This window comes from Vibrio profundum, assembly GCF_050337555.1.
GTDB classification, from domain to species: Bacteria; Pseudomonadota; Gammaproteobacteria; order Enterobacterales; family Vibrionaceae; genus Vibrio; species Vibrio profundum.
On record NZ_JAKJTA010000027.1, the window covers coordinates 1 to 46,463 of the forward strand.

The 46,463-nt window shown below is 44.7% G+C and carries 47 protein-coding genes; 18 read left to right on the top strand and 29 right to left on the bottom strand.

Annotated features, from left to right (window positions below; translation table 11 throughout):
* From L4C34_RS18835 to L4C34_RS18895, 13 genes are all read right to left on the bottom strand, one after another.
* Positions 1-565, bottom strand: a 565-nt coding sequence (locus L4C34_RS18835; RefSeq protein ID WP_428790867.1) for an imm11 family protein, incomplete at its 3' end; no start/stop codon positions are given.
* Between the two features lie 62 nt (positions 566-627).
* Positions 628-1,251, bottom strand: coding sequence for an imm11 family protein (locus L4C34_RS18840; protein WP_428790868.1), 624 nt, complete (start codon positions 1,249-1,251; stop codon positions 628-630).
* Between the two features lie 182 nt (positions 1,252-1,433).
* Positions 1,434-2,051: an imm11 family protein gene (locus tag L4C34_RS18845; protein ID WP_428790869.1), complete on the bottom strand. Its 618-nt coding sequence runs from the start codon at positions 2,049-2,051 to the stop codon at positions 1,434-1,436.
* Positions 2,052-2,242: 191 nt separating this feature from the next.
* Complete coding sequence (locus tag L4C34_RS18850) at positions 2,243-2,860, bottom strand: imm11 family protein (RefSeq protein ID WP_428790870.1); 618 nt, start codon at positions 2,858-2,860, stop codon at positions 2,243-2,245.
* 402 nt (positions 2,861-3,262) lie between these two features.
* Complete coding sequence (locus tag L4C34_RS18855; protein WP_428790871.1) at positions 3,263-3,886, bottom strand: imm11 family protein; 624 nt, start codon at positions 3,884-3,886, stop codon at positions 3,263-3,265.
* Between the two features lie 403 nt (positions 3,887-4,289).
* Positions 4,290-4,895, bottom strand: a complete 606-nt coding sequence (locus L4C34_RS18860) for an imm11 family protein (RefSeq protein WP_428790872.1) — start codon at positions 4,893-4,895, stop codon at positions 4,290-4,292.
* 10 nt (positions 4,896-4,905) lie between these two features.
* Positions 4,906-5,346 (bottom strand): IS4/Tn5 family transposase DNA-binding protein, encoded by a 441-nt coding sequence (locus L4C34_RS18865; protein WP_428790873.1) that lies wholly within the window; start codon positions 5,344-5,346, stop codon positions 4,906-4,908.
* Positions 5,347-5,512: 166 nt separating this feature from the next.
* The gene (locus L4C34_RS18870; RefSeq protein WP_428790874.1) at positions 5,513-6,127 is read right to left on the bottom strand and encodes an imm11 family protein; all 615 of its coding nucleotides are present in this window, start codon (positions 6,125-6,127) and stop codon (positions 5,513-5,515) included.
* A 78-nt stretch (positions 6,128-6,205) separates the two neighbouring features.
* Positions 6,206-6,817, bottom strand: a complete 612-nt coding sequence (locus tag L4C34_RS18875) for an imm11 family protein (protein ID WP_428790875.1) — start codon at positions 6,815-6,817, stop codon at positions 6,206-6,208.
* On the bottom strand, positions 6,814-7,554 hold the full coding sequence (locus tag L4C34_RS18880) for an AHH domain-containing protein (RefSeq protein WP_428790876.1): 741 nt from the start codon (positions 7,552-7,554) through the stop codon (positions 6,814-6,816). Before L4C34_RS18880 ends, L4C34_RS18875 begins: the two co-directional genes overlap by 4 nt.
* Positions 7,555-7,557: 3 nt before the next feature.
* Entirely contained in the window at positions 7,558-10,386 is a 2,829-nt protein-coding gene (locus L4C34_RS18885; RefSeq protein ID WP_428790877.1) for a DUF4150 domain-containing protein, read from the bottom strand.
* A gap of 274 nt (positions 10,387-10,660) precedes the next feature.
* Positions 10,661-11,626: an electron transfer flavoprotein subunit alpha/FixB family protein gene (locus L4C34_RS18890; RefSeq protein WP_428790878.1), complete on the bottom strand. Its 966-nt coding sequence runs from the start codon at positions 11,624-11,626 to the stop codon at positions 10,661-10,663.
* Between the two features lie 82 nt (positions 11,627-11,708).
* Complete coding sequence (locus tag L4C34_RS18895; protein ID WP_428790879.1) at positions 11,709-12,455, bottom strand: electron transfer flavoprotein subunit beta/FixA family protein; 747 nt, start codon at positions 12,453-12,455, stop codon at positions 11,709-11,711.
* A gap of 248 nt (positions 12,456-12,703) precedes the next feature.
* Here L4C34_RS18895 and L4C34_RS18900 point away from each other — a divergent pair, with 248 nt between their 5' ends.
* Positions 12,704-14,365, top strand: coding sequence for an electron transfer flavoprotein-ubiquinone oxidoreductase (locus tag L4C34_RS18900; protein ID WP_428790880.1), 1,662 nt, complete (start codon positions 12,704-12,706; stop codon positions 14,363-14,365).
* Between the two features lie 139 nt (positions 14,366-14,504).
* Here L4C34_RS18900 and yghU read toward each other — a convergent pair whose 3' ends face one another.
* The 3 genes from yghU to L4C34_RS18915 all read right to left on the bottom strand — a co-directional run bounded on the left by yghU (position 14,505) and on the right by L4C34_RS18915 (position 16,335).
* A complete protein-coding gene (yghU, locus tag L4C34_RS18905) occupies positions 14,505-15,368 on the bottom strand; it encodes a glutathione-dependent disulfide-bond oxidoreductase (RefSeq protein WP_428790881.1) in 864 nt (287 codons plus the stop codon).
* Between the two features lie 121 nt (positions 15,369-15,489).
* Entirely contained in the window at positions 15,490-15,894 is a 405-nt protein-coding gene (locus tag L4C34_RS18910) for a hypothetical protein (protein WP_428790882.1), read from the bottom strand.
* 27 nt (positions 15,895-15,921) lie between these two features.
* Positions 15,922-16,335, bottom strand: coding sequence for a hypothetical protein (locus L4C34_RS18915; protein WP_428790883.1), 414 nt, complete (start codon positions 16,333-16,335; stop codon positions 15,922-15,924).
* Between the two features lie 222 nt (positions 16,336-16,557).
* Between L4C34_RS18915 and hmuQ the strand changes: the two genes are divergently transcribed.
* The 3 genes from hmuQ to L4C34_RS18930 all read left to right on the top strand — a co-directional run bounded on the left by hmuQ (position 16,558) and on the right by L4C34_RS18930 (position 17,884).
* Positions 16,558-16,845, top strand: a complete 288-nt coding sequence (hmuQ, locus tag L4C34_RS18920; RefSeq protein WP_428790884.1) for a heme-degrading protein HmuQ — start codon at positions 16,558-16,560, stop codon at positions 16,843-16,845.
* Between the two features lie 41 nt (positions 16,846-16,886).
* Positions 16,887-17,324: a GNAT family N-acetyltransferase gene (locus L4C34_RS18925; protein ID WP_428790885.1), complete on the top strand. Its 438-nt coding sequence runs from the start codon at positions 16,887-16,889 to the stop codon at positions 17,322-17,324.
* Positions 17,325-17,488: 164 nt separating this feature from the next.
* A complete protein-coding gene (locus tag L4C34_RS18930; RefSeq protein ID WP_428790886.1) occupies positions 17,489-17,884 on the top strand; it encodes a hypothetical protein in 396 nt (131 codons plus the stop codon).
* A 14-nt stretch (positions 17,885-17,898) separates the two neighbouring features.
* Here the strand turns inward: L4C34_RS18930 and L4C34_RS18935 are convergent, their stop codons facing one another.
* Complete coding sequence (locus tag L4C34_RS18935) at positions 17,899-18,309, bottom strand: hypothetical protein (RefSeq protein ID WP_428790887.1); 411 nt, start codon at positions 18,307-18,309, stop codon at positions 17,899-17,901.
* A 177-nt stretch (positions 18,310-18,486) separates the two neighbouring features.
* Positions 18,487-18,759 carry a hypothetical protein gene (locus L4C34_RS18940; RefSeq protein WP_428790888.1) on the bottom strand — a complete coding sequence of 91 codons (273 nt, stop codon included), beginning with the start codon at positions 18,757-18,759 and terminating at the stop codon, positions 18,487-18,489.
* A gap of 352 nt (positions 18,760-19,111) precedes the next feature.
* Here L4C34_RS18940 and L4C34_RS18945 point away from each other — a divergent pair, with 352 nt between their 5' ends.
* A complete protein-coding gene (locus L4C34_RS18945) occupies positions 19,112-19,498 on the top strand; it encodes a DUF6627 family protein (protein ID WP_428790889.1) in 387 nt (128 codons plus the stop codon).
* A complete protein-coding gene (locus L4C34_RS18950) occupies positions 19,495-20,580 on the top strand; it encodes a PA2778 family cysteine peptidase (RefSeq protein ID WP_428790890.1) in 1,086 nt (361 codons plus the stop codon). Before L4C34_RS18945 ends, L4C34_RS18950 begins: the two co-directional genes overlap by 4 nt.
* Positions 20,581-20,612: 32 nt before the next feature.
* Here L4C34_RS18950 and L4C34_RS18955 read toward each other — a convergent pair whose 3' ends face one another.
* A complete protein-coding gene (locus tag L4C34_RS18955; protein WP_428790891.1) occupies positions 20,613-21,419 on the bottom strand; it encodes a sulfite exporter TauE/SafE family protein in 807 nt (268 codons plus the stop codon).
* 775 nt (positions 21,420-22,194) lie between these two features.
* On the opposite strand from L4C34_RS18955, the gene L4C34_RS18960 reads away from it, so the two are divergent.
* Positions 22,195-23,454 carry a S53 family peptidase gene (locus tag L4C34_RS18960; RefSeq protein WP_428790892.1) on the top strand — a complete coding sequence of 420 codons (1,260 nt, stop codon included), beginning with the start codon at positions 22,195-22,197 and terminating at the stop codon, positions 23,452-23,454.
* 51 nt (positions 23,455-23,505) lie between these two features.
* On the opposite strand, the gene L4C34_RS18965 is transcribed toward L4C34_RS18960, so the two are convergent.
* Positions 23,506-25,212 (bottom strand): methyl-accepting chemotaxis protein, encoded by a 1,707-nt coding sequence (locus L4C34_RS18965; protein ID WP_428790893.1) that lies wholly within the window; start codon positions 25,210-25,212, stop codon positions 23,506-23,508.
* A gap of 377 nt (positions 25,213-25,589) precedes the next feature.
* On the opposite strand from L4C34_RS18965, the gene L4C34_RS18970 reads away from it, so the two are divergent.
* The 5 genes from L4C34_RS18970 to L4C34_RS18990 all read left to right on the top strand — a co-directional run bounded on the left by L4C34_RS18970 (position 25,590) and on the right by L4C34_RS18990 (position 30,883).
* A complete protein-coding gene (locus tag L4C34_RS18970) occupies positions 25,590-26,486 on the top strand; it encodes a replication initiation protein (RefSeq protein ID WP_428790894.1) in 897 nt (298 codons plus the stop codon).
* A gap of 303 nt (positions 26,487-26,789) precedes the next feature.
* Entirely contained in the window at positions 26,790-27,734 is a 945-nt protein-coding gene (locus tag L4C34_RS18975; RefSeq protein ID WP_428790895.1) for an ABC transporter substrate-binding protein, read from the top strand.
* Positions 27,731-29,650, top strand: coding sequence for an ATP-binding protein (locus tag L4C34_RS18980; RefSeq protein ID WP_428790896.1), 1,920 nt, complete (start codon positions 27,731-27,733; stop codon positions 29,648-29,650). Before L4C34_RS18975 ends, L4C34_RS18980 begins: the two co-directional genes overlap by 4 nt.
* Positions 29,651-29,745: 95 nt before the next feature.
* Entirely contained in the window at positions 29,746-30,171 is a 426-nt protein-coding gene (locus tag L4C34_RS18985) for a putative periplasmic lipoprotein (RefSeq protein WP_428790897.1), read from the top strand.
* A gap of 343 nt (positions 30,172-30,514) precedes the next feature.
* A complete protein-coding gene (locus L4C34_RS18990; protein ID WP_428790898.1) occupies positions 30,515-30,883 on the top strand; it encodes a hypothetical protein in 369 nt (122 codons plus the stop codon).
* A gap of 204 nt (positions 30,884-31,087) precedes the next feature.
* Here L4C34_RS18990 and L4C34_RS18995 read toward each other — a convergent pair whose 3' ends face one another.
* The 7 genes from L4C34_RS18995 to L4C34_RS19025 form a co-directional block, all read right to left on the bottom strand.
* A complete protein-coding gene (locus tag L4C34_RS18995; RefSeq protein WP_428790899.1) occupies positions 31,088-31,846 on the bottom strand; it encodes an SDR family oxidoreductase in 759 nt (252 codons plus the stop codon).
* A 21-nt stretch (positions 31,847-31,867) separates the two neighbouring features.
* Entirely contained in the window at positions 31,868-32,791 is a 924-nt protein-coding gene (gene mmsB / locus L4C34_RS19000; RefSeq protein ID WP_428790912.1) for a 3-hydroxyisobutyrate dehydrogenase, read from the bottom strand.
* 16 nt (positions 32,792-32,807) lie between these two features.
* Complete coding sequence (locus L4C34_RS19005) at positions 32,808-33,938, bottom strand: enoyl-CoA hydratase/isomerase family protein (RefSeq protein WP_428790900.1); 1,131 nt, start codon at positions 33,936-33,938, stop codon at positions 32,808-32,810.
* A 91-nt stretch (positions 33,939-34,029) separates the two neighbouring features.
* On the bottom strand, positions 34,030-34,818 hold the full coding sequence (locus tag L4C34_RS19010) for an enoyl-CoA hydratase (RefSeq protein ID WP_428790901.1): 789 nt from the start codon (positions 34,816-34,818) through the stop codon (positions 34,030-34,032).
* A 57-nt stretch (positions 34,819-34,875) separates the two neighbouring features.
* Positions 34,876-36,030 (bottom strand): acyl-CoA dehydrogenase family protein, encoded by a 1,155-nt coding sequence (locus L4C34_RS19015; protein WP_428790902.1) that lies wholly within the window; start codon positions 36,028-36,030, stop codon positions 34,876-34,878.
* Positions 36,031-36,041: 11 nt separating this feature from the next.
* Positions 36,042-37,535, bottom strand: a complete 1,494-nt coding sequence (locus L4C34_RS19020) for a CoA-acylating methylmalonate-semialdehyde dehydrogenase (RefSeq protein ID WP_428790903.1) — start codon at positions 37,533-37,535, stop codon at positions 36,042-36,044.
* A gap of 91 nt (positions 37,536-37,626) precedes the next feature.
* Positions 37,627-38,838, bottom strand: coding sequence for a thiolase family protein (locus L4C34_RS19025; RefSeq protein ID WP_428790904.1), 1,212 nt, complete (start codon positions 38,836-38,838; stop codon positions 37,627-37,629).
* Between the two features lie 319 nt (positions 38,839-39,157).
* On the opposite strand from L4C34_RS19025, the gene L4C34_RS19030 reads away from it, so the two are divergent.
* The 6 genes from L4C34_RS19030 to L4C34_RS19055 all read left to right on the top strand — a co-directional run bounded on the left by L4C34_RS19030 (position 39,158) and on the right by L4C34_RS19055 (position 44,811).
* Positions 39,158-39,565: a MerR family transcriptional regulator gene (locus L4C34_RS19030; RefSeq protein WP_428790913.1), complete on the top strand. Its 408-nt coding sequence runs from the start codon at positions 39,158-39,160 to the stop codon at positions 39,563-39,565.
* A gap of 108 nt (positions 39,566-39,673) precedes the next feature.
* Entirely contained in the window at positions 39,674-40,843 is a 1,170-nt protein-coding gene (locus tag L4C34_RS19035) for an isovaleryl-CoA dehydrogenase (RefSeq protein WP_428790905.1), read from the top strand.
* A 36-nt stretch (positions 40,844-40,879) separates the two neighbouring features.
* Positions 40,880-42,484 carry a carboxyl transferase domain-containing protein gene (locus L4C34_RS19040; RefSeq protein ID WP_428790906.1) on the top strand — a complete coding sequence of 535 codons (1,605 nt, stop codon included), beginning with the start codon at positions 40,880-40,882 and terminating at the stop codon, positions 42,482-42,484.
* 114 nt (positions 42,485-42,598) lie between these two features.
* A complete protein-coding gene (locus L4C34_RS19045) occupies positions 42,599-43,441 on the top strand; it encodes an enoyl-CoA hydratase-related protein (RefSeq protein ID WP_428790907.1) in 843 nt (280 codons plus the stop codon).
* A 24-nt stretch (positions 43,442-43,465) separates the two neighbouring features.
* Positions 43,466-44,374, top strand: coding sequence for a hydroxymethylglutaryl-CoA lyase (locus L4C34_RS19050; protein ID WP_428790908.1), 909 nt, complete (start codon positions 43,466-43,468; stop codon positions 44,372-44,374).
* Positions 44,375-44,409: 35 nt separating this feature from the next.
* Positions 44,410-44,811 carry an acyl-CoA thioesterase gene (locus L4C34_RS19055; RefSeq protein WP_428790909.1) on the top strand — a complete coding sequence of 134 codons (402 nt, stop codon included), beginning with the start codon at positions 44,410-44,412 and terminating at the stop codon, positions 44,809-44,811.
* Positions 44,812-45,165: 354 nt separating this feature from the next.
* On the opposite strand, the gene L4C34_RS19060 is transcribed toward L4C34_RS19055, so the two are convergent.
* Positions 45,166-45,585 carry a hypothetical protein gene (locus L4C34_RS19060; protein ID WP_428790910.1) on the bottom strand — a complete coding sequence of 140 codons (420 nt, stop codon included), beginning with the start codon at positions 45,583-45,585 and terminating at the stop codon, positions 45,166-45,168.
* Positions 45,586-46,001: 416 nt separating this feature from the next.
* The coding region (locus tag L4C34_RS19065; RefSeq protein ID WP_428790911.1) for an IS5 family transposase at positions 46,002-46,463 on the bottom strand (462 nt) is incomplete at its 5' end.

Sequence of the window (46,463 nt, forward strand, 5' to 3'; positions counted from 1 at the left end):
AAGTAAAGGCTTCAATATTAAATTGAACCAATTGGTCGACCAACTTTTGGTGAACCAGTAAAGGAGCTTCAACAACTTCGTCTAACATGACGATCAACCTCCTCTCTTCTTCTATGTTTTCTAGTACATCAGCTCTTAATTTGAATTTAATGACTTCCTGACCAATGATAGAATCTGGATCATAATCATCCACTTCACTATTCTCAAAATCGACACAATCTAATCGCTCATAGACATTGAAGTAATAAAAGTCTTCATACCATTTATCGTTTTCATCCACGATAATAGCTGGAAACAGCTGAAATCCATCAATGTTGTATTTAGCGATGACATCAGCGATCTCTTTTGAAACCACGGGATTTCCTGAATCCATCTGAACATTACTCAACTTAAATGGCATATCCTCTTTAAACACTTGACCAAAAAATATCGGCCCATCGCCGTAATCGAGTTGGTCCGTTTCGTAAAAACGGGCTCCTGCCCCTTTGATACCCACCAATTCCAAAAAATTCTCGCGAAACGGTGTGTCAATCAATAGGTAATATTCATCTTCAAATGTGTTCATACGCTTAATTTTCAATACCTTTGGCGTTTAGAGTAAGATCCAGCCCATGAAACATACATGAATTAAGCTTTATCCCGAAATTGGTATCCCATAACCCAGTCTGAGACTTTTACGAAATTGAGCGTATCTACATTGTGGTCTTTAAATACTTTAACCAAGCTTTCATGCACCATAACATGCCCTACATCGCTGTAGTCAGGCATAAAAACCAATCGTTCACTTTCCGGGATCAACGAAAGCTTCTCGCTACTAAGAAAGTATTTCTCTATATCGTGGCATGACTCATCTGGATCAAAGTCGTCAATCCTGCATTTGTCCAAGTCTAAGGCATCAAGTTGGTTAAATACATTAAACACCCAATAATCGTCGTGATAGCCACCTTTATCATCAACAATTATAGAAGGGTAAAACTGAAATGTTCGATTTTCCACCTCTCCTAATGATCTCTTAATTTCATCAGAAACAATTGGGTACGTGACATCAAGATGAGCCTTTTTAATCGGACGAGAAACCCCTCTAATCAGATCTTTATCCTTATAGGAATTCTCAAAGAACATTGGTTCCCCATACACTAGTTTAGTATATTCATAGTTCCTATAATCAGAACGATCATGAGTAACTAAATAGAGTGTATCATCAGAATGTTTTTCAAAAACAATGTAATATTTCTCATTATAATTACTCAATCATATACCCTTCATACGATTACACGCACTGGCTTTCGCGAACAGAGCCTATGTACGGTAGAGTGACTGAGAACATTAATCAGTTATCTCTAACTTGTTGGTTCCATCACCGGGCTCTTAACCAACAATCACCATTATCTTAAATGTTAGAGTTACTACGTTAAGGCCAAAAATAATTAGCTTCAATCAACAAACTGAAGCCCCATAACCCAATCAGATACTTTAACAAAATTAAGAGTGCCTACATGATGCCGATTGAAGACTTCCACAACACTTTCGTGAATCATAATATGACTTACATCGCTGAATTTTGGTTTAAAAACCAAGCGTTCTTCTTTAGGGATATTTATCATTTTTTCGTCACTTAAATAATATCTATCGACTGCATGTACATCGTCAGCAGGATCAAAGTCATCAATTTCACACTTTTGTATATTAAGAACATCCAACTTTTTAAAAACATTAAACACCCAATAGTTATCATGATACTCCCCGTGATCATCAACAATAATGGATGGGTAAAACTGGAAATTATCATTTTCCACATCCCCCAATGAAACTTTAACTTCATCGAGAACAACAGGGTAGGTGCTGTCAAGGTGAGCTTTTCTTATCGGTCTAGAGATCCCCTGCTTTAGATCTTTTTCTTTGTATCCATTTTCGAAAAACATAGGTTCACCATACGCAAGTTTGGTGTATTCGTAGTTTCTATAATCGGAGCGATCATGAGTTGACAGGTATAGTGTATTATTATCATAATTTTCAAAAACAAGATAATATTGCTCGTTATATTTACTCAATTATATACCCTTCGTACATTCTTAATCTTACACGTAACTGATTATCAAAATCAGAGCCTATACTGGATAGAGTGACTGAGAACATTAATCAGTTATCTCTAATTCGTTGGTTCCATCACTGGACTCTTAACCAACAACCATCATTATCTTAAATGTTAGCGTTACTACGCTATGGCCACAAATAATTATATTTAATCAACAAACTGAGAACCCATCTCCCAATCTGATACCTTAATGAACTGTAGTGTATCTACATTATGACCTTTAATTTTCCGAACCAAAGATTCATGAATCATAACGTGACCAACATCGCTATACTCCGGCATAAACACCAATCTTCCCTCTAGCGGAATTAAAGATACCTTCTCATTGCTTAAATAATATTTCTGAATTTTTTGAACATCTCGATCAGAGCGATAATTACGAATATGACATTTATCGATGTCTAATACATCTAATTGTTCAAAGATATTAAATAGCCAATAATCGTCGTGATAGTCACCTTTATCATCAACAATTATAGAAGGGTAAAACTGAAATGTTCGATTTTCCACCTCTCCTAATGATCTCTTAATTTCATCTGAGATGATTGGATATGTGACATCAAGGTGAGCATTTTTAATCGGACGAGAAACCCCTCTAATCAGATCTTTATCCTTATAACCATTTTCAAAGAACATTGGTTCCTCATACACAAGTTTAGTATATTCATAGTTCCTATAATCAGAACGATCATGAGTAACTAAATAGAGTGTATCATCAGAATATTTTTCAAAAACAATGTAATATTGGTCGTTATATTGATTCATCTTCCTACCTTAGGAATCCAATTCGTACTTACTTTCTTATTTCCACTTTTATTCGAACTGTGATAGATCCTATCTATTCCAGCTCCTTCACTATATGATAGTGAAGACTTTGAGTCTGACAACGACCGTGATGATCAGGAAAAATAACCATAATCAATTAAATAAATCCAACATTTAACTTTCGATAGCTTAAGCCGTCTCTTTCGAAACGACTGGCTATCCAGCATCCATCTGAACATGATTAAACTTAAATAACATTTCTTCTGTGAAGAAATTATCAAGGTAAATTGATTCTTCTTCAAGAATTAACATAACTCTCTCTATAATACTACTAAGACAAAAGTTTAGGGAATAGTAAAGGTGGTAGTCGACAATGCTCAATATCCTCGATACGATTTAACATTAGGATGATTGCTGGTTTATGAATTCCATACCTTGTCTATATTCACTTAGCTTGTAAAGAACAAATGCATCAATATTGAACTTCATAAATATATTAACTATTTTTTCATGCACAATTACTGAACGACTAAATACGTTATCAAGTTTAATTATAAGTCTAGACTCTTCATTAATATTATTTAGTACATCATTATTAAGGTGATATTTGACCACATCATGACCTAACATTTCATTAGGATCATACCCCAAAACTTCACTTTTAAAAAAGTCAACGCAGTCAACCTTCTTATATAGATTAAAGTAATAGAAATCTTCGTGCCATTGACCATCATCGCTAATAATAATAGAAGGAAATAACTGAAAACCTTCAATGTTATACCTTTCAATTTCTTTAGCTATATCCTTTGACACGACAGGAATACCACCATCCATTTGAACATTGCTAAGGTAGAATGGCATATTACCTTTCAATGCGTTCTCGAAAAATAGTGGTCCATCACCATAATCCAACTTCTTGAATGTATAATGGCGGGAACCTGCACCTTTTATACCTTTAAGCTCTAGAAAACTCTCTCGGTTCGGCTTATCTAATAAAATATAATATTGTTCTTCTAAACTTTTCATAATCGCCTCTGTAACTTCCAACTTGGTGAGAAATTAATCTCACAACTCATTTTCGCCGGGCGGCCATGCGGTTTTTTAAGAGCGAGCGATACAAGGTACGCTTAGTTTCTCACCAATCGTGCTGCTGTAAGTAGCTAAGCGGGTTACCCTTTCCCCGAGCCCGCATATACGCTAGAAAATAATCCCAGTGTTTCATGCTTAGGTAAGCGAATCAGCACCAGCAAGATCTCACCATCGGCCACGACACTTGGCAGCGTAAACGCGGCCAGTTGTTGGTTGAAAGCCGTACTTTTGGTGCCTGTCCTTTCTTATTATGAACATGTAGAAAATTCCCTTATCAGATACGGCTTTAATATAGACTAAAGAAAACCAGAATAATTTAAAAATGTAACAACTCTAAAACTTAAAGAAAAAATTCATTGCCGCTTTCATATTCTGACAATTTGTACCATGAAAAACCATCCACTCGGTTTTTATCCAGAATATCAACAATCCTTTGATGAATAAATATTTCTCCTTCAGATGTGCAAGATGGACGGATAATCAACCTTTTCTCTTCATCTATATTAGATAGCAACTTATTATTAAGCACATAAGAATCCACAACATGAAACTCGTTCATAGGCTCATAGTCTTCCACATCACTTGCCTTGAAATCGATGCAGTCCAAATCTTTGTAGATATTGAAGAAAAAGAAATCTTCATGCAACTCTCCGTCATCCCCTACAATAACAGCCGGAAAAAGCTGAAACCCGTCAATGGAAAATATTCTTAAGGATTCGTAAATACTACGACAGACCACTGGAAGATTCCCTTCCAAATGAGCACTTCCTAATAAAAATGGTACCTCTCCTTTAAAGTCATTTTCCAAGAAGATTGGACCATCACCAAAATCTAGCTTATCATCGACATGATCACGAAAACCCATATTACTTGCAGGCTTTAAGTTCAATACACTCTCATCATTATTCAAACGAACGATATAGTATTCTTCTTCATAATTTCTCATATTCTGATCTTCAACTCCCATTTTTTTGGAAAATCAATCCCAAAGTCCTAGACGTATGACTATCAAGTAACATGACGGAGTGAACCCACCAACCTCGTGATTTATCCGTCAGTTTGCCCAGTTTTCCTAGCTCTGGAGCCACACTATGTTTATAGCTCAATGAGGTGGTATCTTCGAGAGCCAGTATTTCTGGGATATCGACGACCACTTGAGCGGTGTGCTCAAAACCTGCTGCTCTAATCACAGAGGGGCAGACCTTATCGTTACGAATCAACCTGTAAGCTCCTTCTAGTTTGGCCTCATCCCCGAGGCAAGTTCGTGCAAGGGATTGTCCACTTCCCGTCGCCATCTGCGCAGCAACACGTGTTAACCTTTCAGCTCTACGTTTATCGCCTAAATTAGCGCGTTTAAAATGATCAGCAGCCCATTGATCAGGATTAAAAATTGACATAAAAAAAACAGTGTGATGAGTGGGTTTGTAAGGTCAGATCACTAATATAATGAAAAGTTCCGCCCTACATATATTTGTGTAGAAGAGTCAGGTTCTAAGCAGATCTCCCTAAATGGGGTATCAATCAATAGCCAGTATTTATCGTCAAAAACTATTCATATTATCGCTAGCTATATTCATCACCAAACGAATAGCTTGTGAGAGGAAAAAATTGGACACTCTCTACATTCATACTTCGGAAAATATCCACTATTTTTTTGTGAACAATCATTGGAGACCCCATCACACCTTTTGGGACTATCACCAGTCGTTCTTTTTCTGGAATCTTGTCTAGTTTCTCGCTTTGTAGTTTAAACTTATTCAACCGATAAAGAAGGATAGTGTCAGGATTCAATACTTCACTTAATTTCAAGTCAATAACGTCCATTTTCTCAATCACATTAAAGAAATAATACCCATCTCTATAGGTTCCATCCGTCATTGAAATTATAGAAGGAAGTAGGCGAAAGTTATCTGTTTCATATTCAGATAACTTTTCATACAATCGCTGAGATACAATTGGAAACGAACCATCCATGTGCCCATCTTTATAACAAGCTTCCTCTTCGCCTTTATCCATATAGCTATAAAAACTAGCATCAAAAATTAATGGCCCATCCCCATATCCCACTTCACTATCGGTATACAAACGCTCTGAAATTTGGCCTGTGGCATCTAGGTAAACAGTTTTCTCGTTATACACATTCCGAACGATATAATATTCATCTTCAACATTTCTCATTAGTACACAACAATAAATTTTTATTTATATATTTAATTAATTAATTAAGACAGATAATGGCTGATGCAGGGCTGTTTGCTAGCCTTTATACTGCATTCCTAGTTCATACTCACTGAGCTTGTAGAAGGTAAATGCCTCAATATTAAACTGGGCTAATTGGTCGACCAGTTTCTCGTGTACCAACAACTTAGGACCGAAAACCTGATCCAGCATGATGATCAACCTTCGTTCTTCTTTTATGTCTTCCAACACATCAGCTCTCAATTTGTATTTAATAACCTCCTGACCAATTAGGGAATCAGGATCATAATCTTCAACTTCACTGTTTTTGAAATCTACGCAATCAAGTCGTTTATAGCTATTGAAATAGTAGAAGTCTTCGTGCCACTCACCATCGTCGCCCACGATGATAGAAGGAAACAATTGGAAACCTTCAATGTTGTACTGGCCTATAACCTCGGCAATCTCTTTAGATACAATAGGAGCGCCACCGTCCATTTGGACATTACTCAGTTTAAACGGCATATCTTCTTTAAATGCTTGGCCAAAAAATACAGGCCCATCACCGTAATCAAGTTGGTCGGTTTCATAAAAACGGGCTCCTGCACCTTTGATACCAACCAGTTCTAAGAAACTCTCGCGAAACGGTGTATCAATCAATAAGTAATATTCGTTTTCAAATGTGCTCATAATGTTCTCTTTAGTTCCCACTTGTGGCTAAAGTCCACCACGCTGTCGCGCAGTTCGTTTGGCCCATTCTTTCTAAAATTGCTTTCTCCAGCATGGTCACCGTCACAACATTGGGTAGCAATCAATGCTTGAGGAATGCTCGATACCCCTCGGCACCCTTTATAGGGAGTATCTTCGGGATTGAAGTTATTGAAGATCGATGTAAGGGGTATACGGAACTTTACAATACCCTTTAGTAACTTTTGGCTTATGTTGTCCATAACTTGAGTATGAATGGCGCGCTTACTTGGTTCTACCTCGCTCGTACCGTAGCATTTACGGATACTTGCAGCTGCCTCTTTTATTCGTGCTCTCACTTCTTTGTGGTAATCAAAGTCCTTATTTTTTCCGTACTGGTCTTCGCTGAATATATGTTTTGTACGGTGGAGCTGAGTCCTTAGATGACATGCACCTTCAAGCGTTGCGGGTATCCCAACAAGGTTGCCTAAACCGTTAATATTGTAGCCTTTTTCTTTCAAAGCAGTTTTGATATCATCACTCAAATCTTTCATAGCATTCACCGAAATCAAATGGTGCGTATCCATATCAATGCCATGATGAAAGGGGTGACGCCCTTCTGTTTCGTTCCATTTTTTGACGCGGGCTTTCCACTGTGTTCGGTACTTGTAATCCCTTTTTAGAATACCATGTACAGAAACCTTTGACGCTTCGTCTTGAACGACACTGACTATGCTCATTTGTTATTTCGCCTCCAATTCACCACGGTATAGCTTCGGCGTCTTGTGCTTTGAACTATGACAGAACCTACACTTACCGTGGCGTTTCTTACTTTCTATTTCTTGTGACAAGGTGGTATCTGGGTGGCCTTCAATTTTTCGCTCAGGGCGTTTGATCAGCTTATTGGCCAGCTCTTCTAAATCGCCCAATATACGGCCCAGTTCTTTTAGGCCATCGCAAAAGGCATGGTAAGCCTTTTCGGCTCCCTCGATGGTTTTCACTTTGCGTGCTTTTTGCGCCAGTTTGGCCATGAGTAGGGCAAATCTTGCTTCCGCCGCAGCACCTAAAGTGAAGAATCCGATGATCACCTCTAAAATCACTTCTAGCAGTATGTAAATACCCAACTTTCCGCCGTAATAGGTGTAGAAGTTTGGCGGAATGGCATCGAGTATCATCATCACGTAGGCACTGTAGGTGAGCGCTGCGGAAGGGTCACGCATCAGCGCCATTGCTTTGGGCAACGCTTGGCTCTGCTTAATTTCTTTTGCCCTATCTGGCGCGATTTCCATTAGTGCTGTATCAATGAAATGTTGAATAGCAGGCGCATTATTGGCTGCGATCTCACTCGGTAGCGCCAAAATATCTTTGTGGTATTTCCCTATTAGACGCGCACGGTCAACGGCGTTATCCACCTCATGATAAAACTCGGTGAGTTTTTGTTTGAGTCGTTCGCCATTGTCATGCAAGTTTTTCCCAACCCGCTCCTCCGCGTCACTGGCCGCTTTGCCGAACAAATCCACGGCTTGGACGAGAGACAAATCGCTAGGGGCGGTGTTCGTGTTAGCTAGATACCAACTTCGGCCCGCTTTTACTTGCTTGTCGACACTCTTTTCGACTGAGTCCATGAAGTCTTTGGCATATATAGCTCCTGCATCAAAGGTCGAGGTGCCGACTTCCCAAATCGAATCCCCTAGTGACGACCAAAACTTAGGCGTGAACATATCCATAAAGTCGTTACCCCAGTCGACAATGCCATCTTCAACCCCATCAGCTAAACAGCTCAAACCACGATCTTTCCATTCTTTCAAGAACGGGTCCATCGCTTCTGAAACTTGCACGTAAACGCTGTCTAGGCGCGCTTCAATCATATTACGGCTACTTTGAATTTGTTTCTCAAGACCCGCTTCACTATTGAACTCCACCGTCACTGTATCCGTATTCGGGGGCAAATCCGTTACGGCCACCACGCCGCCTTGCACTTTTTCGGTTTCTTCGGCGTGCTCTTTAGTGATGGACACTGAGCTTCGATCAGGTAACGCTTGCAGAGCCAGTTTATCGGCATGGACACTGCCGTTGGCTTTGACCGTCAAATTCGACGCGTAAACAGGGGTTTTCCAAGGATCGTCATAGTGCAGTCGCACCTTGAGCCATTTTTGCTCACTGAGATCAATCGTTTGGGCCGTATTAACCACCGCCCGAATACTGCCACCCGAGGCCGGATATTGACTGTCTGGCGAACCCGTAACCGAAACATTGGCCTTATCCGCAAACAAGGTGTTGGCTTTGTCTTGCAGAACATTAAAGACGCTCGTCAGCGTATCCAATAATGCTTGGGTGTAGTTATCGATGGCCTTGGCGTGGACGTCGATAATGTCTTTCGACAGATAGGTGTATTGCTTATTGTTCGCTTGGCGACTCATTTCCGCTAGGCGGCCATGCAGTTTTTTTAGCAAACCTTCGAGCGAACGATACAAGGTACGCTTGGTTTCTCCCCAATCGTATTGCTGTAAGTAACTCAGCGGGTTGCCTTTGCCCCGAGCACGCATATATGCCAGTAAATGATCGAGTGTTTCATGCTGAGGTAAGCGAAGCAGCACCGACAAGATCTCACCATCGGCCACGACATGTGGCAGCGTAAACGCAGCCAGTTGTTGATTATGCGCATCAGTGGGATCGGCGAGCGCGGTGATCAGTAGTTCGTTCAACACATCAAAGTTGAACAGAGGGTGGCGCATAGGGAAGTGACTGCTAACATCCAACGCCACAATATCGGCGAAATGGCGGTCTGAGCTTAGATGTTTGCCCATTACACCCCATAATTCACGAGGGCGCGCGATACGATTCGAGCCCCAAAAGAGCTGCTGACCATGCGAAGCGTGTTGGAAAAAATCAGGGTCGCTGAGTGTGGGCTGATAACGGGCATTGTCTCTGCGCACTTCTGCGACCACAAAATCGTCGGCGCTTTCTTTCACTTTGAGTTGCACTCGGCCACTGTCTAAATCGGTTACTGTTGCTAAACCCAAGTCATCCAACGTGCCCGAGCCTAATTTGGCTCCCGATGCATCCACTAATTCAAAAGGCGCGTCAGCTAGGCCATGGCCATCGGGGTAGTACACATCAAGGCGCAAGTCATAGGTATCGGCCGGCTCCTCATCAACATGAACGGTTGGGTTTTGCACTCCGCCTAAACACAGGGTGTTGCCATGGTTCATCTTCATCTGATCGGTTTTCCGGCACACGCCTTTACCTTCGATCTTCACCGTTGGCGACCAAGTGATAAACTCGGCTTCTGCTTCAACCGTGCCCGATGATATCCCTTTCTTGTCGCCATCAGCATCCCCAGTGCTTTTAGAGAATGTGCAGCCTTGAATAGCAATGCTATGGCCACCGTCTATTGTCACCGTGGTAGAGCCTCCTGCAAGATCGGAGGATTTCGCATTGTTGCTATAGGGGATCGGCACCACCGCAGGGCCGATACTTGTTAGGCAGACATCTGGCAACGTTGAGTTGGCTTCTCCACCCGAACCTTGGTGAACGACACTCAATCCATCGGCATTGACAGTTACAGTCATGAAAACTTGGCCTAAGTTGCAAAAATAAGGCGCAATATATCAGAGTTTTAAGGTGCTATATCACTAAAATCATAGGCATAATGACGTTTTTCATAGTCATTTCGTCGGCAGGTAAAAAACTCGTCTAAATAAACAGATTGAGGTGGGGATCTGTTTTTAATGTGGCTGGTTTTTCATCAAGCTCCCGCAGGGCGGCTCGCCTTGCGGGAGAAATATGTTTAGCTGAAATGTGTTTGGCTAAAATGTACTTTGCTGAAATGTGTATGAGAGAAAGCTAGTCTAACGCGTTCACCAGTTCTGGCATGATTTCAAACAAATCGCCGACAAGGCCATAATCGGCAATTTGGAAGATTGGCGCTTCCGGATCGCTGTTGATGGCAACGATCACTTTGGAATCTTTCATCCCTGCTAGATGTTGAATTGCACCAGAAATACCAACGGCAATATACAGATCTGGGGCAACAATTTTTCCTGTCTGGCCAACTTGCAAGTCATTGGAAACAAAACCCGCGTCCACCGCGGCTCTTGATGCGCCAATCGCGCCGCCCAGTTTATCTGCAAGCGATTCGACTAAAACAAAGTTCTCTTTACTGCCAACGCCTCGCCCACCTGACACCACCACTTTGGCAGCAGGCAGCTCTGGCCGTGTGCTTTCCGTTTTTTGCTGCGAAACAAAACGAGATTTATCCGATCGAATGACTGCGTCTACCGCTGTGACGGTCACATCTCGGCTACTGCCGCACTCCGCGGCATCGAATGCTGAACTGCGCACCGTGATAACTTTGATGGGATCTAGCGATTGCACTTTGGCAAGCGCGTTGCCAGCGTAGATAGGTCGAATAATGGTATCGGAAGACTCAACCGCAACAATATCTGCCAACTGGCCCACATCGAGCAAGGCGGCGACACGCGGCATCAGATTTTTGCCAAAAGTAGTTGCTGGGGCAAGTAAGTGGCTATACGTTTTACCGAGACCTGCCAGTAGTTCGGAAACATTTTCAGCCAACTGATGCTGATACTCCTCCCTATCCGCGACCAATACTTCGTTGATGCCAGCAACGCCAGTAAGTTGTTCAACCACAGCGCCACATTGATAGCCCGCCACCAGCACATGTATTGGCGCGCCAACTTCATGAGTGGCAACCTCGCTTGCCGCTTTTATGGTGCGTAGGGTATCTAACGACAATTTATTATTATCGTGTTCTGCAATGACTAATATCGCTGGTTTGTTCTTGTTCATTGTTTACTCCGCTCCACTTTTTACTCTGCTCCACTTAATGATGGAGAAATGAAAGTGATTAATTTAGCTGTTTAAGATGCCATTAAATGACTTTGGCTTCGTCTTTCAACTTGCCAACTAATTCAGCAACGCTGCTTACCATCACGCCCGCTTTTCGCGCTGGCGGTGTCATCACTTCCAATATATGTTGGGTCGAGGCTAAATTGACTGATAACGATTCAGGCGTGATCACTTCCATCGGTTTACGTTTCGCCTTCATGATATTCGGAAGCGACGCATAACGCGGTTCGTTCAAACGCAGATCTGTGCTGACGATGGCTGGTAATGCTAGCTCTAACGTCTCTAGGCCGCCATCGATTTCACGGGTCACTAATACCGAATCTCCTTCCACCACCAATTTCGACGCGAACGTGCCTTGCGGATACTGAGTCAGCGCTGAGAGCATTTGCGCTACTTGATTGTGATCGGTATCAATCGATTGTTTGCCAAGCATAACTATCCCTGGTTGTTCTTTGGCGACCAAAGATTTCAGAAGTTTGGCAACACCCAGTGGCTCTGGAGCTGAAGTATCAACATGAATCGCGCGATCGGCGCCTAATGCCAATGCAGCGCGGAGTTGCTCTTGGCAGCTTTTGTCTCCCGCAGAAACCACCACCACTTCCTCAGCGTGACCAGCCTCTTTCAATCGTACCGCTTCTTCCACCGCGATTTCACAAAACGGGTTCATGGTCATTTTCACGTTGTTGGTTTCTACCCCTGAACCATCACTTTTAACTCTTACTTTTACGTAAGGGTCAACCACACGTTTTATCGCTACCAATACTTTCACAATCTGTCCTTCCTTTTGGTCATCGTTGCTGGGATATCTATAAACAAAACAAATAAAAGCGCTACTTATATGACATTTTCTAATTATCTATTGCCGCCGGTTACCTCACTTAGCACTTATCCAGCACTTAAAGCGGCAACCATGTCACTTTTTGAGCTTAGCGAAGTTTACGTTTACGTCAACTGGATTATATTTAAACATAGATTTAACAAACGTAAGAGAAGTTTTACATGACAACGAGAGAGTGCATGGAATTTGATGTAGTGATTGTCGGTGCTGGGCCTGCGGGTTTGGCTGCCGCTTGCCAACTCGCGCAATTAAACCAACAGCAACCGAAAAACGAGCTCTCGATATGCGTAGTAGAAAAAGGCTCTGAAGTCGGCGCACACATTTTATCAGGGGCATTGTTTGAAACCACCGCGCTTGATGAGCTATTCCCAGACTGGCGTGAAAAAGACGCGCCCATTCACACATCAGTAAAGCACGATGAATTTATTTACTGTGTCGGCGAACATAACCATATTAGGGTGCCGCATCTGTTCACCCCTGCGCCAATGCACAACTCACCCCAAACTCATATCATTAGCCTTGCCAACTTATGTCGCTGGTTAGCCGAGCAAGCCGAATCGCTTGGCGTAGAAATTTTCCCTGGCTTTGCGGCTGCAAGCATCAACTATGACAGCGAAGGCGCGGTCACAGGGATTAATACCTCAGATATGGGCTTAGACAAATCAGGGGAACAAAAAGCGAGTTTTGAGCCCGGTATTGAACTCAAAGCCAAATACACCATTTTCGCAGAAGGCGCTCGCGGCCATCTAGGCAAAGAACTGATTAAGCACTACCAACTCGATCAAGACAGGCAACCTCAGCACTATGCGCTCGGGTTGAAAGAGATTTGGCAAATGCCTGAAGATAGTGATCACAACGCTGGACAAGTTATTCATGCCGCTGGTTGGCCATTAACCGAGTCTAACAGCAGCGGAGGAAGCTTTCTTTATCACTGCGATAATCATCAAATTACGGTAGGGTTAATTGTCGACTTGAACTACCACAACCCATACCTAAGCCCATTTGATGAGTTTCAGCGCCTTAAACACCACCCCGCGTTTGCTAAACACCTAAAAGGTGGCCAAAGGATCGCCTATGGTGCACGAGCGATTGCAAAAGGCGGCTTATCTTCATTGCCCAAGCAGCAATTTCCCGGTGGACTGCTCATTGGTTGCGATGCAGGCACCTTGAATTCCGCCAAAATCAAAGGCAGCCACACGGCAATGAAATCAGGCTTATTGGCCGCTGAAGCCGTTTTCCAACAATTGAATGCCGAAACGAGAAACACCAGCAACAGAGAGCCCGATTACCAAAGTCTGTTTAAAGCCTCTTGGTTATATAAAGAACTTGATAGCGCGCGTAACTTCAGCTCAGGCATTCATAAATATGGCAACCTCATTGGCGGGGGATTAGCGACTCTGGAACACAATGTTTGGGCACCCTTGATTAAGCGCCGTGTACCATGGACATTATCAGACGCCACACCCGACCATTACTATCTGGACGAAACCAGTCAATGCCAGCCAATAACTTATCCTAAACCTGATGGCGTTCTGAGCTTCGACAAGCCATCCTCAGTATATTTGTCCGGTACACAGCATGAAGAGAATCAACCCTGCCATTTATTGCTTACTGACAGCAGTATTCCTGTGAACAATCACCTGCCCCGCTTTGATGAACCTAGCCAACGCTATTGCCCTGCTGGCGTCTATGAAATCGTTCAGGTTGATAACCAAGAGCAACTGCAAATCAACGCGGCCAATTGCTTGCATTGCAAAACCTGCGACATCAAAGATCCATCGCAAAACATCACTTGGCTGCCCCCCGAAGGAGGCGGCGGACCAAGCTATCAAAATATGTAGACAATAAAAAATGCGCCAGTGTGACAGTGTCACCTTGGCGCATTTAAACGGCGCGGTTATCTGGTTAACCGTAACTGAGCCATAACTGAACCATGGCTAAACCATACGCGAAATTCTATCCCGCAATCGGCTTACATGCTTATTCAGCTGGCTTCTTTGCCAGCACCGCATCGATATCTGCAGCTGAATGGCGTTCAGCTAACTGCTCCCACTCTTCTCCGATGGGGCGATTAACAATTCGGCCACGTTGCACTGCACTACGGGCCAAAATGGCATTTGCCCAGCGAAGCACATGCGGGTAACTTTCCACATCTAAGAACTCAGCCGCGTCGTAGGCACGACCCAATACCAAGTTGCCATACCAAGGCCAAGTGGCCATATCCGCGATGGTGTATTCATCGCCCGCGATAAATTCATTGTCTGCTAATTGCTTATCCAACACATCCAGTTGGCGCTTCACTTCCATAGCAAAGCGATTAATTGGGTATTCCTGTTTCACGTCTGCATAAGAATAGAAATGACCAAAACCACCACCTAAATAAGGGGCTGAGCCTTGTAACCAAAACAACCAGTTCATGGTTTCAGTGCGAGTTTTTACCTCTGTTGGCAAAAAGTGACCAAATTTTTCAGCCAAATACACCAGTATTGAGGCTGATTCAAACACCCGTACTGGCTCACCGTCAGAATAATCCACTAAAGCTGGGATCTTTGAATTAGGATTGATTTCAACAAACCCAGAAGAGAATTGATCGCCTTCACCGATATGAATCATATAAGCGTCGTATTCGGCTTCTTTGACCCCTAATGCCAATAGCTCTTCAAACATGATGGTGACTTTCTGCCCATTCGGTGTGCCCATGGAATGTAGCTGAAATGGGTGTGTACCTTTCGGCAGCGTTTTTTCGTGTCTCGCGCCGGAGTCTGGTCGGTTAGTGCTCGACCATTGCGAGCCTTCCTCATCCTTCATCGTCCAAACTTTTGGTGGTATGTATTCGTTTGTCATCGCCTTTCCTTTTGATTCTGTTACGTCGCAATAACAGATATTAGGCCGAATCCCAAAATTAAAAGCTCACCACGATTTTATTTATTACAATATATGCTTATCATACCTAATGAGTTGGTACTCATGCCAATTTTAGATACTTTTCGCAAGCCGCAATGGCGGCTTGTTCTGACTCGTGAAATTCGGTCTTCAACAATGAAGGCGCTCGGTCTTTTTGCCGCTCCATTAAATGGTGCGCGATGATGGTATCTGTCATTATCGCCTGAAAAATAAGGCCATTATCTAAAAATATGCCCAAAACTCGGTCAAAGTCATCCCAAGCATCTGGTGCGCACAGTTCCCACTCCAAAAGATCAACAATCATACACCATGGTTTGTCACTAATCGGTTTGATAAGCTCAAGCAATGAAGCGCAAAAATGGTTGACGGTTTCTTGGTTCCACGAGCCTATCCCTTTAATAAACAGGACCTTTCCTTCTACTCTAATTTTATAATTGCCATGCTGACTTTTAGGGTACTCCATCATTTGTCCTCTATGCCTTTTCCACTCTTTTTATTTCTCACTTTTCATCAACTTTAGCTGCCGTTCACATGCCATAAATGCCCCTTCCATTGAATCGACAAATTCGACTAAGATTGGTGATTTAGTGCGACTTTTTTGGTTCTCTAACAAATACTGTTGAATCGATAAACCTGCGATAAGCGCCTGATAAATCAGCTTGTGACCCAAAAATATTTTTAACGTCTCATCAAATTTACACCATGCCTCAGGTGAGCATAATCCCCATTCACGCATATCAATAATCATACACCAAGGCTTGGCATATAAAGGCCGAGATGCTTCCATCAACTCTGTACAAAATTCATCGACCGTTTCCTGGTTCCAAGCTCCAAAGCTTTTCACCGTCACAATCTGACCTTGAGTCTCGATAGTAAAATTACCATGATGACTTTTTGGGACTTCCATTGCAGCCAGCCTCCTCTTTCTCTCTATTAAATTGTAGACAAGGAAACAGAATATGAGAGCCATATCGACCCTTCAGTCATTACGGCTCAAACGCCCAAAACTCATTCTCTATCAAGAAGCAATCCATGATCACAAACACACGGTTCATTACTGCGCACGCCATACAAGCTTCGGTATGATGGTGATCAAAACACTAAATCAGAGGTCCTTATGTATATCGCAATGAACCGTTTCAAAATTCGCCTTGGCTGTGAAGACGAATTCGTCGAACTATGGAAAAATCGAGACAGCTACCTAGATACGGTCGAAGGTTTCAAAGAATTCAACCTACTCAAAGGTGCAAGTACTGAGGAATATACCCTGTTTGCTTCCCACTCAACTTGGGCATCCCGTGAAGCATTTGAAAACTGGACAAAGTCGGAGGCATTTCGTAAAGCGCATGCCAACGCTCGCAGCAGCAAAGAAATTTACCTAACGTCTCCAAACTTTGAAGGCTTTGAAGCCTGCTAAGTGACATCAAGTAAAGTAAACGACGAACGACCGTATCGTATATGGATATACAGCTAGTCACTTCAGTTGATGCCTTATATGCTGAGAAATTAACGCGCACAAACATGGCTCCCTACTTCTCCAAACACAGCGTTGTTTGGGATCCAGAACGCTATATTGTAACTTGGCATGAGTTAGAGAACTTTGACGTGCGAGTTAACGGGAAAATCGCTGGCGTGGTTCGCATCAACCACGTCGAATCGACCACCTACTTACGCGACCTGCAACTTGAAACCACGTATCAAGGCCTCGGCATTGGTCAACAGTGTTTACGATGGGTGTTGGAGCAAGCTCAAAACCATCAATCGACTCAGCTGCTCTTAAAGGTCTATGAGGACAACCCTGCGAAAAAGCTCTATCAATCATTTGGCTTTAAGCCAACATCAACAACGACAACGGGCTTAACCGAAATGTCGCTTGAACTGACATTGCACATATAGATTCTATTGGGAAATTTCTTGATTTTTAGCCCTGTTAAAGCCTGCCGTTGAGCCCTTTCATGCCAATCAAAGATACTCCCTTCACTTTAATCAGTTCTATACTTTTTAATAACTCAAAGGTGGCTTACTTAGAAGCCGTGAAAGCAAATTAACGAGGAAGCCACATGACAACATTGAAGGCGCATGGACAATGGAGCATGAAATTTAAGGGGAGAGTTTTGTATTCTACTATGGTTGGTGCTACAAACGGAGAAGCAAATTCGGCTTGGGCTGAAGAAATGAAAAGGCAGTTAGCGAATACACCCGAAGGAGATACGACTCATTGGGCTGTTTTAGTTGACGGCAGGCATTGGGACATGGCTTCACTGGATTCTTGGGATAGCGCCAATGAAACAATCACATGGATGACGGAGCACAATTGCCTGTTATTTGCGGTAGTCTTTGCAAGAAAGATACAACAGTTTGCTATAGAACAAGGGTTAAATGAGGGTAACATCATGCAGCCATTTTTCGATTACGAAGAAGCACGTCAGGCTTGTCTAAATACAATCAAAGATTAAAAATAAAACCCGAACTAGCCGATTGGAATAGACAGTTTTTTTGCTTCTTTTGTGCAGAAACTAAAGGCTTCATCATAATCGTCAAACTCAAAAGTATTTAATTCACCAGGCCGATAGCGTTTTTTTTTCGCAACGCCCTCTTGCACTTTAGAATTATACACAATCGCCTCTACTTGGTAATTTTGCGTAATCCAGAATTCTCGCTGTTCATTAAATTCTGTCCAGCACTCAGGAGGGCTTAATTCCCACTTTCTAATATCAAGGATCCCACCCCAAGGTTGAGAATCGAAGCTCTCGATAATTCGCTTCATATCATCTCCAAACATCAATGCGCATTCCATATTCCACGCACCATAACCCGTAGTAATGATAAACCGTCCTTTCACTTCTAGGTTGTAAAGTCCATGAACATTTTTGTTTTGCATAAGTGTTTCCGTTGTATGCTGTCGCTTCCATTCAGTATAGACAATGATCATTCCTCCCAACCAAAATAGCGAAAGATAGTCAACTAGCGACTAGCCATTGAAAGTTTCATATAAAGCATGACACTAACTTATACATCACTCTTTGTGTAAGGCATGTGGGAGCCGGTGGCCCTGAGTTCAACTTTGTACTACGGCACTCTTTTCTAACTTGATGTTCATTTTCCCTAGTTTTTGGCCATCGTCTGTTTTAAGCACCCACATACTGCCCGTGGTTGGCGGTACAATGAAGACCCCAACTGGCCCACCTAGAACAACAGGTAAACCTAGTCGCCAATAGCTGACTTTATGACCAATTTTTATTGTTTGCGTCTGATATCCCGGTTCACTAATCGTCATAGTGTAATCCGCGCCTTTCCAATACCCATCCCCACGCTTTAATTTATATTCCATCTGACCGTGAGATTCCTTTAACAGGTGATTATGACTATCGAACAATTTTATGTCGGCATCATTGGGTTTAGTGGAGAGATTCATATCGCTGGTACAGGCTGTGATAACTAAAGTCGTAGTAATAATTGCAAGTTGGGCGAATCGTCTCATGGTCTCGAACTGAAGTTAAGGTAGTAATGCGAGCATTGAAACACTAGACACGTGAAAATTTCGTCAAACGAGTTCTGAGGAAACTGACGTTGCCGTGTGAGCTTTCTTTCCTATACTTACCTAGATCTCAGCAATAAACGACACAATTTTGGTTTGGCTCCAAGATCTGTAAACCTTTCAAGGTAAGCGCAAGGAGACAATAATGAGAAAGCCGAACAGAGCCCTAACCGCACTCATCACCACATTCATGGCGATGATGCCAATTTCCTTTGCGCAATCTGCCATGATCACGACCCCTCAGGCACTGCAAGCGGAGCAAACCCAGATTGATCGCGCTTACCTACTCTCCGCTCTTAAAAACAAACAATTACAGCAACAGTTAGTTCATTATGGTCTTGATGCCGACTTAGCCGCCGAAAGGATTCGTCACATGAGTGACGTCGAAATTGCCATGCTCAACAAAAAGATTGATGAATTACCGGCTGGAGAAGGAATTGTCGGCACGCTATTGATCATCTTTATTGTCTTCGTGATTACCGACGCCTTAGGCGCGACGGACGTTTTCCCATTTGTTAGGCCAATTACTTGATAGCGGCTCGCTTTGATTATATTCGAGGAACCTTCTACGTATTGATCTTGACGCTAACAGCGGGTTGTAGTCATCAAACACCCCACTACAACACCCTTCACGGCGACACCCCACTCCCCAACAAAGTTGAGTTGATTAGCACGCCCTTTTTTCCACAAGACCGCTATCAATGTGGTCCAGCGGCACTGGCAACCATACTCACCCAATCTGACGTAATTACTTCTCCAAATGATCTAAAACCTTATGTCTACCTGCCTAAGAGGCAAGGAACATTAGCCATTGATTTAATCGCCACCACCCGACGATATCAGCGGGTTCCTTACTTATTAGAAGGTAAACTCAGCGCAATTTTCACTGAAATCGCCAATGGGACATCTGTCTTAGTAATGCAAAATCTCGGGTTCAGTTGGTTCCCACAATGGCACTTTGCTGTCGTTGTTGGTTATGACTTAGACGCCAAAACCGTGATGCTTAGATCGGGAGAAATAAAGCGCCATGTTATCCCAATCTCAACCTTCCAAGCCACATGGTCTAGGGCTCGCTATTGGGCGATGGTCGCCGCTAAACCAAATCAAATCCCGATAACCGCCAATCCATTTTCGTATACCAAAGCCGTCCATGATCTTAGCAAAACTCACCCAGATGTTGCACTTCTCGCCTATCGAACGGCGCTTATAAAATGGCCGCAAGAGCCTTTGCTATGGCTGGCACTAGCCAATACCCTATATCAGAAAAATGAGCTAAAACAATCTGAGCAAGCCTTGGTGAGCGGGCTAACTCACATTAAGGATCTAGCTCAATTGAGTACTCGCGACATCCCACAAGTGAGTGGCCGGCCCCAAACTGCCACATACGCGCAGCTTTGGAACAACTACGCTTTTGTATTAAAGGCGCAAGGCTGCACCCTAGAATCAATTAAAGCTATTCAATGTGCCGCTCTTATAGCACCGCATAACCAAGATATTCAGAGTAGTGTTTTAGAGTTAACCACACCGACGAGCAAACAAGCACTTTCTAAACATTGCCAACTGCAACCTTGCCCCGTCAACCGAGAACAAGGGATGTCCTCTTCTGGCGGCTGATTTTAATTTGTCACCCGTTCCTGATGCACCCGTTAGGCAGAAAAAAACAGTTTCAATGCGACAACCAAAATCATCAAGGAGACGGCAATTTTCAATTTTGCCACAGGCAGTTTATGGCTTAGCTTAACCCCTAATGGAGCGCTCAATAACGCCGCAGACGCCATCGCCAACACTGCGGGCCAATCCATATAGCCAATTAGATATGGGTTTTGTGCGCCAACGCCGCGATAAGCACCCAACACCACATAAATCAAACAAGTCACCGTAAGAAACAACAAAGACGACGCCATCGCAGTGCCAATCGCCTTCTTCATACCTAAGTAGTGGTTGTAAAAAGGCAATAAAACAAGATTTGCGATGCCCACCATGCCAGTAAACACCCCTAATCCCCATGCCGCTCCGTGAAGGTAATTGGGTAGAGGCCGACGCTTATCAGCTTCCTCAGAACGGCAGGTTTCCAATAGCATTTTCACCGCGATTAGAATAATCAAAGATGCCAATACCTTACGGCTTATCTCTACGGGCAAATAAGCATTGAGCGCGACACCACTGAAGATCCCAACAATGCCCATTGGCGCCAGTTTACGCACCAAAGACCAATGAATCGTTTTATAGCGCAGATGACTCACCACTGCGGAAACAGACGTCAGGGCCAACGTCGCAGACACCGTTGCAATAGAAACACTGGCCACCAAATCAGGAGAGATCCCCATTAAAGGCAACAAATACAGCAATATCGGCAGAGCAAGCAATCCAGTCCCAATTCCCATTAGCCCAAACTGAAACCCACCAACCAAGCCAATCGCTAAAAAGCTCAACATCAGGTTTAAAAAACTCATAGATACTCCTCCACACATCACGAGAATGAAAATGGGTTTCTCGTAATAATAAACAAAAGGCGGCTATCATGATCTGAATCAAAGCAAAATGCGAGTAATAAAACTCACTTCTCGTAATTGATCGACCACTAGCGTAATTCCTCTAGTTGTGTAGCTATCACGTAACGGCAGAGTTTGCTTGGTTTCAATAACGGATTGATTTCAATAACGCATTAGTTTCAATAAATATTGCTTTCAAGAACAAATTGCTTTCAAGAACGAATTGATTTAAATAACGAATGCATTCAGTGAATAATAATTTTGATAAGGAATACTTTCCACAATAACGTTTGACCACTTTTTTAGAGCAATCGTGAAGCAATGGAAACGAAGCTTACCCCCAAACTCACTCTGTCGATTGGAAAAATTAGGCTGTAATTTCATCAACAAGTGCGACTCTTGTTGCATATAAGATAGTCTGTTTAGTTTTTGAAAGACGTTGTTGTAATTATGTGTTCTATTTATCTAGATTTCAGTACTTAATTAAGAATACGTTATAGATGGAAATAGAATAACACCACCATCTATAGGTAAATAATGGCGATGTTAACTTTTCATTAGCTAGCCAAATCAGTGCTTCGGCCTTTATTTATCTATTAATTAAGCCATATGTAGAATCCTCGAATTTAGGTTGAACGAATAAAAATTCCTTTATTTCGATATATGATTCAAATATCTGCGATCAAATTGAATATTTATTAGATACGAACAAATAATTTACTCAGGAGTATATTAAATGAAAAGGTCACCGATTAATGTCAGCATTAGTATTGCGTTAACTGTTACATGCTTTAATACATTTGCTGCAGACCACACAACATCACAATCTAAATCACAATCGGATCAACAATCTATTTTCGCTTACGGTACATACAAAGAAGTCAATGGCTTACGTGTATTTAGCCCTAGCACAAATGAAACGCCTGTTTCGCCACAGGCACTGACAGCCAGCAGCTCTCCTGCGGAACAAATGGCACATACCAACACTTTATATGTGGCTCCTTTAGCAGGTGCCAATACAGCATCCCCACAAGGTGTGAGCCCGAGTAAACTACATGCTGTTTATCAAATCACACCAAGTGGCGCGGGGAAGACAATCGCCATCGTTGACGCTTATCATGACGTCAACGCGGCAGCGAAATTAAGTCATTATTCGCAAACATTTGATCTTCCTGAAGCGGATTTTTCTGTAGTTTATGCATCAGGCACCAAGCCTCAAGCAAACGCTGGATGGGCTGGTGAGGCTGATCTGGATGTGCAAATGGCGCACGCTATGGCTCCAGCGGCCAAAGTCGTTTTGGTCGAAGCGGCAACAGCCAGTTTTAACGATATGTTTGATGCGGTCAATGTGGCAACCCAAATCGTAGAAAGCAATGGTGGCGGGGTTGTTTCTATGAGTTGGAGTGGTCAAGATTCACGTAGCGACAGCTCAAAGGACAGCTACTTTGATAATCCAACTGTATATGTCGCATCTACGGGTGACGATGGAGGTCAATCAGGCTACCCAGCAACGTCGCCAAACGTTATTGCAGCAGGAGGTACCAAGATACTTTCTGATGGTAGCCAAGTTGCGTGGAGCTATGATACTTATTCTAATTGGGGCGGTAATGGCGGAGCCAGTTCTTATGAATATGAACCACAGTACCAAATTAATAACGCCAAAGTTCATAGCATGCTCAATGGCATGAGAGGCACACCAGATTTATCTGCCGATGCTGACCCTGCAAGTGGCGTGTCAGTATACACCAGCAGCGGATGGCAGGTTGTTGGTGGTACAAGTGCTGCTGCGCCAATCCTAGCCGCTATCATTGCTAACGCCGACGTCTCTTCTAACCTAACGTCTTACCAAATGTTAGAGAAAATCTACAGTGCCCCTGCTTCTAGTTGGTATGATGTCACTTCAGGATCGAACAAGTTACATGAATATGCACAACCAGGTTACGATTTAGTGACGGGTCTGGGCGCGCCATTAGGTGTTTCTGGGTTTGAGGGATAAAACATCCAAAAAATAAGAGCCCGGTAGGGCTCTTAATTCTTAGCCGGTGGGTTACAACTTGAATTGTTTTAGGGTATTCAATAAGAATTCCGATTGTTCTGAGAGCTGCTGAGCTTTTGCCAAGATTTGCTGCGAAGACTGATCCGACTGCCCCGACATAACAATAATATTCTGCATCGCATCTTTAATCTCCGACGATACATTGTTTTGCTCAACCGAAGCCGCTGATATTCTGTGGCTCATATTGCTTATTTCTTCTGTAGATTCGGTAATCGGTATCAGTAGCGCGCCGGCCTCTTGTACTAAGAGAGCACTATCACTGGCACGGCTACACCCTTTTTCCATGGCTTGAACCGTTTCACTGGTCCCGCTTTGCACTTTCTCAATAATATCTCGTATTTCTTCTGTAGATTGTTGAGTTCGGCTTGCTAGAGCACGTACTTCATCAGCTACCACAGCAAAGCCTCGACCTTGCTCACCTGCCCGAGCGGCCTCAATTGCCGCATTAAGAGCCAGTAAATTAGTCTGTTCTGCAATAGTTTGGATAACTTCCAGCACGGAACCAATTTTCTCACTTTCACTGGCTAAGCGAACCGATAGCTCGGATGCTTCTTCTAGATCGGTAGATAACTGTGAAATTGATTGCGAAGTGATGTCCACTTTCTCTTTCACTTGATGAGTACTTTTGTCTACATTGGTGACATGCTCGACCGACAAACCTGCGCCAGAAGCAATTTCTTGAGAGCTATGGGTAACGTCTTCGATTGATTGAGCTACCTGTTCAGTCGCTCGAATCTGTTCAGACAATTTATCCGAAGACGATTTTGCATTATCGACAATATCACTAGCCGATTGATTAACTTGAGTCGTATTGGAAATGATTTGCGTCATCATACTATGCAGTCTGTCCACAAACTTGTTGAACTGAACCGCAATATCACTAATTTCATTTTTTCCTTCAACTGTTAGCCTTTGCGTCAGATCGCCCTCTCCTCCGGCAATATCCTCAAGGGCCGAACTGACGGCAACCAATTTACGACGAATAGTGGTGCGATAGGTCAGCACCATAAAGAAAATGATAATAATACTCGCAACGGCCAGCGCCCCAACAATTTTATAGCTAATAATAGAGCCTTGGATTAAGTTGTCTTCAATCTGTGTGGTAACTTCTAACACACCACGCACGTCACCAAGCTTCCAATCATTTTTAGGTGTTTCAGGGTGGCGATTATGACAGTTAACACAACTCTGATTGGCCATGGTATCGGCGATTGCAACCCGCATCCAAGTTTGACCATTTCTGACTTCCGTTGTACTCACGACTTCTTTAGGGTTGCTATTCAATGTGTCCCACGCTCGTTTTTGAAATTCATCCAGCTGGCGAGATTTACGATTGGGGAATGGATAACGACTGTATAAGGACAACTGTATGCTGTTAGCACCGCTCTTGGCGAGTAACTGGCTGACATCATGGATCATAGTGGCAGGAAGAGGGACTGCCTTGTCATCGTTGGCATGATTAATTGATGGTTTAAGGTTTGACCCTCTTAATACTGGACCAATCACATTCTTAGCATAGTATCCGCGTAGCAGTTTGAATTGGTTTACTGTTTTCTGAGCAGAGCTGACCGCCTCTACCTCAGCGTTATCTCTTATCACAGAGGGAATATAAATCAAAAATCCGACAATCAGAGCTACAAAACACAAGACGCTAGGTAGCATCAATCGCCCAAGTAACCCAATATGAAACCCTTGCATGTCATTTCCCTTGTACATCGTTCGTGTAGTGCATCGTTCATGTAACTAACTGCTCATGTAACTTTAGAGAGTCGCCCTTCTTCCCTCAAAAACAGTGTTTCTTCTACTTCAATAAGAGATCTATCTCATAAATAGAGTAGTTAGAAAAATCAAAGTCTTCAAACCAGCAACATCAAATGACATGAGCAGTACGTTCAAGGCTATGCGTTAGCGTCCGTTCGTACTTATTCGTTAGTACTGTCCGTTAGTGTGATAAGTTAGTGTTCTGTATGTGCCGAGCTAGATATTGAAACTGGTGTACTCGACCTAGAGAAATTGCGCGACGAATATTAATGTGTATATTACGAACATTACCTGATTAACATTCGCAATAATTAATGCCAGCACCTGAACCATCTTTTACAACCAAACTTGATCTCAAAGTAAATCACGGTAATAACCTACGCCTAAAAGCGCGCAGGCTATTCAACTATCTACTACTCAAAGCATTCAATACAGACGCTCTAGATAGCACTTACCTCGTTAAACACCAAGAACTCTCCGAACTATTTGAAGGGGTTCCTAGCGCTAATACGCTACGCGAAACGTTCGTCACCCTAGGGGAAGTGAGTGTTGAAGTATCCTGGCATGAAGAAGGTGAACACTACTGGGGGCTAACACCGCTGTTTCAAATTGTATACTTGGCAGGCGATCGGTTTAGTTATCAATTTTCACCCCTATGCCAGCGTATATTTCAGCACCCGAAATACCTTGAACAAATTCTTCTGCAAGCTTATTTCAGCGGTAAATACTCCAACGCGCTATATCAGCCATTAGCCAATCGTTATTTTTCTGGGCAATCTCAGTACCGCGTCAACATCAATGAAATTCGCGATTCTTTATGCCTTCCGAACAACAAACTAAGCAACTTCGCCGATTTTTCGCGGTTTGTCCTCGCACCGTCCCTCAATGAAATCAATGCCCACGCTAGCTTTAAGTGTCATTTCGACACCATCCGAATTGGGCGAAAAGTAACCGAGCTTGTCTTCACATTCCAAGACAAGCTCAGCGAATCCCCCGCGATGAACCAAACAAACAGTCTCGCGGCTTCAACCCTCGTACGTAACCAATCACTCGATAACGTGCACTGCTACTGCATTCTTTTGAATGTCGCTGTCATAATACGAGGCAAACTCTTTGAACAAGCGAAACAAATCAGCGCACGGCAAAACGAGATTCTCCCTGAAACTTGGTTAGATCACCCCGAGCTTTGGTTACATTGGCTAGATAGTTAGGTTAGAGATGCTAGATAGGTAAGTTAGATAAGTTGCGTCACATTTCCTCGCGATAGTGTGATTCTATATTCTCATCCATTGTTGCTCGGCCCCATTTTTGCTTAGTCGTGCATATACGTACACTCGCGGCGTGTTCAAGGCCAATAATATGATAGTTTCAACTAAACTTTATCCCTTTCAGCACGATAGAAGCTACCCTTTAAGCTATATCGATGGATTTATTAGAGTAAGCTGCAAGCAAATAGGTAGCCAGTAAATAGACACCTCACAATTAGACCGATGTCTCGCAAAATGGAGAGCAAAATGAAATGGATTTTATTGGCTACAATCGTTGTTCTTGCTGGGTGTGATAAGTTCACCTCAAATAAACCCGTTAGAATTGCTATCAACCCATGGCCAGGCTACGAATTCCTATATTTGGCCAAGCAGAAAAATATTTTTGAACAGTTTGATCTAAATATCGAGCTAGTCGAAATGGCGTCACTCGCTGACGTACAACGTATTTATGTCCAAGGACGAGTTGATGGAATGACATCAACCGTTATTGAACTGGTGCACGCGGCAGGGCAGACTGAAGACCCGATCAGCATTGTGTTGATTCCTGACTACTCCAACGGCGGAGACGTCATCGTTGCCCATAAGTCGGTGCAATCCATTCCTGATTTAAAAGGAAAGCAGGTAACGGCGGAACTTGGCTCTCTAGGTATGTACGTCTTGTATGAGGCATTAAATAAAGCTGGGATGGAGCTTAAAGACGTCCAATTAGATAATTCTGAGCAGCTAGAAATCGAATCACTGTTAACGAATAGGAAAATCGACGCCGCAGTCACTTACCCGCCAGCATCAACATTGGTGCTTCGCAACCCAGACTTCCATAAAATTTTTGATAGCTCCCAGATCCCCGAGTCAATTATCGATATCGTTGCCGTCAAAGCCTCTGTCATAAAAAATGATCCTGAGTGGGTAAATAAATTTCATCAAGCATGGGGGGCTGTGTTGGAGTATGCGCGAACACACCCAGAAGAGTCTTATGCCATTATGGCGGAACGAGAAGGCACCACAGCCAACGAATTCCAGCAAGCTCTCGAAGGACTGATATTACTCGACAAGAATGAGCAAGAGCGAATTCTGAGCGATGGGAAAATTGAAAAGAACGTCAAGGCGGTTTGCCAAGTCTTGCTACAAAGCAATGCTATCAGTTTCCCTTGTGAAAATGCATTGTCAAAAATAAAAGTTTGGAACCCATGATATCTAAACGTCATAGCATTACTTACAAACTGTTTATACCTTGGTGTATTGGCTTTCTTTTATTTTCAATGTCTTTGATTCTAATCGACAGTATTGGAATCAAAGTCATCGTCAATGAACGCTTGAAAGAGCGCGCTCTCGACACGATAGAAGGACTGACGGTTGCGATTGAACCTAAAGTCACGACACCCAATATTATTCGTATCACCAACTCCATCGGAAGCAATAAAAATGTCGCCTTTATCGCGATCGTTCGCCAATCGAACGGAATGGTTATGGCTTCAAACTTTAATAGCATTCGTGGCAAGTATATCGCGCACGTACTAAAAACAGAATTTGGACAATATTTCCCGAACTCTGCAGATAGCCAAAACATTTCATTCAGTGGCAATACCCAAGACACGTTTAAGTTTATGAAGAAAATTTATCTTAAACTCAATACCAATTTACCTGCTGAGCCTCTCGCCGTATATCTCGCGTTAGATACCAGCTACGAACAGCATGAACTATCCAATCAATTTAATACGTTAATTATCAGTTTGATCGCAATATTCTCGTCTATTTCTTGCTGGCTATTTTTTATAATACGCCGAAATATCCTCATCCCCCTAAAAGCTTTCAATCAACACGTATCCCAATCTGCGATATTATCCGAACACGCATTAAAGACGTTTGATGTGAAAGATGAACTTGGGTCACTCGCTATCGCCTATAATCAGTTGATGAACACGTTAGAGGAAAAAAGTAGCGAGCTTACCCGTGAGAAAGAGCTCAGCGAAGCGGCCTCGAAAGCGAAAAGTGAATTCCTTGCTGTCATGACCCACGAACTGCGCACACCACTCAACGGAATTATCGGCTGTAATGAACTCGTTCAAGACACCCCTCTGAATCCAGATCAAAAAAACCTAATCAAACTATCCAGACAATCTGCGAAACAATTACTCGCCATCGTCAATGATATACTAGATATTTCAAAGATTGAGTCGGGAAAAATGACTCTCGATCTTGTCGAAGTCGATATCATAGACACAACGTTTGGGGCCGTTGAATCATTTCGCTTACAAAGCGATAAAAAAAATATCCAACTAACCTTCGAAAACACTCTCGCCAGCAAACATAGAGTGCTCATTGATGACACTCGCTACCGACAAATTTTGGTGAATCTGCTGAGCAACGCCTTTAAATTCACCGATGAAGGACGCATCACGGTCGTCCTCAAACAAGATCGTGAACTAAGCGACCAGTTATGGATAGAGGTGATCGATACGGGCATTGGGCTAACAGCTGATCAGCAAAAACATATATTCGATAAATTTACTCAAGCTGATTCAAGCACAACACGCAAATATGGGGGAACCGGATTAGGTCTACCAATATGCGCCAAGTTAGTCGAAATGATAGGTGGGCAGTTACAAGTATCTTCTGAAGTTGGTCGAGGTTCGTGCTTCTATTTCAATTTAACCGCTAAGCCCGCGAGCGCAGAAGCCCCCCCTGCCGACGCTTCGGACAACCTAGATATACCCATTGCATTCACTGACGTTAAAGTTTTGATTGTCGACGACACCAGATTCAATCTCGTTGTCGCAGAGCGTTTTTTCGAAAGAGAAGATGTGACGATTGAACTCGCGTCCAGTGGAGAAGAAGCACTCGAAAAATGCCAGAACACATTTTACCACTTAATATTAATGGACTGCTTGATGCCAGATATTGATGGCTATGAATGTTCGCGAAGACTACGGGCAATGCAAAATGATAACCGTAGCTATATTGTTGGCTTTACTGCCAGTGCATTAACGGAAACAGAGCGAGAATGTTATCAAGCAGGCATGGATAGTTTCGTGGTTAAGCCTATTGTTCGAACAAGCGTAGACAAAGTATACCAACTTCTCTATCACTATTTATCGACACAAAAGTAACTCTCCTATTGGAGTATACTCCACCTCAAAATACTGATAAGTTTTAACGCATTCGTCATCATTCAAATATGGCCTTTATTGGCTCAGCTCTTCACATGAAAAAACTATTGATCATTGCCGGGAGCTTGGCGCTTTCTGCATGTGCGACCCATTCCAACACCGATATCAGCACCAGCGAGTTCATTGCTCAGCAAGCACAACGTGTTAACGCCAGAGCACCAAGCACCGACACTTCAGGCATCAGAACCGATGGCGCAAAGGCCAATGGTGACGAGCTCTACCTCTACTACACGATGACTCATTTTAGCAGCGAAGACGTGAACATCTTTTTCAGCCACCGCTCAGAATCCACTTCAATGCTTAACACGTTTTGTAACGAACCAGAAATTGAGGAAGATTTAGACATGCAAGCGCAGGTCACGATAGCCGTGAGTGGACATGACGGAAAAGTAGGCCACATTTTCGACGTCAACACCGATACATGCAACGAGACAGCATCTGATTTAGAGGCCTCGAGATAAGTACAGTTCGCTCGTGTTACTCGATGATAAGGGAGCTTAGTATTGAGCCAGATATAACTCCCTCTTCTAAACAATCACTGCGTCCATAGCGTCCCACCCAAGTAGAGATCAACTAAATTTATTTAACACATGATTATGTGATCTGTCTCTTATCAGCTAACCTATTTAAGAAGGTGCCCTGACTAGTTGTAAGAGCATGTGTACATTTCCATATACTGTACATATCCATAGGTACTGGCAACTAATACCAACTGACCATTACACAAAGTGGAAGTTTACATGAAGTGTATTATCTATCTATCTCTGACGTTCGTACTATCGGGTTGTACTGGCCATACATGGTATGAAAGCCATGGTTGGGGTCCTCAAGGAACGTGGAGCAAGAGAAAATGTAATACACATTGTACGACGTTTGAGGGAGGCACTGGTGATTGTGTCAAATACCACAGAAACGTTCAGCCATACTGTGACAATTGGATTGGGCATTGATACAGAGGAAATTATGAAATATTTTATTAGTATTTTCGCAATTACTTTTTTAGTTGGTTGCGCCCATTCATCCGTAGGGGGTGGCACTTATTGGAAGAATGGTCAGGAAACCGAAAGATTTAATATGTGTATGTCAAACTGCTTAAGCAAAACAGCAGACGGCCATCATTGTGCTAAATTTAGCGACTCCATGGCCAAAACCTGTAAAGACTACCTTCGATAACGAAATTTAATGAGAGCTAATCTAAATAATATCGAAGTCAGAAGCGTATAGACACTCCAGTAAGAGGCTACTTTCATTGATGCGCCGCTAGAAGTTTGTTTGCGCATTCTCGGTAGGCCTCATCGTAATCAAAGAAACAAAAAAGCGCACACCCAGATGTACGCCTAACTTGAGTTCAGTTGGTTCATGCATAACCAGCTTTCACTACATGCGCATGCCGCCGTCAACTTCTAGAACGCGCCCAGTGAAGTAATCATTCTCAAAAATATACTTAGCAGCGTGCGCCATTTCACTGGCCTCAGCAATTCGCCCAACAGGGATCATTTTCTCAAGCCTTGCGATAGCTTCAGGCTTAAGCTGCTCAGCCATCGCCGTTTGTACCACTCCCGGCGCAATCGCCGCTGCTCGAATTCCATAACGCGCTAACTCTTTGCCCCAACAAGTCGCCATGGTTGCGACGGCAGCTTTAGATGCAGCGTAGTTGGTTTGACCAATATTCCCCGATCTCGCCACACTCGATATATTGATGATCACCCCTTTACTGTCAGTTTGAATCATTGTAGTAGTAGCCTCACGCGCACACAAAAAGGTGCCAGTGACATTCACGTTCATCACCATGTTGAATTGCTCTAGTGACATTTTGCTCAGCACGCCATCTTTTTCTTTCACTAGCATGCCATCACGCAATACTCCTGCGCTATTCACAAGTCCATCTAAACGATTAAAATCGTTCTTAATACTTTGGAAAGTTTGTTCCACTTGTGACTCTTGTGTCACATCAAGTACGTAACTACAAACACGCACACCAAACTCGGAACATTGCTGCTGAGTCGATTCCAATCCATCCTGGTTAAGATCAAGCAAGGCAAGGTTGGCTCCACATTCAGCCAACGTAAGCGCCATCGCTTGGCCTAACCCTTGTCCAGCGCCCGTAATTGCAATCACACTATTTTTCAATTCCATTACTGTGCTCCTTATACCCTGTTAGGATTTTGGCTGACGCTGGTAAAACTCAAATAGACTTGAGAAGTCGAGTTCTTCATTGCCGTTAGCGTTGTGCATTGCATACAGGTTGCGCGCAAGTGCACCCATTGGTGTCGCCGATTGGCTTTGCGCCGCTGCGTCCATCCCTAGCCCGAGATCTTTAAGCATAAGTTTACTCATGAAGCCTGGTTGGTATTGATTGCTGGCGGGGGCGGTTTCCATCACGTTTGGACAAGGGTTGTAGAGCTCTAATGCCCAGTTACGTCCCGAACTTTGCAACATAATGTCGGAAAGCACTTTCGGGTCTAGGCCATTTTCAATCCCCAGATTTAACGCTTCACACGTACCCGACATCAAAATCCCCAACATCAGGTTGTTACAAATTTTGGCCATCTGCCCATCGCCCGCTTGCCCCGCATGAAACACATTTTTGCCCATATGATGCAAAATACCTTGGGCATGCTCATAGCCGGCCTGAGTACCACCGACAATGAAGGTCAGTGTGCCGGCCTTAGCACCAGCAACGCCCCCCGACACCGGCGCATCAACAAACTCTAACTCTTTTTCCATCGCAGCCTTTGCCACTACGCGAGCGGATTCGGGATCAATGGTAGAACAATCAATCAAAAACGTGCCCGGTTTAACTAACTCAAGCAGTCCTGTTTCCCCTCCTTCGGCTCCCAAATACACCGAACGTACATGCTTACCTGCTGGCAACATAGTAATCACTGCGCTGGCACCGGAAATCACTTCTGGCAACGACGGCGCTACCGTCGCTCCCGCTGCTTGCAACACTTGAGTTGCCGACTTATTCAAGTCAAACACCTGCACACTCATTCCTGCGCTGAGTAGGTTTTGTGCCATTGGGCCGCCCATGTTTCCCAGCCCGATAAATGCTACCGTCGTCATAACGAATTCCTCTATAAAATTAACTTTGCGTTTAGCGATTGCCTAAAGTGACAAGTGGATGATATTCTTCCGGCCACAGTGGTTGGAAAAGGTTATCAATCACCTTTTTATCAACCTGTTCAACACCTTTGTACTGCCAATGTGGTTCGTTGTCTTTGTCGATCAGCCTAGCGCGCACCCCTTCTTGAAATTCACCTAATACGCTGCTTTGCACCGACAAATTCAACTCAAGGCGGAAGCAATCTGCCAAAGAAAGTTGCTGGCACTGGGTCACTTGACGAAAACAGATTTGCGCCGTGATAGGGCTACCTGCTTGTAGAGTTTGTTTCGCGGCATCAAGCCAAGGCGTTTGGCCGTCGATAGCACAAATGTTTTGTACAACTTGAGCGAGCTCCTCGCCGCTACACGCGGTTTGGATCTGCGAAAAGAACGGCATTAAATGACTATTCGGACTTTGCTCAATCACTTGCTGAGACAAATGATTCAGAATCTGGCTCACCAACTCTTTTCGTTCTTGCCCTTCCTGCCAGTTTTCCTGTTGCAACTCTTGCAGCACCGAGCTTTTTTGCTCTGAGGTCAAAAAGTGATCCGCAAGTTTCACCGCCATGGCATCGGTTGCATTGACGCTTGCTCCGGTAAGACCTAAAAATAAGCCAATTCCCGGTTCTAAACGATTTAAAAACCACGTAGCGCCAACATCTGGGTAAAGGCCGATGGTAACTTCGGGCATGGCTAAGCGCGCTTTTTGTGTCACGACTTTATGGCTAGCGCCCATAAAGAGTCCCATGCCACCGCCCATCACAATGCCATCGCCCCATGCAATAATAGGTTTACTGTAGGTATGAATTAAAAAATCACATTGATACTCAAGGGTAAAATACCGAGTGCAAAAACTTTGAATATCTGTGGCACTTTTCTCTTTCATCACGTGATACATGGTGCGCACATCACCGCCAGCGCAGAAAGACTTTTCACCAGCACCTTCCAACATCACACAAACGATAGAGTCATCGCTTTGCCACTGATCTAGCTTATCGTGCAGCTCGGCGAGCATATCGAAAGTTAACGCATTAAGAGAGTTTGCATTATCTAACGTTGCTAAACCTATTTTCGAACGATTGTCAGCGCACAATAGTTCGTTGAAACTCACATTGGCTGTCATATAACCTCCTCACTTCCCTTGTACTTTTCTGTTCGATATATGAATAGGGCCGTCTCGCGCCCTACCCACTCGAACTTCAGCCATTATTCGCTCATTGATTCTTCCAATTTGGCGAGCGCTTTTCTAAAAAGGCACTGACGCCTTCGGTTTGATCTTGAGTATCAAACAATTCAACAAAATACTCGCGCTCTTTGATCAGCCCGTGTTGCAGCGGTGTTGTACGTGTCTGTTGAATTAAAGCTTTACACGCCGTCACCGACGATGGTGATTGGCTGGCAACCGATTCAGCCAATGCAATCGCCGTTTCTAGCGCTTGACCACGGGGAACTACCTCTTCAACAAGGCGAATTTGCAGTGCCTTCTCAGCCGTTGCTTGTTCACCGCAGAGAATCATCCTCTTCGCCCAACCTTCTCCGACAAGAGCGGTCAGGTTTTGCGTACCACCCGCACAAGGAAGCAAACCCACTTTGGCTTCAGGCAGCGCCATGATTGCTTGTTCTTCTGCAACACGAATGTCGCAAGCTAATGCCACCTCCAAGCCTCCCCCCATCGCATATCCGTTGATCGCGGCAATCGACACACCGCGAAACGCCGATAGTGTTTCAAAGGCTTGACCAAAGGCCATCGCCATTTCAACTGCGACTGTTTTATCACCGTCAGAAAAAAGTTTTAGATCGGCTCCTGCGGAGAAAAACTTATCGCCTTGTCCTGTCAGAACCAGCGCATAAACTTCTTTATTCACGTTGAGAGACAGCACCAGCTCTTTGAGCTGCTGCAAACTGTCTTTGGTCCAAGTATTGGCGGGTGGGTTGTTCATGGTGACAATTGCCACATGGTTTGAGATTGTGGCTTGAATCGCCTTGTGTTCCATTTCAAACATGATTCCGGTTCCTAATTCAATCAATAAAGCGGAGTACTACAAAATTAAAGCGGAGAGCTACAAAATTTCCGCATCACTTTTCAGTAAGCTACGAGCAACGATAAGTCGCATGATTTCGTTGGTTCCTTCCAATATCTGGTGGACACGAACATCACGGAAATAACGCTCCATTGGGTATTCTTTGATGTAGCCGTATCCGCCATACAACTGCAGGGCTTGATCGCATACTTGAAAACCAATATCAGTGGCAAAACGCTTTGCCATCGCGCAATACGTGGTGGCTTGCGGATCTTGCCTGTCTAGCTTACTAGCGGCATAACGGACTAATTGCCGAGCGGCCACCAGCTCTGTCGCCATGTCCGCGAGCTTAAATTGCAATCCTTGGAACTGAGCCAGTTCTTTGCCAAATTGCTTACGCTCTTGCATATATTGCGTTGCTTGATTGAGCGCTTGCTGCGCCGTACCAATAGAGCAAGTCGCAATATTGATTCGCCCGCCATCTAAACCTTTCATGGCAAACTTAAACCCTTCGCCTTCCTCTCCAAGCAAGTGGTCGACAGGAATGCTGACGTTTTCAAAAGTCACCGCGCGAGTTGGCTGACTATTCCAGCCCATCTTGGGTTCTTTGCGTCCGTAGCTGATTCCTTCAGCATTAGCGGGCACCACAAATGCCGATACGCCTTTGGCGCTGCTCTCACCAGTGCGCGCCATCACCACCAACACATCGGTATCGCCAGCGCCAGAGATAAAGGCTTTACCGCCATTTAGAACGTATTTATCGCCTTGCTTTTTCGCCGAAGTGCTCAAAGACGCGGCGTCTGAACCCGCATTGGGCTCAGTCAAGCAATACGACCCGAGCCACTCTCCTGTGACGAGTTTTGGGCAATAGACACTTTTAGCCGCGTCCGTTGCAAAGCTTGCCACCATCCAAGAGACCATATTGTGAATGGTCATAAATGCCGTGGTAGAGGTGCAGCCCATCGCTAACTGCTCAAAAACAATCGAGGAATCGAGTCGGCTCAGTCCCAAGCCGCCTTGTTCTTCAGGCGTATATAGGCTGAGAAAGCCAAGTTCACCCGCTTGCTTTAATACTTGTTTTGGAAAAAATTGCTTTTCGTCCCATTCCGCAGCCATAGGAGCGAGCTGCTCAGCAGCAAATTGCTGCGCCGTTTCGGCAAATGCGCGTTGATCTTCATTAAGTTCAAAATCCATTTTCCTACCTCCTACTTCAACTGAATAGTTAGGTTCGGCCCAGTTGGGATATCGTCATCAAACCAACGCGCGGTCACTGTTTTCGTTTCGGTGTAGAAACGTACGGCTTGCTTGCCATAAGCGTGCAAGTCGCCATAGAAGCTGCCACGCCAACCAGTAAAAGAGAAAAATGGCAGAGGTACTGGGATTGGCACATTCACGCCAACTTGCCCCACTTGGATTTGATGTTGATATTTTCGCGCCGCAGCGCCGCAAGCCGTGAAGATAGAGGTGCCATTGCCATATGGGTTGTTATTGATCAATTCGATGGCGTCTTCCAACGTTTCAACTTCCATGCACATCAGCACTGGGCCAAAGATTTCTTGTTGATAAATCGACATTTCGGTTTTCACGCCGCTAAAAATTGTCGGCCCAACCCAATTGCCTTCGGGCATGCCTTCAACGTGACATTCGCTACCATCAAGCTCACACACTGCGCCTTGATCTTTGCCTTCTTGAATAAGACCTAACACCCGCGCTTTTGCTTGAGGGCTGATAAGCGGGCCATACGCCGCATTGTCATCATTCCATTTGCCAGGTTTTACTTTCTCCATTTCTACTTTCAGGTCACCAAGCCATTCTTTGGCACTGCCCACAAACACAGCCACCGAAATTGCCATGCAGCGCTGACCCGCCGCGCCAACCGACGCCCCAACCAAATTACTGATTACTTGTTGTTTGTTCGCATCAGGCATCACCACCATGTGGTTTTTTGCGCCCGCAAAGGCTTGCACGCGTTTAAAGTGCTGAGTGCCTTGCTTATAAATATATTGCGCGACAGGAACAGAGCCGACAAAAGAGATAGTACGGATATCTGGGTGAGCTAAGAGGAAGTCCACTTGTTTTTTCTTACCATGCACAACTTGCAACACACCTTTTGGTGCGCCTGCTTGCTCAAACAATTCAGCTAGGCGCATCGCCGTAAGGGGTACCTGCTCTGAGGGTTTCAGCACAAATGTGTTGCCACTGGCGATAGCAATTGGGAACATCCATAAAGGAATCATGGCGGGGAAGTTAAATGGCGTAATGCCGCAGCACACACCAAGTGGCTGAATCATCGAATAAGTGTCGATATTACTCGCCACATTCTCGACCATCTCTCCCATCATATTGCTCGAGATGTTCCCCGCTTGCTCAACCACTTCAATGCCGCGCCACACGTCACCTTTCGCGTCAGCAATGGTTTTCCCTGTTTCCTGAGATAATAGCTCAGCGATATCGTCGTGATGTTCCTTCAACAAATGCTGATAACGCAACATCAGCCTAGCTCGTTCAGGCAAGGCTACTTCTTTCCACGATTGGAACGCCGCCGCAGCATTTGCGACAGCGTGTTGCATTTCGTCTTCAGTTGCACAAGGTAACTGGGCGATCACTTCATTGGTCGCAGGGTTCGTGACATCAAGCCACTCTTTGCTGGCCGACTGGCAAAACTCTCCACCAATAAATAACGGAACCGACTTCGTCATAGCTATAGTCCTTTTCATCTTTCACGTTGGCTGGTAAATAATTAATTTATTTGCTTGTTTTCTTTCTTACTGGTGCAACTTTCAAATTCAGTTACAGCGGAATTTCGATCCCGATCGCTGTGGCTTCACCACCACCGATGCAAAGAGACGCAATGCCCCGCATCACTTTTTTGTCATTTGGATGGCCATCAACTCCCAGCGCTTGCATCTGTTTTAGGCTGTGAATCAAGGTAACGAGAATACGCGCTCCACTAGCTCCAATTGGGTGGCCTAGTGCACAAGCGCCACCTTTGATGTTGACCTTGTCTGAATCAATCCCAAGTTGCTGCACCGCTATTTGCGTGATCACCGCAAAGGCTTCGTTGATTTCCCATGAATCCACCTCATCTATCGACCAATCTAACTTGGACAGCAGCTGTTCAATGGCATACACGGGAGCTAGGGTAAATTCAGCGGGGACACGAGCATGGCTCGCGTGACCTTTGATGATGGCTAAAGGCTGTAAGCCCTGTTTCTTCGCTTCAACTGAATCCATCAGTAACAACGCCGATGCCCCATCTGAAATGGCACTGGAATTGGCGGCCGTTACCGTGCCATCTTTGGCGAAAGCAGGTTTTAAGGTCGAGATTTTACTTGGGTCAACGCTGCGTGGGTGCTCATCATAGTCAAGAACTCCCTTGTCTCTAGGCAAGGTCACTGGCGCCATTTCATCGGCAAATAAATCTTGCTCTTGTGCACCCAGCGCCCGTTGCACGGATTGGCTGGCCCATTCATCCATCTGTTCGCGGGTAAAGTTCAATTTATCAGCGATCTGCTGTGCATAGACGCCCATCAAACTTCCTTCATACGCATCTTGCAGTCCGTCTAAAAACATATGATCGTAAGTGGTGTCGTGGCCGAGTCGCATGCCACCGCGGGCTTTTTTAAGCAAATATGGGGCATTGCTCATGCTCTCCATACCGCCTGCAATGGCTGAGCTAATTGAGCCTGCTTGAATTAAATCGTGCGCCAACATGACCGACTTCATGCCTGAGCCACACACTTTATTGATGGTGGTACAAGGGACCGAATCTGGTAGACCTGCACCCAAGGCAGCCTGACGCGCTGGCGCTTGTCCGCAACCAGCGGGCAGCACACAGCCCATAAAAACTTCATCGATATTGTCGGGTGAAAGCGAGCTACTTTCTAATGCCGCTTGAATAGCGACTTTACCGAGATCTGGTGAGGTGAGCGATTGCAATTTCCCCTGAAAACGCCCTAGGGGTGTCCGTTTGGCTGATACGATCCAAATGGTTTTGTCCATGGTTGGTACCTTTAATTAAGAAATTTTGATCACAACAATTCGAACCAAACCTTCTCCCTAGCACTCAATCACTTACCAAACTCTCGCTTTCGATCGATTGATAAGCCTTTCATGCCAACAAAACTCGCAAAGGAATGAAAATTCGCACTGTGATGACTTGACGTTTACGTAAGCATAGCACTAACATTAACGTAAACGTAAACAAACAAGCTCGCAACATTTAAATAAAAATTTATTGTAAGTGTTTCGCGCAGTGGACAGCATGAGAAAAACTGAAAAACAGCATCACCATCAATCATCTAGCGAGGAGCAACACCAAGTGGAAACATTCAAAATCAGTGATCTCGCCAAAGAGTTCGATGTGACAACTCGAAGCATTCGTTTTTATGAAGATAAAGGCCTGATCCATCCATCGCGCCAAGGAAAAATACGCGTTTACCAACGCCGCGATAAAATCCGACTCAAACTGATTTTGCGCGGGAAACGTCTTGGCTTTTCACTTGATGAAATCCGTGAATTATTTGCGCTCTACGATACGCATCAGTGCGATACGCAGTTGGTCAAAATGCTCAATATCATTGCCGAAAAACAAGCCGTTTTGCAGCGTCAACTCCGTGATATTAGTGTGGTAATGAACGAGCTAGATAATGCCAAAGAACGCTGTCAGTTGGCGCTAAAACGTTCAAAAACCGACAGAAACATTGAGGCCGAAGTGCAACAGAAATAGATAACAAAATACGTAAAAGATTAAACACATCAAACGGTGCCACGTTGCGTGGCACCCCACAAAGGCAGCGCAATCGAGGCCTCGCCCGATTGCCGGTTAGGAGACGTTATGAAGGACAACTATCAGCCACTCAACTTCGGGCTTGGTGAAACCATGACAATGTTGCGTGAGCAGGTGAACGCTTTTGCGACAGAACACATTGCCCCAATTGCCGCGAAAATAGACCAAGACAATCAATTTCCCAATCATCTTTGGCCACTCTTTGGCGACATGGGGCTACTGGGCGTCACCGTGAGTGAGAACTACGGCGGCGCTGAAATGGGCTATCTCGCTCACGTCTTGGCAATGGAAGAAATCAGTCGTGCTTCAGCTTCGGTAGCACTCAGTTATGGCGCGCACTCCAACCTTTGTGTCAATCAGATATTTCGTAACGGTACCGAGGCGCAAAAACGTAAATATTTACCCAAGCTCATTGATGGCAGCCACGTAGGTGCGTTGGCAATGAGTGAACCCAATGCCGGTTCTGATGTGGTCAGTATGCAGCTCAGAGCGGAACCCACTGATGGCGGATTTGTTTTAAACGGCAGCAAGATGTGGATCACTAATGGGCCAGATGCGCATACACTCGTGGTGTATGGCAAGACGGATCCAAAACAGAAATCACGCGGCATCACGGCCTTTATTATCGAACGTGGCATGGAAGGCTTCAGTCACGCCCAAAAACTCGACAAACTTGGCATGCGTGGTTCAAACACATGTGAGTTGGTCTTCGAAAACTGTTTTGTGCCCGCAGAAAACGTGCTCGGCGAAGTCAATCAGGGAGTACGAGTGCTCATGAGCGGGTTGGATTATGAGCGCGTTGTTTTAGCCGCAGGGCCACTTGGCATCATGCAGGCCTGTTTAGATTTAGTCATTCCCTATGTTCATGACCGAAAACAATTTGGCCAATCCATTGGTGAGTTTCAACTGGTGCAGGCAAAACTTGCCGACATGTATACCCGCGCTAACGCCGCCCGTGCTTATGTCTATACCGTCGCGGCGGCCTGCGATCGCGGTGAAACAACTCGAAAAGACGCCGCGGGCGTGATTTTATACAGCGCTGAAATCGCCACACAAATGGCATTGGATACCATTCAGCTGCTTGGCGGAAATGGTTATATCAACGAGTTTCCCGCTGGCCGACTGCTGCGTGATGCCAAGTTATACGAAATTGGTGCCGGCACATCCGAGATTCGCCGCATGCTTATTGGCCGCGAATTATTCGAAGAATCCCGCTAACCCGCTCATCCAGTAGTAGAGAGGATAAAAAAGATCATGACCGTTCTTCAATCAAAGACAAAAATCGACTCACCGCTATACGTCAATAACCGACAAGTGATGAACGAGTTAGTCGATAACCTGCTTTCCACCGTAGAAGGCATCAAACAAGGCGGTGGACCAAAAGCAATCGAACGACAACGCGGCAAAGGTAAACTACCTGTGCGCGAACGCATTACCGCCCTACTCGACAAAGGCTCAGATTTTCTAGAAATAGGTCAGTTTGCCGCTTGGAAAGTCTATGACGAACCCATTCCTTGTGCAGGTGTGGTCGCGGGGATTGGTAAAATTCAAGGCCTAGAATGTATGATTGTTGCCAACGACCCTTCAGTCAAAGGCGGAACTTACTACCCACTTACCGTAAAAAAACATTTACGAGCGCAAGAAATCGCGGAGCGCTGCCACCTGCCTTGCGTATATCTGGTCGATTCAGGTGGGGCTAACCTCCCTCACCAAGCAGACGTCTTCCCGGACAAAGAGCACTTTGGCCGTATTTTCTTCAATCAGGCTCGCATGTCTGCCAAAGGCATTCCGCAAGTTGCTGTCGTACTTGGGCTGTGTACCGCTGGCGGCGCTTACATTCCGGCCATGGCTGATGTCGCAATTATTGTTAAAAATCAAGGCACTATTTACCTCGCGGGACCACCTCTAGTGAAAGCCGCAACCGGAGAAATCGTTACCGATGAAGAATTAGGGGGCGCTGACGTACATTGCAAAAAGTCGGGCGTCGCCGATTACTACGCCAATAATGAAGCTCACGCTCTGACTTTGGCTCGTCAAGCCATCGCCAATTCCAATCAACAACCTGAAATTGCCATCAAACCCAACGTGCAACCGCCACGATACGACCCAAGTGAGATCTACGGGGTAGTCAGTGCGGATTTGCGATTGTCGTTCGATGTGCGAGAAATCATTGCCCGCGTCGTCGACGACTCTGATTTTGATGAGTTTAAAGCGCTTTACGGTACCACACTGGTGTGCGGCTTCGCCCGAATAGACGGGCACATGATTGGGATCATCGCCAACAATGGCATTTTGTTTTCCGAGTCCGCGCAAAAAGGGGCTCACTTCATTGAGCTGTGCGCAAAAAGGAAAATCCCATTGGTATTTCTGCAAAATATCACCGGATTCATGGTGGGCAAGAAGTATGAAGAAGAAGGAATTGCCAAGCATGGCGCGAAATTAGTCATGGCGGTTGCCTGTGCCGACGTTCCTAAATTCACGATTATCATGGGCGGCTCCTACGGCGCAGGAAATTATGGCATGTGCGGCCGCGCCTATAACCCAACCATGATTTGGATGTGGCCAAACGCACGCATTTCAGTGATGGGCGGCGAGCAAGCCGCTGGCGTTTTGACTCAAGTGAAACGTGACCGAAAAGCAAGGCAACATGAAAGTTGGCCAGAAGATGAACAAAAACAGTTTAAGCGCTCGATTGTCGAATCTTACGATACCCAAGGTCACCCTTATTATGCCAGTGCACGCTTATGGGATGATGGAATAATCGACCCTAAAGATACCCGAAAAGTCTTGGCTCATGCGTTAGGCGCAGTACAAAAAGCGCCTATTCCAGAAAGCTACTTTGGGATTTTTAGAATGTAATAAGTGGTGGTGAACCACCCTAACCGAGAAATATAAAACGGCGCTGTTGGTGCTACTTAGCTGTTAGTGCCACGCATTAACCAACAGCGCCGTCAATCAGCCAAAGGAAGTGGTATGTCTGAGACTATTTTATGCAACCTAGATGGCCGAGGCGTCGCTACTCTCACGCTTAATCGACCAACAAAACGCAACGCCTTTAATGATGAGATGATCGCACAACTGATCAGCCACCTACACGACTTGAAAGCCAACCCGGAAGTGCGTTGCTTAATACTGTGCGCCAACGGCGAACACTTTTCAGCCGGCGCTGATTTGCATTGGATGAAGGCAATGGCCGACAAGTCTAAGCAAGAAAATCAGCAAGATGCCGAGCAGCTCGCTCAACTAATGAAGCTCATTGACCGCTTTCCCCATCCGACCATCGCTGCGGTACAAGGCTGCGCGTATGGAGGCGCACTCGGGCTTATTAGTTGCGCCGATATTGTTATCGCTCAGCCAGACGTGCAGTTCTGTTTCAGCGAAGTAAAGCTTGGATTGGTGCCCGCTACCATTGGCCCGTATGTATGCCGAGCGATTGGCGCCCGCCAAGCACGCCGTTATATGCTCACTGCGGAAGCCTTCAGCGCCCAACAGGCACAAAAAATTGGCTTAGTCCATAAAATCGCAGAACGTACACTAGTTAAAAAAGAAGGTGCCGTTTCTCTGCATGGAATATTGCACCAGCACCTCACTAACACCATCGAATTCATCCTCGCCAATAGCCCTGAGGCTTGTACTAGAGTAAAAGAGCTATGCCGCCAGTGCGACGAAAGCCCTATCGATGACGACCTAATCGCCTATACCAGTCGACTCATCGCCGACGCCCGAGTCTCGCCACAAGGTCAAGAAGGGCTACGCGCCTTTTTCGACCAACGTACGCCAACATGGAGCGCGGCACCCAACGCAGGTGACGAATAACTCAACTCAGTAAGGAGTGAAACGATGTCAATACATGCCCTGCCTAGCCACGTCACCATTGTTGAGATGGGTGCTCGCGATGGGCTGCAAAACGAACCGCAAGTGTCGACTCAAGCCAAAGTGACGCTCATTAACGATCTCTCGCAGACAGGCCTTCGTCATATCGAAGCTGGCGCTTTTGTTTCGCCCAAGTGGGTGCCGCAGATGGCCGACTCTGCTGAGGTATTTTCCGCGATCACCCGTCAACCTGATATCTGTTACTCCGCCTTAACGCCCAACATGAAAGCTTTCGAGCAAGCGCTCACCTGTGGAGCGAACCAAGTGGCGGTCTTTGCGTCGGCTTCAGAAGGGTTTAGCAAAAAGAATATCAACTGTTCAATCGCAGAAAGCATTAAACGGTTTATCCCGATAATCAACGCCGCAAAACAACACAATATTCAAATACGAGGGTATTTGTCCTGCGTAGCAGATTGTCCCTATGATGGGCCAAGTAAACCCGAGCAAGTGGCGCACATCGCCCAGCAACTCTTTGATCTCGGCTGCGATGAAATCTCCCTCGGTGACACCATTGGCACTGGCACACCGGGCCGAATCGCGCGAATGCTAGAAGCTGTTATGTGGCATGTACCGCGAGATGCCATCGCCGTGCATTTTCACGATACTTGGGGGCAAGCATTAGCCAATATCTATCAAGCTCTCACAATGGGCGTGCATATTGTCGACAGCAGTGTCGCAGGCCTAGGCGGCTGCCCATACGCAAAAGGTTCATCGGGTAATGTGGCAACCGAGGACGTGCTCTACCTTTGCCAAGGATTAGGGATAGAAACCGGCGTTGATCTCAACAAACTCACTGCTGCTGGCCAAACTATCTGCCAAGTATTAAATAAGCAACCGAGTTCCAAAGTGGCATTAGCGCTGGCCAACGGCCAATAACCTCCATGATTCATATTCAATAGCGAGTTTTTACCATGTTCCATTCAACCATTATGCCCCGCTTCACCGACACCGACGCGCTCGGCCATATTAACAACACAGTATTTGCCGTCTGGTTTGAAGACGCACGTATGCCAATTTTTAAAATCTTCCACCCTACCCTTGCGATTGATTCATGGCCGCTTATCGTCGCCCGAGTCGAAATTGATCTGTTGGCTCAGACCTACTGGGGACGGGAAGTAACGCTCAATACATGGGTAGAAAAGGTGGGTAATTCTTCTTTTCATCTGGTGCACGAAGCGTGGCAAAATGATAAAAAAGTGGCCCGCGGTAAAGCTATCCTGATCAATTTTGATTATGACAAGCAGGCTTCAACACCGATCCCAGAGCATATTCGCGGCCAACTGTTTGAACATTCCACTCTAGAGGAAGAATGAAGGCGGCATCAGTAAGGCTATCCAAGAATCCAAGAAGCCGCAACTCGAATCAATCGAGTTGCGGCTTCTTGAAAAGATTACTGAGAAGAGGTGATAGACGGCTCATATCCAGCTCAATTTTGGGCAGGAACTGTTTACAACCTGCGTTTCCAGTAAGCGACTTTGGATTAGGAAATGGATCTCCTCCGGTTTGCAGTATAGATGGCTTTCCTGATGTTTTCTGGATACCTGAACAGAGTATTGAGGTTAGCCTCTGAAATGTCCGGTCTAGCTGGAGAAGAACAGTTCGTTGGCGTCAAAAATTACAAACAACTTTCAACGACTAAAACCTACTTCTTCCGTTGAACTGGTATATCAAGCATCAATCAACTTCCACACCTCTCCTTGATAATTAGATCTCAAAAAAATATGTCCAGAAGACTTGTCGTCTTCCCCTTCAGAGTATACGTTACCTTCCCGGGTCCAGATAGTGATTGCATCCTCCGCCCAATTTGTTGTTGCTTCACATTTGGGCACCTGAATTGAAAGGTTTCCATCCATAGGTTGTGGCTGGAATATTGTCTTAGTTACATCTGGAACCGTAGGGTCTACATCTATTCGGCAATGCCGATCAACCTCAATCTTTGTAATGTCAGTCTCTTCGCTACCAGAATTACAAAAAATCGCTCCGGTCCCCTCTTGATTCACACACGTTAATAGAACGTGTTGATGTCCAACAGCAAAAGCACTTGATGCAACGAAATATAGAGAAACAACAGCTAGTTTTAATTTCATGAGTTACCTCACTGTAATCAATGATGATTTTAATATTATCGCGTTTGACTATAATATTAAATATCTGAATTAATTATGAAACTTAAAAAACTGAACGAACATAATAATATAATAATGTAATGACATTCTTACTCATCCACAGTATAAATATAGAGACCAGTTAATCATTGGTTTAACATTCCACTATCACTTTCCTCATCAATGCCTCATCCTTTTAACTTGTGATTGTTTTTTGTAAATTTTATTTATCAAAAACATACGGGGTATAACGCCAATCATAAAGGTGTTCGGCGTTGAATTCAGGGCTACCATTATCAAGCCAGAATCGAACTATCGCTGAGTATTAAAGTGTCATATCGATGGACGTTGTTGAACAAATCAGGTTGAAGGCAGATCTTACCTATGCTCCGCTTCCGTTAGTGTCTAACAGGCATACCTAGCCCTATGACTTTGTTCATGGCTTTGACATTAGCGAGTGCCTCACCGACTTGAGCGTTGTAATGCCTTAAACTCAATTGACCGCTAGTGAGTCCTTTGTATCGAGACATGGCCGTCTCAGACAGGGAGCGGTCATGGTAACCAGGGTCGATTTTCCATTGGGTTAACGTGTCATTTTTTAACGCTTTAACCGCTTCGTTTCTTGGGTGCCCATCATCCCAAAAGGCCGCATTTTTACGTGGGGGTATTAATGGCGTTATCCCTTTTTGTTGCAACACGTTATGGCACTCCTTTGTGTCGTACGCTCCGTCACCCGATACCGCCTGCACCTTTCTTCGAAGAGGGTTGAGGAGTGTGGGCAACACTTCACTGTCTCCGACATTAACGAGGCTGACTTCAGCGCTGATGACTTCATGGGTATCCACATCAACAGCGAGGTG

Excerpts from the sequence above, each read along its gene's own strand:
- L4C34_RS18890 (WP_428790878.1), bottom strand. The coding sequence starts at position 11,626 with ATGAACAAGAACAAACCAGCGATATTAGTCATTGCAGAACACGATAAT.
- L4C34_RS18955 (WP_428790891.1), bottom strand. The coding sequence starts at position 21,419 with ATGAGTTTTTTAAACCTGATGTTGAGCTTTTTAGCGATTGGCTTGGTT.
- L4C34_RS18925 (WP_428790885.1), top strand. The coding sequence starts at position 16,887 with ATGGATATACAGCTAGTCACTTCAGTTGATGCCTTATATGCTGAGAAA.
- L4C34_RS18870 (WP_428790874.1), bottom strand. The coding sequence starts at position 6,127 with ATGAGAAATGTTGAAGATGAATATTATATCGTTCGGAATGTGTATAAC.
- L4C34_RS19055 (WP_428790909.1), top strand. The coding sequence starts at position 44,410 with ATGTTCCATTCAACCATTATGCCCCGCTTCACCGACACCGACGCGCTC.
- L4C34_RS18960 (WP_428790892.1), top strand. The coding sequence starts at position 22,195 with ATGAAAAGGTCACCGATTAATGTCAGCATTAGTATTGCGTTAACTGTT.
- L4C34_RS18985 (WP_428790897.1), top strand. The coding sequence starts at position 29,746 with ATGAAAAAACTATTGATCATTGCCGGGAGCTTGGCGCTTTCTGCATGT.
- L4C34_RS18980 (WP_428790896.1), top strand. The coding sequence starts at position 27,731 with ATGATATCTAAACGTCATAGCATTACTTACAAACTGTTTATACCTTGG.
- L4C34_RS19060 (WP_428790910.1), bottom strand. The coding sequence starts at position 45,585 with ATGAAATTAAAACTAGCTGTTGTTTCTCTATATTTCGTTGCATCAAGT.
- L4C34_RS18990 (WP_428790898.1), top strand. The coding sequence starts at position 30,515 with ATGAAAGCCATGGTTGGGGTCCTCAAGGAACGTGGAGCAAGAGAAAAT.
- L4C34_RS18975 (WP_428790895.1), top strand. The coding sequence starts at position 26,790 with ATGAAATGGATTTTATTGGCTACAATCGTTGTTCTTGCTGGGTGTGAT.
- L4C34_RS19045 (WP_428790907.1), top strand. The coding sequence starts at position 42,599 with ATGTCTGAGACTATTTTATGCAACCTAGATGGCCGAGGCGTCGCTACT.
- L4C34_RS18900 (WP_428790880.1), top strand. The coding sequence starts at position 12,704 with ATGGAATTTGATGTAGTGATTGTCGGTGCTGGGCCTGCGGGTTTGGCT.
- L4C34_RS18855 (WP_428790871.1), bottom strand. The coding sequence starts at position 3,886 with ATGAAAAGTTTAGAAGAACAATATTATATTTTATTAGATAAGCCGAAC.
- L4C34_RS18865 (WP_428790873.1), bottom strand. The coding sequence starts at position 5,346 with ATGTCAATTTTTAATCCTGATCAATGGGCTGCTGATCATTTTAAACGC.
- yghU (WP_428790881.1), bottom strand. The coding sequence starts at position 15,368 with ATGACAAACGAATACATACCACCAAAAGTTTGGACGATGAAGGATGAG.
- L4C34_RS18965 (WP_428790893.1), bottom strand. The coding sequence starts at position 25,212 with ATGCAAGGGTTTCATATTGGGTTACTTGGGCGATTGATGCTACCTAGC.
- L4C34_RS18875 (WP_428790875.1), bottom strand. The coding sequence starts at position 6,817 with ATGAGCACATTTGAAAACGAATATTACTTATTGATTGATACACCGTTT.
- L4C34_RS19005 (WP_428790900.1), bottom strand. The coding sequence starts at position 33,938 with ATGACAGCCAATGTGAGTTTCAACGAACTATTGTGCGCTGACAATCGT.
- L4C34_RS18910 (WP_428790882.1), bottom strand. The coding sequence starts at position 15,894 with ATGATGGAGTACCCTAAAAGTCAGCATGGCAATTATAAAATTAGAGTA.
- L4C34_RS19020 (WP_428790903.1), bottom strand. The coding sequence starts at position 37,535 with ATGACGAAGTCGGTTCCGTTATTTATTGGTGGAGAGTTTTGCCAGTCG.
- L4C34_RS18970 (WP_428790894.1), top strand. The coding sequence starts at position 25,590 with ATGCCAGCACCTGAACCATCTTTTACAACCAAACTTGATCTCAAAGTA.
- L4C34_RS19050 (WP_428790908.1), top strand. The coding sequence starts at position 43,466 with ATGTCAATACATGCCCTGCCTAGCCACGTCACCATTGTTGAGATGGGT.
- L4C34_RS18930 (WP_428790886.1), top strand. The coding sequence starts at position 17,489 with ATGACAACATTGAAGGCGCATGGACAATGGAGCATGAAATTTAAGGGG.
- L4C34_RS18940 (WP_428790888.1), bottom strand. The coding sequence starts at position 18,759 with ATGGAATATAAATTAAAGCGTGGGGATGGGTATTGGAAAGGCGCGGAT.
- L4C34_RS18860 (WP_428790872.1), bottom strand. The coding sequence starts at position 4,895 with ATGAGAAATTATGAAGAAGAATACTATATCGTTCGTTTGAATAATGAT.
- L4C34_RS18935 (WP_428790887.1), bottom strand. The coding sequence starts at position 18,309 with ATGCAAAACAAAAATGTTCATGGACTTTACAACCTAGAAGTGAAAGGA.
- hmuQ (WP_428790884.1), top strand. The coding sequence starts at position 16,558 with ATGAACCGTTTCAAAATTCGCCTTGGCTGTGAAGACGAATTCGTCGAA.
- L4C34_RS19025 (WP_428790904.1), bottom strand. The coding sequence starts at position 38,838 with ATGGACAAAACCATTTGGATCGTATCAGCCAAACGGACACCCCTAGGG.
- L4C34_RS18885 (WP_428790877.1), bottom strand. The coding sequence starts at position 10,386 with ATGACTGTAACTGTCAATGCCGATGGATTGAGTGTCGTTCACCAAGGT.
- L4C34_RS18995 (WP_428790899.1), bottom strand. The coding sequence starts at position 31,846 with ATGGAATTGAAAAATAGTGTGATTGCAATTACGGGCGCTGGACAAGGG.
- L4C34_RS18915 (WP_428790883.1), bottom strand. The coding sequence starts at position 16,335 with ATGGAAGTCCCAAAAAGTCATCATGGTAATTTTACTATCGAGACTCAA.
- L4C34_RS19035 (WP_428790905.1), top strand. The coding sequence starts at position 39,674 with ATGAAGGACAACTATCAGCCACTCAACTTCGGGCTTGGTGAAACCATG.
- L4C34_RS18850 (WP_428790870.1), bottom strand. The coding sequence starts at position 2,860 with ATGAATCAATATAACGACCAATATTACATTGTTTTTGAAAAATATTCT.
- L4C34_RS19040 (WP_428790906.1), top strand. The coding sequence starts at position 40,880 with ATGACCGTTCTTCAATCAAAGACAAAAATCGACTCACCGCTATACGTC.
- L4C34_RS18945 (WP_428790889.1), top strand. The coding sequence starts at position 19,112 with ATGAGAAAGCCGAACAGAGCCCTAACCGCACTCATCACCACATTCATG.
- L4C34_RS19010 (WP_428790901.1), bottom strand. The coding sequence starts at position 34,818 with ATGTTTGAAATGGAACACAAGGCGATTCAAGCCACAATCTCAAACCAT.
- L4C34_RS18880 (WP_428790876.1), bottom strand. The coding sequence starts at position 7,554 with ATGAGCATAGTCAGTGTCGTTCAAGACGAAGCGTCAAAGGTTTCTGTA.
- L4C34_RS19015 (WP_428790902.1), bottom strand. The coding sequence starts at position 36,030 with ATGGATTTTGAACTTAATGAAGATCAACGCGCATTTGCCGAAACGGCG.